The organism is Roseobacter fucihabitans (genome assembly GCF_014337925.2).
GTDB classification, from domain to species: domain Bacteria; phylum Pseudomonadota; class Alphaproteobacteria; order Rhodobacterales; family Rhodobacteraceae; genus Roseobacter; species Roseobacter fucihabitans.
In genome coordinates, this window is the sequence record NZ_CP143423.1 from 4,331,252 (window position 1) to 4,388,073 (window position 56,822).

The window sequence follows — 56,822 nt, forward strand, 5'->3', positions numbered from 1 at the left end:
GCTGGCGCTGGATGCGGCGGGTCGGTTGTATGTCTCCTTCGAGCACGCCCAACGCATCCTGCGCTATGATACTCTGGACAGCCGGGCGTCCTGGCCATCCTATGCACCGGCATGGCGGGCGCTGCGCGCAAACGGGGGGCTGGAGATGGTCGCCGTGTCGCCCGCGGGTGCATTGTTCACCATACCAGAAGGCGTGTCGCGGGGTGCCTATGAGGCACTGGTCTATCGCCGGATGCCGGGGAAGGACTGGGAGCAGCCTTTTACCCTCCCGCTCACGGAAGAGTTTTCGGTTGTCGGGGGGGATTTTGCGCAGGACGGGCGTCTTTACATTCTGGAGCGGAAATTCACCCCTTACGGCTTTCAAAATCAGATCCGGCGTATGAATGTGACACCAACGGGTGTTGCGGACATCGAGATCATCCTGCAAACCCCGGTCAGGCGTCACGGTAACCTCGAAGGGCTGGCGGCTTGGACCGATACCTCTGGTGCCACCCGCCTGACCATGGTCAGCGACAATAATTATCTGACCTTCATCGATACGCAAATCACCGAATATAGCTTTACGGATTGACTTGCACCGGCGCAAAAATGCGCCTAGGAACCGCGCGTCTGGCGTCGTCAGACCAAGTGCCGCACCCTTGTCAAAACGGAAAATCAAATGAACCGCACCCACCTTCCCGGCATCCTTGCCATGGCCGCCATCGTCGTGGCCTCCAATATTCTCGTGCAATTCCTCTTTGGCCAATGGCTGACCTGGGGGGCTTTCACCTATCCGCTCGCCTTTCTGGTCACGGATATCATGAACCGGGTTTATGGCGCGCAGGCTGCGCGGCGCGTGGTTCTGGTCGGATTTAGTGTCGGGCTGATATGCTCGCTGATCGGCACACAGATCGTGGGTGAGTTCGGACCTCTGGTTACGCTGCGCATCGCCCTGGGATCGGGCATCGCGTTCCTGAGCGCACAATTGTTGGACGTTGCCGTGTTTTCCGCTTTGAGGAACGGAAGCTGGTGGCGCGCGCCGCTGGCATCAACCTTGCTCGGCAGCACGTTGGATACGGCATTTTTCTTTACCATCGCCTTTTCGGCCAACCTGGTATTCCTGGAACCGGGCAATGACGTCAGCTGGGCCGCTGAGGTTTTGCCCATACTCGGTTTCGGCCCTGCCGCGCCGCTTTGGGTTTCCTTGGCAATCGCGGATTGGTCGGTAAAATTGGGGTTGGCTTTGCTCGCTCTCATTCCGTTCCGGTTGATTACTGCGCGGCTCAACCCCGCGCATTAACCGGCTGAAATCCTGGATTTTGGGGAAGGCTGAGTGATCAAGGTTTTTTCCGGTAACGTTGTGATGAAAAAACACTTGGTTATTTCCAAAACCTGTGCGAAGATTTCTCATCATTAACAGATAGGTAAAGGAGGTGATCCAGTGTCAAGAAAGGTATTGGAGCGAGGTGTCGGAACAGCTTTGGAGGTCGCCTGCTGAGGCAGCCCTTGACGGGCAGACCACTTGAGTGGACGTCGGTCTAACCGGCCCCCTCCTTAAACCATTCGATTGGGCCGCGCATCACTGTGCGGCCCTTTTTCAGTTTTAGGCTTGATCTGAAATCTGGATTGGAATCCAAACCCTGAGCGGGTTTCATCCGGTTGCACGGGCTGTCACAACCGAAGTGATGCGGGTAAGCGGCAAGCAGGGAGTTGATTTTAAAAGTGCTGAAAATCGATCATAAAACCGCCATCCAGGATTGGGAATTGAGCGAGAATTTTATACGCTCTTCCGGCCCTGGCGGCCAAAATGTGAATAAGGTGTCATCCGCCGTCGAACTTCGGTTTGAAGCCGCCAGATCGCCCTCTTTGAGCGAGGTCGTAAAGGTCCGCTTGAAGCGATTGGCTGGGCGACGCTGGACGACCGAAGGCGCATTGGTCATTCAGTGCGATGAAACCCGTAGCCAGGCCCGGAATCGCGATATTGCACGCGATCGGCTCGCCGAGTTGATCCAGAAAGCGCTTGTTGCACCGAAACGGAGGATTGCGACGAAACCTACATTTGGGTCAAAAAAGCGACGCTTGAAAGCAAAGAAGACGCGTGGCGACGTGAAAGCCCTGCGTGGTCGTGTAGATCCGGACGACTAATGGTGGCCCAAGGCCCACCTTACGGCGAAATCCGCAGATGTCTGGAGGGTAGCACCTCTTCAAACTGAAATCGGTTCAGAAAATTCTGCTCAACGCTTCGAAACTGATCCGCCCGGTTGCGCACTTCCGCAGATCCGCAGATCCGATGTTCGATTTGACCAGAGGTACTGTCCAGGTGCCGTTGATCACATGGGCCTGCGCATTTGGATCTCTTGAAGCCTCCTCAACGTCCGCCTGATTTTCACACGGTCCAAGCTGAAAACGTGCCTGCGCTCAGGCGTGTTTCAGATCAAATTTCGCTCACTCTGGTGCGCGCCACCCTCAACTAGGACTCTTTTGAAAAACGGTGGTTTATCTGACAAAAGGAATCGAAATGGGAGCTACTTACGCTCAACTTAGCATCACAGAACGGCGCAAAACTGAACGCTGGAGACACGCAAGGGTCCCTGTTAATGAGATGGCGCGTGTGTTGAAGCGCTATCGCGCGACGATCTATCATGACATTAAACGCAACGGATACACCAATGAAAGCATGCCCGAATATGCAGGTTACGACGGAGATGCAGCGCATCAGATGATGGCACGTCGCCATGCGCGGGAACGCAAGCTGATTAAATGCCGCGAACTGTGCAAAGACGTTATCGGTGGCTGAAGAACGGTTGGACACCTGAACGCTTGGTTCACGACGGCGCGACGTTGCGCGCCTGTCAGGAGGCGATTTACCGGTACATCCATTCCAAAAAATGGTATGGCGCATAAACTCTGACGGTATCAGCCGCTGCACCGAAAGAACCGCACACCGCGCCATACTCACAAACGTTATAAGCACAAATTTATTAATAATACCAGCATCTTGCTTACCCTCCTTTTCGGAATATTGTTGCGCAACACCCTGTCGGAAAGTAGATGGTATCGCCCATCGCCGCCAGTTCGACCACTGGGAAGGCGATTTAATGCTGTTCGAACAGCGGCTTGGCCAGACGAATGTCACTTAGCTGGTAGACGCTTCACCGTGATCCTGAAAAACCCCAATAGGTTCGGTTCAACCCGCGCGGTAACGCGTTATGCGTAAATCTGACATTCCTATGTCGGGATAATCAACAATTCATCTGCGACCGCACAGAGGGCCTAATGCTCGGGCTCATGCCGCACCATCAACCACGTCAGCCAATCGATCCCGAAGCACGCCGTCTTGTAACTCGCTTTCGCAGACCCGAGGGAGACGTCGGACGGGCCCCGCAGCAGGACACCGACGGTCTTGGCCCCGGTCGAAGGCCTGTTACCGATTGTAATGACCGCTCTGGTGCCAACGCCATGCATCCGTGATCATATCCTTCAGGGTCGAACGTTCAGGCCGCCAGCCCAGATCCGTTTCGGCCCGCGTTGATCCGGATACCAATTTGGTGCAATCACCGGGGCGGCGGGGGCCTTCCGCGAAGGGGACTTTGCGGTTGGTCACTTCCCGGGAATGGTCCATGACTTCGCGCACCGAAAATCCCGACCCTGTGCCGAGGTTAAACACCTGACTTGCCTTGCCCGCCAGCAACCATTTCAGACCAAGCACATGGGCATCCACCAGATCACAAACGTGCACATAGTCCCGAATACAAGTGCCGTCGGGCGTTGGATAGTCGGTGCCATGGATCGTCAGAGCATCGCGCTTGCCGTCTATTGCATCCAACAGCACGGGGATGAGATGTGTTTCCGGCCGGTGGAATTCGCCGACCTCCCCTTCGGGATCCGCGCCGGCCACGTTGAAATAACGGAAAATGACATGCCGCAACCCGTGCGCCGGCTCAAAATCCTTCAGAATATCCTCAATCGCGCGTTTGGACGCACCATAAGCATTGATCGGATATTGCGCGCTGTTTTCATCGAGGACGACGTTGTCCTGGTCACCATAAGTGGCGCAAGTAGAGGAAAAAACGAAATTCAGACATTGCGCCGCGACGGCCGCCTCAATCAGCGTCAGGGAACCGGACACGTTATTGCGCCAGTAGCTGCCGGGATCCTGCATGCTCTCGCCGACCTGGCTGAGTGCTGCGAAATGCATGACCGCCACAGGTCGATATTGCGCAAATACCGCGTCCAGACGCGCCCGATCCAGCAAGTCACCCTGCTCGAGAGGACCGAATTTCACCGCATCCTGCCAACCCGTGATCAGATTATCAAAAGTAACCGGTGTAAAACCGGCAGCTCTAAGCGCCTTACAGGCATGCGATCCGATATACCCGGCACCGCCTGTGACCAATACATTATTCACCGACATTCCTATTGATCTTTACTCAGCCGCTTTGCCCATGTTGACCGTCTCGTTCAGATAGTCCCACAGGTCATCATGCAATTCTTTACGTTGAAGGCCAAATGCCACGGTCGCCTGCAAGAAGCCCGATTTGGACCCGCAATCAAACCGCTGCCCCCTGAACCGGTAGCCGTAAACATCCTTGTTCTTGTTGATTTCGGTTGCGATGGCATCCGTCAACTGGATCTCACCGCCCGCACCGGATTTCATTTTATTCAGATTGGTCAATACCCCAGGCGACAAAATGTAGCGCCCGATTACAGCCAGGTTTGAAGGGGCCTCTTCAGCTTTGGGCTTTTCGACCGGAACTTCCATGGCCGCTACCATGTTTCCGCCGGTCTCCGCATAGGCTTCAACCATCTGTTGCAGACAGGGTTTTTCCGCGGAAATCACATCGTCCGGCAAGATAACAGCAAAGGGTTCATCCGCAATCAGACGGCGCGCGCACCACACCGCATGACCAAGACCCAAGGCTCTGTGCTGGCGCATATAGGCGATCGCACCACTCTCCATATTAGTGCTCTTAAGAATCTCCAGAAGTTCAGTTTTTCCCTTTTCTTCAAGAGTTTGCTCAAGTTGGGGTGCATGATCGAAATAATCTTCCAAGGCACCCTTGCCACGGGACGTAACAAAAATGAATTCCTTGATGCCTGCCGCGCGCGCCTCGTCAATCGCATATTGAATCAAAGGGCGATCCACCAACGTCATGATTTCCTTTGGCACCGATTTCGTAGCCGGAAGAAATCTTGTGCCCATGCCCGCAACCGGGAAGATGGCTTTCGTCACTTTACGTTTCATCAATAATCCTCGACCTCAAAGTTCTTCGTTGCCACGTTCGTGGTATATTCAATTAATGCGTCAAAAACACGACTAACCGGTCAATTAAATGAAATTCGCGCATCAATCCATCGAATTGCCTAACTATGGCGGTCTACCGCCGAAAACTCCCGCATTGCGTGAACATCTTTCGAATTATATCAGGGAATACGCCAATTCCGTTAATTGTTTCTAAGCGCAATGGCATCCCGAGCCCCCGCTTTGGCTCAATCCAGCCCCATATCCAGCATCATTTTTTCGATTTTGGGAACGTCTTCGGGGTTATTCAATTCCCAGAACTGCCGCCCCTTGGAGGCAACTTCCACACATAGGACCGAACGGCCGTTTTCCATGAACCGCAACTGCTCAAGCCCTTCGAGCTTTTCAAGCGGCCCAACAGGCCAGGATGGATAGGCCGCCAGCGCCTCGGGACGGTATGCATAGACACCCACATGGTGAAACACAGGTGTACCCTCCTGTGCACCGTAGGGCTGCGAGGTAAAGGGAATGACCTCTTTCGAGAAATACATCGCCTGTCGGTTTTGCGCAAAAACAGCCGTCGTTCCGCCCACACGTCCCGCTTTGCGATCGTTCAGCAAACCATTGAGCGTCATCCCGTCACAGCGCAAAACCGGCGTGGCAATTTCCGCGCCCGGTGCGTCGTTCAGCCCCGATACGAGATCTTCTATGAACCAATGGGGCGTCAAAGGCGCATCGCCTTGCAGATTCACGATGACATCATAACCGCCGCCCAATACTTCATGCGCCTGGGCACATCGCTCGGTGCCATTGGTGCAATCGGGTGAGGTCATGACAACCTCCGCACCAAAAGCCTCCGACGCTGTTTGAATGCGCGTATCATCGGTCGCAATGACCACGCGGTCCACGCCCTTGACCGCCTGCGCCGCCTGCCAGCTGCGTTCGATCAGGCTGCGTGATTGGCCCGATGCTCCGCGCAATTCGGCCAGCGGTTTTCCGGGATACCGGCTGGACGCAAAACGCGCGGGAATGATGATCAGGACCGACATCAAGCTTTTTTCAATACAACAGAAGGCGCGTAGGCGATGAAGAAGGGATTCTCATACCCTTCCTTGCCATATAAGAGCGGCGCGTGATCATCAAAACGCACAACCGCACCACCTGCCCCGGCAAGAACGGCATGACCCGCAGCCGTGTCCCATTCCATCGTACGCCCCACACGCGGGTAAATATCCGCCTCCCCCGTCGCCACCAGACAGAACTTGAGCGAGGAGCCTGCGCTCTTCATGTCCTTGACGGCGTATTTGGCGATGTAATCATCGGTGGCCTGATCCCGGTGTGATTTCGAGGCAACGATCATCAAGGCGGCATTATCTGCGTCTGAGACAGAAATCGGCGTGACCGGGCCGGTTTGATCGATGGCTAAATCGCCAGTTTCCTCAACCGATTGACCGGAAGCGTCGGTGTAAAACATCCGCCCCTTGGCGGGCGCATAGACGACACCACGGGTCGGCACCCCACCCTCAACCAATGCGATGTTCACCGTGAAATCGCCACGCCGGTGGATGAATTCCTTGGTGCCATCCAGTGGGTCGACGATCAAAAACGTATCGCCCTGCGTGCTATGGGTTGCGGATTGCTCTTCGGTCACGAGCATGATCTCCGGGAAGGCCGCGCGCAGCCCGGCAGAAATCAACGCATCCGCTGCCTCATCCGCTGCCGTCACCGGGCTTTCGTCCGACTTGAGCTTGACGTCGAAGTCATCGGCCTCATAAATCTCCATGATGCACGCACCGGCTTCCAGTGACAGCCCGCGCATGACATCGACCAATTTCGTATAATCAACCATAAGTTTCCCGATTCCACCGTCATTTCTCTGCAAATCCGCGCCCCTTATGCGCCCGCCCTAACGGAACGGCAAGATTTCCGTGCAAGAGTATTGGCGATCCAAGAGGCGGCACCGATATTTGGCGCCGTGGATCAGATTGACACCACACGCATGGTCAGATTGATCCGCCCGCCCTTGGCCAGAAGCGAGCTTGAACCGAATCGAATCCGATCCACGCCGTGATAGGCCAGTCTTGCCGCGCCCCCCATCACAACCACATCGCCCGAATTCAGCCAGATCGACTGCGTCGCGTCGCCCCGCGCGCGACCGCCCATCCGAAACAGCCCGTCATCCCCCAGCGACACCGAGACGACGGGCCACTCGAAACTGGCTTCATCTTTGTCGCGGTGCAAACCCATGCGCGCCCCTTCGCCATAGTAGTTGATCAAACAACACTCCGGGGTCTGCGCCAAACTCGTCACGTCACGCCATATATCCAGCACGGATTGTGGCATTTCCGGCCAAGGCGATCCAAGGGGATGGGTCGGCGAATATCGGTAGCCCTCGTGATCCGTAACCCACCCATAGGGCCCCGCCGCCGTCATCTTGACCGACATCGGTTTTCCGCCCGGCGTCACGGGCGCAGTAAACGGCGCGATCCGCACGACATCGCGCAGGTCATTCAGAAGATCATTTTGAGCCTCGGTTGAGAGATAGGCCTTATGAATTTCAAACCCTGACACCTTCAAAACGCTCATGGCAGCCTCGCGAAACTCGAATTACGCCCAAATTGCCACAAGAATCCCTATCGAAGACGTTTCAAAAGGTTGCAGCGCAGGCGGCCTCTCCTTATATACGCTGCGAACCGCTTGAAGCGACCTGCTTCATGTGAATTGAGATCGGGGCAGCGGCGCCATAACGGGCCATATGCTCCGTGTCATCGCCTTGAATAAATGAGGGATCTAAAAATGGCCAAAGTCATAGGTATCGACCTGGGAACCACCAACAGCTGCATTTCCATTATGGACGGCAGCCAACCGCGTGTAATTGAAAACTCCGAAGGGGCACGGACGACACCGTCCATCGTCGCCTTTACGGATGACGAGCGCCTCGTGGGTCAGCCCGCGAAACGGCAAGCCGTCACCAACCCTGAAAACACTGTTTTTGGTGTGAAACGTTTGATCGGGCGTCGTTTTGACGATGCGGATCTGGCCAAGGACAAGAAAAACATGCCGTTCAACGTCATTGATGGCGGCAACGGCGATGCCTGGGTCGAAGCCAAGGGTGAGAAATACTCCCCGTCGCAGATTTCCGCGTTCATCCTCGGCAAGATGAAAGAAACAGCTGAGAGCTATCTCGGCGAGGACGTCACGCAAGCAGTTATCACCGTGCCTGCGTATTTCAACGACGCCCAACGTCAGGCCACCAAAGACGCCGGTAAAATCGCCGGTCTCGAAGTGTTGCGGATCATCAACGAGCCAACTGCTGCGGCGCTGGCCTATGGTCTGGACAAAGAGCAAACCCAGACCATCGCGGTGTATGACCTTGGTGGCGGTACATTTGACGTAACGATTCTGGAAATCGACGATGGTCTTTTTGAGGTGAAATCCACCAATGGGGATACCTTTCTCGGTGGTGAAGACTTCGACATGCGCATCGTGAATTACCTCGCGGATGCGTTCAAAAAAGAACATTCGGTTGATCTGACGCAGGATAAAATGGCGTTGCAGCGGTTGAAGGAAGCCGCCGAAAAAGCCAAAATCGAGCTGTCCAGCTCCAGCCAGACTGAGATCAACCAGCCGTTCATTTCCATGGGCGCAAACGGCCAGCCGCTGCACATGGTCATGAAGCTGACCCGCTCCAAGCTGGAAAGTCTCGTGGGCGATCTGATCAAGGCGTCGATGAAGCCCTGCGCAGCGGCATTGAAAGACGCGAAACTGTCGCCCTCGGATATCGACGAGGTCGTTCTGGTCGGTGGTATGACACGCATGCCAAAAGTCGTCGAAGAAGTGACCAAGTTCTTTGGTAAGGAACCCCATAAAGGCGTGAACCCAGACGAGGTTGTCGCCATGGGTGCCGCCATTCAGGCCGGTGTTCTGCAAGGCGACGTCAAGGATGTTGTGCTGCTTGATGTGACCCCGCTGTCCTTGGGTATTGAAACGCTCGGCGGCGTGTTCACACGTTTGATCGACCGCAACACAACGATCCCGACCAAGAAGTCGCAAATCTTCTCGACCGCCGAAGACAACCAGAACGCCGTGACGATCCGTGTTTTCCAGGGCGAGCGTGAAATGGCGTCGGATAATAAAATCCTCGGTGCGTTCAATCTGGAAAGCATCCCGCCTGCACCACGCGGTATGCCACAGATCGAAGTGACTTTTGACATTGACGCCAACGGGATTGTTTCCGTGGGCGCGATGGATAAAGGCACCATGAAGGAACAGAAGATCACGATCCAGGCGTCGGGCGGTCTGTCTGATGACGACATCGAAAAAATGGTCAAGGATGCCGAAGAGAACGCGGAATCGGATAAAGAGCGCCGCGAGTTGATCGAAGCGAAAAACCAGGCGGAAAGCCTCATCCATTCGACAGAGAAATCTGTCGAGGAGCATTCCGACAAGGTTGATCCAACCACGGTTGAGGCCATTGAACTGGCCATTGCTGCGCTGAAGGACGAGCTGGAAACTGAAAATGCCGATAAGATCAAATCTGGCATCCAGAACGTCACCGAAGCGGCGATGAAGCTGGGCGAGGCGATCTATAAGGCGTCCCAGGACGAGGGTGACGATGCGCCTCATGCAGCTGACGAGCCGCGCGATGGGGATGATGACATTGTGGATGCCGAGTTCGAAGATCTCGACGATGATAACAAGCGCGCGTAAATTGCGTTTAACCCGGAACCACTGCATTGGCCGACCTTCGGGTCGGCCTCTCACGTTCCAACGAGGGGATATTTCGAATGGCGAAACGTGATTATTATGACGTGCTCGGCATTGCCAAAGGTGCAAGCGCAGAGGAAATCAAAAAAGGCTATCGCACGAAGGCCAAAGAACTTCATCCAGACCGAAATGCGGATAATCCCAAGGCCGAAGCACAGTTCAAAGAGGCCAATGAGGCTTACGAAGTCCTGAAAGACGCGGATAAGAAGGCCGCTTATGATCGATATGGCCACGCCGCCTTTGAGGGCGGAATGGGCGGCGGTGGCGGGCGACCCGGTGGCGGATTTAGCGGCGGCGGGCAAGGTGATTTCGGTTCGGCGTTTTCCGATGTTTTTGACGATCTTTTCGGCGATTTCATGGGTGGCCAGCAGCGCGGCGGCGGCGGACGACGCGCCGCACGTGGGTCTGACCTGCGCTACAATCTGCGCATCACGCTAGAGGAAGCTTTTTCCGGCCTGCAAAAGACGATCAACGTGCCGGCTTCGGTGAGCTGTGACGCCTGCAAAGGATCTGGCGCAGAAGGCGGCGCGGAGCCAACCTCCTGCCCGACATGCTCAGGCATGGGTAAGGTACGAGCACAACAGGGTTTTTTCACGGTTGAACGCACCTGCCCGACATGTTCGGGTCTCGGTCAGATCATCAAGAATCCCTGCAAATCTTGTCAGGGTGCTGGCCGTCTCGAAAAAGACCGCTCACTCAACGTCAACATTCCCCCCGGTGTCGAAACGGGTACGCGCATCCGGCTGTCGGGCGAGGGTGAAGCGGGTATGCGAGGCGGGCCGTCAGGCGATCTCTATATCTTCTTGGATGTGGCGGAACATGAGTTGTTTCAGCGCGAAGGGAGCAGCCTTTTTTGTCGCGTTCCCGTCTCCATGGCGAAGGCCGCGTTGGGCGGCTCAATAGAAGTTCCGACAATTGATGGTGGCAGAGGTCGGGTGCAAATCCCTTCTGGCAGCCAGTCCGGTCGACAAATGCGTCTGCGCAGCAAGGGGATGCCAGCGCTGCGCGGGGCCGGGTTCGGCGATATGTTCATAGAACTGGCCGTTGAAACGCCGGTGAATTTGACGGCGCGGCAGAAAGAACTGCTCGCCGAATTCGAGGACCTGTCGGAAAATAACAATCCCGAGACATCCAGCTTCTTTTCCAACGTAAAAAGCTTTTGGGATTCGATGAAAGGCTGATATGAGTTCGCTTTTCATCGCCGGGAACTGAAACGCCGACCCATATGGTCGGCGTTCGGTGTTGCAGGAGCGGTTTAAGCGCGAAGGCTGCTCGGCACCCCGCTGGGGGATTCAGTGACTTTCATTGACAAGCCAACCCGACCGCTTAGCGTACCCAAACCTCGACGCGGCGGTTGACCTGACGTCCCCAGGCGCTTGCGTCACACGCCATTGGCAGAGCTTCTCCAAAGGCGTCGGCCTCAAGGCGCAGTTGATCAAAATCGGCCGTTTCAGCAGCATCCATGACCGCTTGCCTTACCGCATTGGCCCGCTTCAACGCGATGTCCTTGTTAACCTGCGCGGATCCTTCGCCGTCGCTGAAACCTGCGAATAATATCTCGCGTGCACCATATCGCCCCTGCTCCAGGGCGCGGGCTAATTGCTGAACATTGGAGCGCGATTGCGCGTCCAGCCGGATCGATCCCGACTCAAAGCGGAATGATGTGGTCAAGCGTTTCATAGGTGCCAGCGTCTCGATCATCCTTTGCAGTTGAACAAGACTGACCTCCGGACCCGCCGCCCTGATTGCGTTCACCAGTCGATTGCCCTGCTCATCCACTGGAATTTCTTCCGGGGCCTGATCCACGAAACCCGCGCGTCTTATGACAAATTGCGCTGTCGGACCGCGCATGAAGGCCAAAAACTCTCGGACAATTTTAGAGAGCCGACGCGCAGGCAGGTAGAGAAACATTGGCGCGGAAAGAGGGTAATCCTCTGTTTTGATTGACCGCCGTGTCGCGCGTAAGGCGCGCCCGCACGACCCGGCCAAGGTCAAAGCTTCTGCATTTCCCACTTCCGCAAAGCTCGCGACACCCAGCGCAAACGGATCGGCAGCCACAGCTCTTGAAAGCTCGGCACCGCGGGTATGACGCGTGATGTTGGGTGACATCTGCAAACCCGCCGGGATGATAATTTTATCCTCCACCGCCTGTCCAAGTCCTGTGTTCGGCATTGGAGCATGCAAAACAATCGGCGCATCAGGTCCGCCGAGTTCGGACCAATTGGTAATGCGCCCGGCATACACCCGCGCCAGAAACGCTGGCGAAATTTCACGCACCGGGTTATTGGCGGCAACGATCGGCACAATGGCATCGAGTGCCAGCACGAGACTGCGGTGATCGCCGGTCATATCGCCCAGCCCGGCTTCCTGAGCGCGGCGTTGCTCCTGGGGTCGAATTTCACGCAAGGCCATGACAATATCGGCCTCATTGGCCAGAAGATCGGCAAACCCCTCATTTGTATTTGTAACCCGGAAGTAAAACACTGCAACGCGTTTCTGGGTACCCTCATCGGTTAATGTATAGTGAAAATGTGTCTTATCCTCTACGTCACGCGTGGCGGAATAATCATTGCGCAGGGCAAAACCCTCGATCAGCGCGGGCAGCAAAACCGCACCCATGGTGGCAGATCCCGAGATGCTCAACTCTGCGACATAATCTTCTAGGTTCGGGCAACCGGGCCCATCGCAGAGCACGCCCGAACCGTCCACGGTCAATTCACCGTAAATCGTTTCCATGCGATAGAATTCACCGTCGAAACCGAGCAGTGTGCCGGACAGTTCAACCTTGCCATCTCGAGAACTCAGCGTCACATCCTGAGCCCACCCCACCTGCACCACAAGACACAAAACGAGCGCCGCCCAAGAGCCTTTGATCATTTCGGTTGCCCCGCCACAGTGTGCATCGGTACGACTCTCGGGTTTCAAGGCGGATAATTCAACACCTCAAAATCGACCAAACCACAGGCGCGGGGTTCCTGAGTCAAAGATATCACGCATAACATCGGCTTCTTGGGCCTCTATCGGACAAAAATATCCGCTAAATCAGGCGCCCATGGCAATGTTTGAACTTCTTGCCTGAGCCGCAGGGGCATTCTTCGTTCCTGCCCGGATTGCCCCATGTCGATGGGTCGTCCTCAACGAAACCCGCGATCGCATCGCCGCTGGCAGGGGTCACTGCATCGGACGCAACAACGGGCGAAACTTGCTGCGCAGCGGCCTGTTGTGCGCGCAGTTGTTGCAGCATTTCTTGTTGCTCTTGTTCCGTCAAAGGTCTGATCTGGGAGAGTTTTTGCGTCACATCTTCGCGCAAACTGTCGAGCATGCTTTCGAACAGCTGGAAGGATTCGTTCTTGTATTCATTGAGCGGGTCGCGTTGCGCATAGCCTCGGAAACCGACAACGGACCGCAAATGCTCAAGCGTCAAAAGATGCTCGCGCCATTTGGTATCAATCGCCTGTAACAGCAGTTGCTTTTCGATATTGCGCATGTTTTCGGAGCCAAATTGCGCAGCTTTTTCCGTCATATAGGTGTCCGTGGCCGCAATCAGGCGTTCACGGATGGCATCGTCATCCACACCTTCTTCTTCGACCCAATCAGCAACCGGCAGATCAACGCCCAATTGTTCCTTGGCAGCCTGATAGAGACCCTCGCCGTCCCATTGATCCGCATAGGTATTGGGTGGCAAATATTGGTCAATCACATCATCAATAACCTGGTGCCGCATGTCTTTGGTGATCTCGGAGAGGTCAGCCGCCTCCATGATGTCGCGGCGCTGCGTGAAGATCACCTTGCGCTGTTCATTCATCACATCATCGAATTTCAACAATTGCTTGCGAATGTCAAAGTTGCGCCCTTCGACCTTGGCCTGCGCGCGTTCCAGCGACTTATTCACCCAAGGGTGGACAATGGATTCGCCTTCTTTCAAACCCAGGGTTGTCAGGACTTTTTCAAGACGCTCGGAGCCGAAAATACGCATCAGATCATCTTCAAGACTCAGATAGAAAGACGAACGCCCCGGATCGCCCTGGCGACCCGAGCGACCGCGCAGCTGGTTGTCGATCCGCCGACTTTCGTGGCGCTCAGAGGCCAGGACATAAAGCCCGCCCGCCTCGATGACCTTTTGTTTCTCGCTGGCGTGTTGCGCCTCGATCTGCCTGCGCAGGGCTTCGGGATCGGCGTCGGGGTCGGCTGCAATCGCGTCCATCACCTGCATATCGACGTTGCCGCCCAATTGAATATCGGTGCCGCGCCCCGCCATGTTGGTCGCAATTGTGACCGCACCGAATTTACCGGCATCCGCGACGATTTGCGCTTCCTGCTCGTGCTGGCGCGCATTCAAAACGTTGTGCTTGATCCCGGCGTCGGTGAGCAATTGGCTCAGCGCCTCGGATTTTTCAATCGACGTAGTCCCGACCAGAGCAGGCTGACCCTTGGCGTGGCTTTCCTTGATCTGCTCCAGCATCGCCTCATATTTCTCGCGCACCGTGCGGTAGACCTGATCGTCGTCATCCACCCGCGCGATGGGTTTATTGGTGGGCACTTCGAGCACACCAAGCCCATAGATTTCCTGAAACTCCTCAGCCTCGGTCAGCGCCGTCCCGGTCATCCCGGCCAGCTTGTCATAAAGACGGAAATAGTTCTGGAAGGTCACCGAAGCCAGCGTCACGTTTTCCGGCTTGATCCCAACGTTTTCCTTGGCCTCGATTGCCTGATGCAGCCCGTCGGACAGGCGCCGCCCCGCCATCATCCGACCGGTGAATTCGTCGATCAGGACAACCTCACCGTCGCGCACGATGTAATCCTTGTCGCGCTGAAACAGCTTATGCGCGCGCAGGCCCTGGTTGACGTGATGCACAATTGTGGTGCTCTCGGGATCATAAAGGGTCTGGCCCTCTTCGAGTAGCCCGCGCCCGTGCAGGATTTCCTCAAGAAACTCATTGCCCTCGTCACTGAAGGTGACGTTACGGGTTTTTTCGTCCAATTCGAAATGATCATCCTTGAGCTCGGGGATGACGACATCGATGACCTTATACATCTCGGAACGGTCCTGTGACGGGCCGGAAATGATCAGGGGCGTGCGCGCCTCGTCGATCAGAATCGAATCGACCTCATCCACAATCGCATAATTGTGGTTCTTTTGAAAAATCTGGCTGAGCTCGGATTTCATGTTGTCGCGCAGGTAATCAAACCCAAGCTCATTGTTCGTGGCATAGGTTATGTCGCTGGCGTAGGCGTCGCGCTTGGCCTCCTCGGTCATCTCACCATGTGCAACGCCCGTGCTCAGACCCAGAGCGGCGAAGACCTGCCCCATCCAGGCCGAGTCGCGCTTTGCGAGGTATTCGTTCACGGTGACGATATGCACACCCTTGCCGGTGAGCGCATTCAAATAGGCGGCAAAAGTTGCCGTCAGGGTTTTCCCCTCACCGGTCTTCTGCTCGGCGATATTACCCTCATGCAGGAAAACGGCACCGATCAGCTGCGTATCAAAGGCCCGCAGACCCAGGGCGCGCCGTGCCGCTTCACGACAATTTGCAAAGGCTTCGGGCAGCAAATCATCCAGACTCTCGCCGTCCAGCGCCCGTTTGCGGAATTCCTCGGTTTTTTCCAAAAGTCCGGCATCTGACAACTTTTCAAACTCCGGCTCCAGCGCGTTGATCTTGGCGATCAGCGGGCGGGTCGCTTTGACTTTGCGGTCATTGGGCGTTCCAAAGACCTTTTTTGCGAGTGTTCCGATGCCCAGCATGCGTTCTCCAGCCGAAGTTTTAGTGAATGGTGCCGATATGCTTGCTCGTGCCCGCAACAGCCCATAAATAGAAAGGGAACGCAGCACTCTCGCGGCGCCCATAGGGCGATGTAAGGGTCACGCCAAACCGTGTCAATGTCACGCACCATCGTGGCCCATCCATAGGACCCATTCATGCACAAACATCTCAATATTCTGGCGAGCGCGGCGCTTGCCCTGACCATTGGCACCCCGACCTGGGCTCAGGACCAGACCGAGGCAGAACCCCTCACCGCTGATACCGTGGTTGCCATCGTAAATGATGTGGAAATCACGCTCGGACATATGATCGCTGCGCGCGCATCGCTGCCCGAACAGTATCAGCAACTGGAGGATAACGTTCTTTATGACGGTATTCTGCAGCAGCTGGTGCAGCAAAGTGCCCTGGCACAAACCTATAAGGATGAATTGCCAAAGCGCGTCACGAAATCGCTGGAAAACGAGATGCGTTCCTTGACCGCCGCGGAGGTCGTGGAAAATCTCCTGGCGGATACGGTGACCGAGGAGGCGCTGCAAGGCCTTTATGATCGCCAATATGGCGACATCGATCCCGAAGAAGAGTTTAACGCCTCCCACATTCTTGTCGAAACCGAAGAGGAAGCCATCGCGATCAAGGAAGACATCGCCAATGGCGCGAGTTTCGCCGCCACAGCACGCGAAAAATCGACAGGTCCCTCCGGACCCAATGGTGGCGAATTGGGCTGGTTTGGTGCCGGCATGATGGTCCCAAGTTTTGAAGCCGCAGCAATCGCATTGGCCGTCGGAGAGGTGTCGGACCCGGTTCAAACCCAGTTTGGATGGCACGTGATTATGTTGAATGACATACGCAAGGCAAATATCCCCACATTTGAAGACGTACGAAATGATCTGGTCCAGGAAATACGCCAGAGCGTAGCGCAACAAACGATTGAGGATGTAACCAATGCAGCCAACGTCCAGGCACCGACCGGATTGGAAATCGATCCCGCCGTTCTGAAACAGATCGACTTGTTGGATTAATCGAAATGGCCACGATTACCGCTGTATCACCCTTGGCGCCTGCGTCTTTTCCGGATCTGCCGATCATTGACGGTGTACGGTTTGCGACCGTCGCCGCAGGGGTGAAATATCAGGGCCGCACCGATGTGATGTTAGCGCAATTGGTTCCCGGTACGGCCATTGCGGGCGTGTTCACCAAATCATCGACGCGCTCGGCTTCGGTTCTGGATTGTCAGGCAAAGCTGGGTGGTAACAGTGATGACGGTGCCGCCATTCTGGTGAATTCGGGCAATTCTAACGCCTTTACCGGGCGCGGTGGTGTCGCAGCGGTTGAGACCATCACGCAGGCGGCGGCAACGGCCTGTGCCGTCCCACAGAAGCGTGTTTTCACATCCTCCACCGGCGTTATCGGCGAGCCGCTGCCGTTTGAGCGGATCACCTCACATCTGGACGCATTGGCGGGTTCGCTGGATGAAAAGGCAATCGAATCAGCCGCGCGCGCGATCATGACGACGGACACCTTCCCCAAGGGGGCCTGTACGACCGTAACCCTGCGGGGCGGCACCATCAATATTGCCGGGATTGCCAAAGGGTCCGGGATGATTGCCCCTGATATGGCAACGATGTTGGTCTATATCTTTACCGATGCCAAAATTTCCCAATCCGAGCTTCAGGGTTTGGTGAGCCAGCACAACGCAAAAACGTTTAATTGCATCACGGTGGATAGCGACACTTCGACATCCGACACGGTTCTGGTCGCCGCAACGGGTGAATCGGGCGTGGATGTAAACGGGCAGAGCGCATTTTCTCAAGCACTTTATGGTGTGATGTTGGATCTGGCGCATCAGGTCGTCCGGGACGGAGAAGGCGCGCGGAAATTCGTGGAAATTGCGGTCACCGGTGCGTTGGATGACGCAGAAGCCAGGGTGCACGCCTTGTCGATCGCAAATTCGCCCTTGGTGAAAACCGCCATCGCTGGCGAGGATGCCAATTGGGGGCGTGTGGTCATGGCGGTCGGAAAATCGGGCGCGACGGCGGATCGTGATCTTTTGTCGATCCGGTTCGGGGACGTGGTGGTGGCCGAAAACGGGTGGGTCAGCCCGGGGTATGACGAGTCCAAGGCGGCCGCCCATATGAAGGGGGACACGCTTGTGATTGGCGTTGATATCGGACTTGGTCAGGGGCGCGCAACGGTCTGGACCTGCGATCTGACGCATGGGTACATCGACATTAACGCCGATTACAGATCCTGATTGTGGTGAAGGTCGTCTTAGTTTCAGCCGTCGCCCTGATTGACGTGGATGGTCGCGTGCTGCTGGCGCAGCGGCCCAAAGGCAAATCCATGGCCGGGCTTTGGGAATTTCCGGGGGGTAAGGTCGAACCCGGCGAAACACCCGAACTCGCGTTGATTCGTGAATTGGAAGAAGAACTTGGGATCAACACATGGGAATCCTGCTTGGCACCGCTGACATTTGCGAGCCACAGCTATGATGATTTTCATCTGTTGATGCCGCTGTTTGCCTGTCGCAAGTGGTCGGGAACACCCACCTCTCGCGAAAACCAGGCCTTGAAATGGGTAAGACCGCACGCCCTGAAAGATTTTCCGATGCCTGCTGCGGACCTGCCGCTCATCCCTATTTTGCGAGATTGGCTCTAGGTTTTTGACCTCACGCGAAAGTGCTTGCGGTTTTTCGCCTATTAAGTGTATTTTGAATGAAAGTGTATGTAATGTAACTGAGTTTGAGTACAGTTTTTATGTCAAAATCCTGGGGAGGACGTGACATGATGAGGACGATTACTCTTGGCAGCACAATTTCGGTACAAGGCACATACGTACGTGCGCTTCCGGATGGGCGCATTGTTGTCAAAGTCGACGATACCAGTTTTGCAGGCGCACCGGTCACCAAAGCCGCCTGAAGAAACTGGAAACGCCAGAGGGATGAAATTTCCTTGACGAAAGTACAGTGGTTTTTTTGTTTGTGGTTCATGAATAAAGCAAATGAAAAGTCACTTACTTTTATCTGGGCGATCTCTTAGCGCGTGCGCCTAGTTGGCGTGCCTGCGCTATATATTTTGGCCAAGCATTGCATAGGGTTGCTTCCCAGCCCCGACTGGATGACCATACCGGATTTGCGGTTTTTGAAGGTGTCGGCGTTACTCTTCGACAGAAACCGTATTGCGGATCATACCTACACCGCTGCATTTGTGATCCGATGCGATTTATTCATTTCCGTACGCGCGTCGAAGCCTTTTGGGCAAAACTCAACACAGCCAGCTTCCATTTGAAACGCAAGGCCACAGCAGATATTGAACGGCCATCGCCCAAGAATTCAAATGGCGGCGACGTTTCTTCGCAGTGGTTTACTGCCGAATCGTACTTAGGCGATCACGTTTCGCAGATGGCACGAGATATATAGAAAAATGCGATTTACCATTCAATCGAAAATTAAATCGAAGGGATTTTGCGCTCCCCTGAAAATAGAGACGGCCATTCGGGCCGCCTCAATCTTTGAATTTCCTGCTGTTTGATCAGCTGAGCGTACGCGTGATTTCTTCGCGCTCAAAAATCTCGATCACATCATCCGCACGGACGTCATCGTAATTCTCAAATGCCATGCCACACTCTTGACCCGACTGCACTTCGGCCACTTCGTCCTTGAAGCGTTTCAATGTTTTCAGCGTCCCCTCATGGATAACCACATTGTCGCGCAACAAACGCACACCGGCAGAACGACGCGCCACACCTTCGGTCACGAGACAACCGGCTACTTTGCCAACGCCGGTCACTTTGAAGACCTCTTTGATCGTCGCATATCCGATAAAGTTCTCACGGATTTCCGCGCTCAGCAGCCCAGAAGCCGCCGCTTTCACATCATCCACAAGATCATAGATCACCGAATAATAGCGGATCTCGACACCTTTCTGGTTGGCTGTGTTACGCGCCGAGGTGTTCGCCCGGACGTTGAAGCCCATGATCGGCGCGCCGGAGGCTTCGGCAAGACCGACATCCGTTTCCGTGATCGCACCAACACCGGAATGCAGCACGCGTACGCGGACCTCGTCGTTACCGATTTTTTCCATCGCCTGAACGATTGCTTCGGCGGAACCCTGCACATCGGCCTTGACCAAAATGGGCAATTCGCTGACGTTTTCATCGGCCTTGGCATTTGCCATCAGCTGTTCAAGGGTCGTCGCCGCACCCGCTGCCGCACGTTTGTCCTTGGCGGCATTGGCCCGATAAGACGCGATCTCGCGCGCCTGCGCTTCGGTCGATGTGACGTTCAGAACATCACCCGCTTCGGGCGTGCCATTCAGGCCAAGCACTTCAACGGGAACCGATGGACCGGCTTCCTTGACGCGCTCACCCTGGTCGTTAATCAGCGCACGGACCTTACCGTATTGCTCACCCACAACAAAGATATCGCCCTGGCGCAAAGTCCCGTTCTGGATCAGAACGGTCGCAACGGGGCCGCGACCCACATCAAGCTGCGCCTCGATCACAGCACCCTGAGCGGCACGGTTCGGATTGGCCTTGAGCTCCAGAATCTCAGCTTGCAAGGCAATCGCCTCAAGCAGTTGATCCAGCCCCTGACCGGTAATTGCTGAGACTTCAACATCCTGAACTTCACCGGACATTTCCTCAACGATTACCTCATGTTGAAGCAGATCGGTCCGCACCTTGGTTGGGTTCGCCGCCGGACGGTCAATCTTGTTGATCGCCACAATCATCGGCACTTTGGCCGCTTTGGCGTGATTAATCGCCTCAACGGTCTGTGGCATCACGGCATCATCCGCCGCCACAACCAACACGACGATATCCGTCACATGGGCCCCGCGCGAGCGCATCGATGTAAAGGCCGCGTGACCGGGCGTATCGAGAAAGCTCAGCACTTGTCCATTATCGGTCGTGACCTGATAGGCCCCGATATGCTGCGTGATCCCACCAGCTTCGCCTGCAACGACCTTCGCCTTGCGGATCGCATCCAGAAGCGATGTTTTACCATGGTCGACGTGGCCCATGATCGTGACAACGGGTGGCCGCGATTGCAGGTCCTTTTCGTCGTCCTCGACCTCATTGATCACATCTTCGACATCCGCATCAGAAACGCGCACCACTTTGTGACCGAATTCCTCGATGATCAGCTCCGCGGTATCCGCGTCGATTGTTTCGTTCTGGGTGACCATCATGCCGTTGTTCATGAGGGCTTTGACCACTTCACCAACGCGTTCCGCCATGCGATTTGCCAATTCGGATACGACAATCGCCTCGGGCAATTGTACATCGCGCACGACCTTTTCGCGCTCGACCGTACCACCCATCGCCTTGAGACGCGCACGTTCCTGCTTGCGCTTCATCTGCGCCATGGAGCGCTGACGTCCGCCTTCGCGGCCCGAAAGCGCCTGGTTGAGGGTCAGCTTACCGGAACGGCGATTATCATCACCCGCCTTGGCGTTGCGCTTGTTGTTGTCGCGCTCGCGATCTTGCTGTTTGCGCGGGGCGCTGTCAGGTGCTGCCTTGGCACTGACGGCGCGCTGGACGACGGGCTCTTCAACAGGTGCCGCGGCAGCCTTGGCGGCGGCTTCGGCCTCTTCCTTGCGGCGAGCGTCTTCGTCGGCTTTCGCCTTGAGGCTTTCCTCACGCTCACGCTCTTCGCGCTCTTTTTCTTCAATCCCAGCGGGCCGTTTCTTCGGGTCACCAAGTGACGCCGGGTTAATCGTGCCTGACTTGGGCACACCCGCCTTTGGCACCACAACGCGCTTGCGTTTGGTCTCCACCACGACGTTTTTTGTCCGCCCGTGGCTAAAGCTTTGCTTTACGTTGCCCGGACGCGCGCCACCGCCACGCAGACCCAATGTTTTTTTGCCGTCAGTATCGCTCATGAAGCTCGTCTATCCTTTCGAGTGGCCGTTGCCACCCTCGTTTTCGCGCACGCCTTTTAGCCGATGGGCTTCCTCTACAACACGTTGAGTGAGTCCACCAGAGGCGAGCGCCCCATGTATCACAGTTTGGCGGCCAAATGCCAAACCCAATTCATCTGCGGTCAGACAACCGATGTACGATCCATAGTGCGGCGTACTCAGTTTCGATTTTCCGCGCCCTGATCCATCCACTGCCTGGATCAGAACTTCAGCTTCTTCCATTTGAAGCCAGCTTTTAACCTTTTCGTAACCCGCAACGGCCTTGCCGGCCTTGCGCTGCAAGGAAATCAGTTCAACAACGCGTCGGACGAGCAATCGTTCGACCTCAGCGACCAGATCATCCGCGACCGTCACCGCTTGTTTTGCGCCGCGCGAGAAAAGGTCCTTTTTAACCGCCTTTTCCAATGCGGTCCGGTCCGCCGCGACATAAATCCCACGGCCCGGCAATTTTCCCAGAATATCCGGGAATATCTGCCCCTCTGGCCCAGCCACAAAGCGGATCAAACCAAATTTTGGCTGCACCTCGCCTGTGGCAATGCACTTGCGTTCGGGACCGTCGATCCGGTCGTTTGGAGCGCCACCGCGACCCATCAGGAGACCCCGAGGTCTGAGATCAGACCTCGGCTTCCTCCGTCTCAGTGCCGTCGGCATCTTCTTCAGCGTCAGCTTCCAGTTCTGCCGGATCCACCCAGCCCAGCATGACCCGAGCCGTCATGATCATATTCTGCGCTTCTTCCAAAGACAAATCGAAAGGCTCCAGAACACCATCGTCTTTCGTGCGTTCACCGTCCGTGGTTGTCCAACCCCCGGCCAATTCCCAATCCGCGCAGGTCGCGAAATCTTCGAGCGTTTTCACATCATCCTTGGCCAAGGCTTCAATCATTTGGGGCGTCAGGCCTTCAAATTCAACCAGGCTGTCTTCGACGCCCAGCGCACGCGCACTTTCAAGCGCCGCTTTGTTTTGCGCCTCCAGAACATCACGCGCACGAGCCTGAAGTTCCGCTGCGGTATCGGAATCGACACCATCAATCACCAACAGCTCGTCCAGCTCGACGTATGCGACCTCTTCGAGGTTGGTGAAGCCTTCGGAGACCAGCAGCTGCGCAAAAAATTCATCAAGATCGAGGTTATCCATGAACAGTTTGGTGCGCAGTTCGAATTCCGCCTGACGGCGCGCGCTTTCCTGCTCTTCGGTCATGATGTCGATATCAAGACCGGTCAATTGCGAGGCCAGACGCACGTTTTGACCCCGACGCCCAATCGCAAGGCTCAATTGCTCTTCTGGAACAACAACTTCGATCTTCCCGGCTTCCTCATCCAAAACAACCTTGGACACTTCGGCGGGTTGTAGCGCGTTCACAAGAAAGGTCGGCTGATCTTCGTTCCATGGAATAATATCGATCTTTTCGCCCTGCAATTCGTTCACCACAGCTTGCACGCGCGAGCCGCGCATACCAACGCAAGCCCCAACCGGATCAATCGAATTGTCATATGAAATCACCGCGATCTTGGCGCGCGAACCGGGATCACGGGCAACCGCCTTGATCTCGATGATGCCATCATAAATCTCGGGCACTTCCATCTTGAACAGTTCCGCCATGAATTCCGGCGCGGTACGGGACAGGAAAATCTGCGGGCCACGCTGCTCGCGACGCACGTCCTTGATGTAAACGCGGATGCGGTCGTTCGGACGATATGATTCGCGGCCGATCTTTTCGTTGCGGCGCAGAATCGCCTCACCGGCACCCACATCGACGATGACATTGCCATACTCTTCACGTTTGACCAGACCATTGATGATCGTGCCGGCGCGGTCTTTGAACTCTTCGAACTGGCGATCGCGTTCAGCTTCGCGCACCTTCTGGAGGATCACCTGCTTGGCGGATTGCGCAGCGATTCGACCCATCTCAACGGGCGGAACTTCTTCGATCAGCTGCTGACCGACCTCTGGATCAGCCATGTATTGCTTGGCTTGCTCGACGGTGAATTCGGCCTGATAATTCTCCAGCTCTTCATCCTCGACCACCGTGCGCACGCGGGTGAATGTCGCGCGGCCCGTCTTGCGGTCAATCGCCACGCGAATGTCCATTTCCGCGCCGTAACGCGACTTGGCGGCACGGGCGAGCGATTCTTCCATCGCCTCGATCACCAACACCGGGTCGATCATCTTTTCACGCGCCACAGCCTCGGCGGTTTGCAACAGCTCAAGCTGGTTTGCGGATGTAATGGCCATTTATCGGTCTCCCTCAGCAGACGTTTCCGTCTCTATCTCATCGAACTTTGTTTCATCAATCGCGCCAGATTCTTTACGCTGACGCAGCATTTCCTTGATCAGATCGTCGGTCAGAACCAATTTGGCATCCGACAACCAATCGAATTTTAACCCGATCGTACCCTCGTCCAGGTTGATCAGAACCTCATCATCCTCGACCCCGGCCAATTCGCCCTTGAAACGCCGACGCCCGTCGATCAAATCCGCCGTTTCGATCTTGGCCTCATAGCCCTCGAACATCTCGAAGTCTTTCAGCCGCGTCAGCGGTCGGTCGATCCCAGGACTGGACACTTCCAGCGTATATTCATCCAGGATCGGATCTTCGACGTCCAGAACGGCGCTCACCGCCTGGCTGATCTGCGCACAATCATCGACCTCGATGCCACCGTCCGGCTTATCCGCCATGATCTGCAAGATCGTCGTCTTGGCCGACATCAAACGCACACGCACCAGTTCAAACCCCAAATCCTCGATCACCGGGGTGATGATCTCGGCCATGCGGCGATCAATGGCGGCTTTTGCAATCAGGTCGTTGTTCATGTTGCTTTCAGGCATAAAAAAACGGGCGCGCGGCCCGTAACAAGTTTCGGTGGTGCGTTTGGTTTGGACCCGAACGCGCCGCTATTGGAATGGATATACGCATGGGACGCGGAGTCTGCAACCCCTGTTTGTGTCAGGCGATCCACCAGCGCTGTGCCGCGCGCAAATTATCCATCGGCCAACGCGTTCCGATGCTCTGGGGCAGGCCCACTTCCTTGCGCACCGCGCAGGTCATGAAGTTCTCCTCCGGTAACAGCGTGATTTCGCTCAACACACCCAATTCGGCGGAATGGGTCAAATCAACCGCATCGACAAAATGATCGCGCAGCGCCTCGGCACGCACCGCATCGGCGGGCAGCGACACCAGCTCCACCCGGTCGAACCACCCAGCCTTTGCGTCCTTGTAGTGATCGTCCACCCGCGCGCCGATGAATTGCCGGCCAGGCTGAAAACGATGTGTCCGGTAAAGGCCGGTGCCGATGCCCTGCGTCATCGCGGCGTCAATATGCCCGGCGGGGTAAATCACCATCTGCGGACCGCTGAGGCGATAGGGGAAATCCGCATCCGGGATCGACAGTGTGATCCGGATTTTATGGCTGCTGAGGGTTTCAATCTCCTGGACATCCGACAAGGCCCCGGATGCGTGTATGTCAAACGAGGCCAGAACATCATTTGAATCGAGGGGTTTGCCGTTGTGAAACACCGCGTCCTGCCGCAGATCAAACACCCAGACCCGTGCATCCGTACTGCCGTACCAAGCAAGCGCCAGCTCTCCGCGCAGCGTACCGTCCGAGGCGATTTCAGTCAGCGTTTCAAAGACCGCACCGATCATCGCAACCTGCATGAACAGGCCCTGTGGCGCGCGCGCGTCAAAACCATCCGCCCGTGTGGCACCCGATAGAGCCATGCGAAACTGCCCGCCGCGCACAGGGGACGTCCCCGCCGAAAGCCCGGTCGCCGCAAGCAGTGCCGCCGCTGCACCCGAAGCAAAAAGCGCCCGCCTGTCGATATTGGGACGGCGCACGCTCATCGCCCGCCGATCCGATCCATGGTGCGCACAAGCTCTGCGCTGATCCCCGGTTCGGACAGCGCATGACCGGCGTTGCGCACCATTTTAAGCTCGCAATTATCCCAGGCACTGGCCAAGGAAAAAGCGCTGTCGGGCGGGCAAATCATGTCATACCGCCCCTGCACGATGACGCCTGGAATATGCGCAATCCGGCCCACATGTGCCAGAATTTGACCGTCAAAATCCAGAAAACCCGCGTTTGAAAAATAGTGATTCTCCAGCCGGGCAAAAGCGCGGGCATATTCCCCCGGACTATCGCCCGTTGAGCCGGACGAATGAATTGACGCCAGCGCGTTTTCCCATGCGGACCATGCTTTTGCGAACCGTGTTTCGAGGGGAAGGTCGCCGGAAAACAGACGTCGGCGATAGGCCTCGATCATATTCCCACGTTCATCCTCGGGGATCAGCGCGGTAAACCGCTCCCAGACCTCGGGCCAGAATTTGCCCGCGCCACCCCCATAGAACCAATCAAGTTCCGCCTGCGTCATCAAGAAAACACCGCGCAACACGATATGGCGCACGTGGTCGGGATGGGATTCCGCATAGATCAGCGCCAGTGTCGCGCCCCAGCTGCCGCCAAAAACGATCCACTGATCAATATCCAGGGTGGTACGAATCATCTCGATATCCGCCACCAGATGCCATGTGGTGTTGTGCGTCACGCTGGCGTGCGGTCGCGAGCGGCCACAGCCGCGTTGATCAAACAGGATGACCCGGTAGATTTCAGGATCGAAATAGCGTCGCATCGTCGGGCTGCACCCGCCGCCCGGACCGCCATGCAGCACCACAACCGGAATCCCATTGGGGTTGCCACATTGCTCAACATAGATCTTGTGACCCTGACCCACATCAAGCATCCGCTGATCGAAAGGATCGATCGGCGGGTACAGATATTGCACTGCGCGCTTTTGGTCCGAGAATTTGTCCATTACTGGCCTATATAATACGAAAACATAGTTGATCACATGGAGAAGAGAATGCAAGCGCCTCAAACCACGGTTGACCCTTCGGAAATCGCTAAATTTGAGGCGATGGCCGCAGAATGGTGGGATGAAAACGGCAAATTCAAACCGTTGCACATGCTGAACCCCTGCCGGTTGGATTACATCACGACGCAAATTGCAGGTGAATTTGACCGCGACCTCAAAGCGCCCGAGCCTTTCAAGGGGCTGCGTATTCTCGACATCGGCTGTGGCGGCGGTCTTTTGGCCGAACCCATGGCGCGTCTGGGTGCGGATGTGGTGGGTGCGGATGCCGCCGAACGCAACATCCCCGTGGCACAAATCCACGCTGAACAATCAGGTCTGAAAATCGATTATCGTCACACCACCGCCGAGGATATGGCCGCAAAAGGCGAGCAATTTGACGTGGTCCTGAACATGGAAGTGGTGGAGCATGTCGCCTCCCCCATCGATTATCTGATCGCCTGTCGCCAATTGCTGAAACCCGGTGGCTTGCACATTTGCTCGACCCTGAACCGCAATCCAAAATCCTATATGATGGCGATCATCGGGGCGGAACATGTCATGCGGTGGCTGCCAAAGGGGACGCATGAATGGTCGAAATTCATAACGCCGGATGAATTGTTCGACCTGCTGCGCGAAGCCGGGCTGGATCCGGTGGATCGCAAGGGGTTCGTATTTAATCCGATAAAATGGGACTGGCGTCTGTCGGATCGCGATCTGAGCGTGAATTACGTTACCGCAAGCCTGAAACCCGCCTAGAGCTTTTCGCCCAGCCGCACCCGCAGTTCACGCAGGATGGGGAGGGCTTCGCGCACCTTCTCATCGCCGAGCTTTTCGACGACCTGATTGATCACCGGCGTAATCGATCCCACCGCCTGATCGCGCGCTTGTCGCCCTGCGGGGGAAATCGCGACCATCTTGCGCCGCGCGTCATCCCAATCGGGGCGCACATGCACATAGCCCGCCCATTCCAGCTTGCTCAGCGTGTTGGACATGGCACCGCGCGTGACGTGAAAGGTTTCGGCCAATTGCGCGGGTGTACGCTCGACCATGTTGCGCGCGAGATGGTTCAACACCGAAAAATGCGAAATCTCCATGCCCTTGGGCAACACGCTACTCAACCGCGCCCGGACCATCTGATCAGCAGCGAGCACTTCACTGAAAAGCGCGATTGCCAAGGCATTTCTGTCTTCGTTCATCAGGGTCCATCAAAAGATCGGGCATTCTCAAGGCTGGGAACACGGCCCCGCGCCTTGGTTACTTCTCCCATATCAAGGTCTGTCATGTAAACGCCCGGTGCGGTTCCGCCATCCAATTGCACCTCACCCCAGGGGCTTACGACCAACGAATGACCATAAGTGTGACGCGTCTTGTGTTTTGTACTCTGATGCTCGCCGGTTTGCGCGGGCGCAATGACGAAACATCCCGTTTCTATCGCCCGTGCGCGCAAAAGCGTATGCCAATGCGCCGCCCCCGTAACCGGCGAAAACGCCGCCGGGACGGTCAAAATCTCCGCGCCCGCACCCGCCAATGCCGCATGCAACTTTGGAAACCGGACATCATAACAAACCGTCATCCCCACTGCGCCAAAAGCAGTCTGCGCCAAAACCGCCCGGCTTCCGGGTCGATACCCTTCGGATTCGCGCCAGGTCTCTTCCGGGGTAACATCGACATCGAACATATGTATTTTATCATACCACGCCGCGATCGCGCCTTCTGGCGTGATCATGAACGACCGGTTTGCGAATCGTCCATCTCTATCTCTGGTCTTCAGAGCCAGAGATCCGATGAGCAACCAGACCCCCAGTGTTTTTGCCTCATCGCGCAGCGCCGCAAGCGTGGCATCTTCCTGCTGGTGGGACAGCACCTCGTTTTGATGCGCGCGGCTGGTGGACAGGCAATTCGTCACTTCCGGCGTCAAGACGAACGCGGCACCCTGCGCGGCGGCATCGCGCAGATAGCCCAGCGTCACCGCCAGATTGGCAACCGGGTCATCCGTAACATTCAGCTGCAAAAGCGCCGTTTTCATTAGGCGGCCAAAAGGCTATCGAGCTTCCCGGCGCGCTCCAATGCATAGAGCTCGTCACAACCGCCGACATGGGTCGCGCCAACAAAAATCTGCGGCACGGTGCGCCCGCCATTCGCGCGTTCGATCATTTCCGCCTTGCGGTCCGGGTTTCTGAGGACGTCAACTTCCGTAAACGCGACGCCTTTTTCCTTGAGCAGGCGTTTGGCGGCATGGCAGAAGCCACAGAGGGGGGATGTATAGATTTCAATACTTTGCATGACTTCCATTCCTTTGGGCGCAGGGCGCTGCACCGGAACTTAGGCGTCCTTGACCGCGCGCGCTAGGGTCAGGACGTACACCGGACCCGATCCCGCAGCAATACAGGCATCCGTCGAAGCCGCCAGCGTCGCACCGGAGGTCAACACATCATCAATGATCAGAACCGGACGGGCGACCAAACGGTGGCGACGGCGGGGGTGGACGGAAATCGCACCCTTGACGGAAGAGAACCGCACTTCCTTATTCATGTTCTCCATGGGTTGAGTACGCTTTTTGCGCAACAAAAGATCGGGGCACACAGGCAAACCTGTTTGTTTTGCAAGGGCTTGCGCCAGCAGGGCCGATTGATTGTACCGACGCTTGACCATGCGTGTCCAATGCAGCGGCACGGGCGCGATGATCATGTTGTCCTTGGGAATATCGGCCATCGCCTGCGCCATCCATTTGGCGGCGGGCGTCGCAATTTCCTGCCGGTCACCGTGTTTGAAGGCGAGCACCAAACGCCGCCCGTTGCCCTTATAGAGCAGCGCAGATCGCCCGCTCACCCAAGGCCGTGGCGTCTTCATGCAGGTATCACATTTAAGTGTTTCGCCGGTATCCTGACCCGGGAGCGGTGCGCTGCAACTATCGCAGATCGCCCCGCCAATGAATTGCGTGTCACGCCAGCAGGTTCCGCAGAGACCAAAATCGCTCTCCACCTTGTCCCCGCACCCCAGACAGCGCGGTGGATAAATGAGCGAAACCGCCGTTTGAAAACTCAGCTCCAACGCCCTATCCTTCTCTTCATGACTGAACCCAATACCCTGACCGATTTGAACGCACTCGCCCTGCACCGTGCGCGCGCCACGGAACTGTTTCTTCAGGAGGCCGCGGCAGACGAGGTGCAAGATCGCTTATTGTTGGTTAACAGGGCCTTTACGAAACCGGCCATCGTGACACCTTTTGCAAATATCTGGGCGACGCGGATGCCGGACGCGACACTTTGTCCCGATCACGACCGGCTCGCCCTCCTGCCCGGCGCGCATGATCTGGTCCTCCACACGATGGGCCTGCATTGGGCAAACGATCCTGTCGGGCAATTGATCCAATGTCGACGCGCATTGGTGGCTGATGGGTTATTGATGGTGGTCGCTCTGGGCGGTCAAACGCTGTCCGAGCTGCGCAACTGTCTGGCACAGGCGGAAGTCGCCGTCACGGGCGGGCTCTCTCCGCGCATCGCACCGATGGGAGAGATTCGCGATCTGGGGGGTCTTTTGCAACGCGCGGGTCTTGCGTTGCCGGTTGCGGATAGTTTCTTACTAGACGTGCAATACCGCGATTTATGGCATCTGATGCGGGACCTGCGTGCCATGGGAGAGAGCAATGCGCTGGCTGCGCGACATCGCAAATTCACACCGCGGCGCGTTTTCGAAACCGCCAGCCAGCTTTACACTGATCACTATGCGCTGGCTGCGGGGGGCATTAAGGCGACCTTTGAAATGGTTGTTTTGACCGGCTGGGCACCGGATGAAAGCCAACAAAAGCCTCTCCGGCCGGGATCCGCCAAACAACGTTTATCCGACGCTCTGGCCGTCCCCGAAACGCCGTTGCGTGATTGACGCCCGCCAAAAACCGTCTATCTGAGGAACAACGCCGGTTTTGAAGGATTTTAACATGCTCGACAGCAGCGCATCTGTGCCCGTGACCGTACGCCCAGCGCATGCCAAAGACGATCACCCTGAGATCGCGTCGCCGAAAATCGGCATCTTGCTGGCCAACCTGGGCACGCCGGACAACTATGATTATTGGTCTATGCGGCGCTATCTTAATGAATTCCTGTCTGACCGGCGCGTGATCGATTACAGCCCGTGGATATGGCAACCTCTTTTGCAACTGATCATCCTGAGCAAACGTCCGTTTTCCAGCGGCGCCGCCTATAAATCCATCTGGAACGAGGCGGAGGGCGAAAGCCCCCTCATGACGATCACCAAGGCACAAACCGCCGCGATCAAAGCTGAGATGCACAAGCGTCACGGCGATGACATCATGGTCGATTTCTGCATGCGCTATGGCAACCCGTCCACCCGTTCAAAAGTGGCCGAAATGACCGCCGCGGGATGTCGTAAGATATTGTTTTTTCCGCTTTATCCGCATTACGCCGGGGCCACGTCCGCCACCGCAAACGACGAATTTTTTCGGTCATTGATCTATGAAAAATGGCAACCGGTCACACGGACCGTCGAGCCCTATTACGGGCGCGCGGATTACATTGAGGCGCTCGCGCAATCCATTGAGCGCGCCTATGCCCGCGCGGAAAAGAAACCCGATATCCTGGTCTGTTCCTATCACGGCGTTCCCATTCGGTATCTGATGGAGGGCGACCCCTATCATTGCCAGTGTCAGAAAACGACGCGGTTGCTGAAAGAGCGTTTGGGATGGGATGACACTGAAATTTGCACGACATTCCAGTCCAAATTCGGACCGGAAGAGTGGTTACAGCCCTATACCGTCGAAGAGGTTGCGCGGCTGGCAGAAGCGGGCAAGAAAAACATCGCGGTCTGCGCACCGGCGTTTTCTGCTGACTGCATCGAGACGCTGGAAGAGATCAACGAAGAAATCAAAGAGAGCTTCGAAGAGGCCGGTGGCGAAGATTTCACCTATATTGCCTGCCTCAATGACGATGCAGCACATATCGATGCTCTCTCGAACATCATTGATGACAATCTAATGGGGTGGATCAATCAACCCGAACCGCGCAGTTAAATACAACGGGCGGACTTAACGTAAAAAGGCGGCGCACTGCGCCGCCTTTTTGATTTTTCCCTTACTAAGCGAACTTAGGAAAGTGCTGCGGCAGCAATAACCAGCAGAAGGATCGGCAACAGAACGCCTGTTGAAGAACCAGATGCTTCTTCAACAATCACTGGTGCTTCAACAACTGGCTCCGCAAGTGACCCTGCGTATGCTGTCGATGCTGCGGCTGTCAGTGCAGCTGCGAGAACTAGTTTTTTCATATCATAACCTCCAGAAACGGCGTGGCCCGCAAAGCGGTCCCACGCACTCAAGACTTACCTCGTGACGCTTTGTAAATCATCATACCTCCATCATTGCAAACTGGATTCGAATTCGAAATCCCAGATGGGGGCCAATGTCGTCAAATAAGCAACACTTGTGTACCAACCTTGGACAAGGCGAAGAGCTCCTGAATATGTTCATTATATAGGCCAATACACCCGTTGGAGGATTGCCGACCGATCTTGCGCGTATCATGGGTCCCGTGGATCCGGTAATAGGTCCAGCTGAGGTAGAGCGCATGCGTGCCAAGCGGGTTATCCGGGCCGGGGCCGATAAAGGGCGGCCATTCCGGGTTGCGCTTGAGCATTGACGGTGTCGGCCGCCAGCTGGGCCCTTCGACCTTCTGCGTCACGCGGGTCCGGCCGCGGCGGGTCAACTCTTCGGTCAGGGGCACGCTGGAGGGGTACAATTTATAGAAACCCTCGTCCTCCGCCCAATAATGCAAAGCACGGCTATCAATATCGACCAAAATCGCACCGTTTTTCAGATCAGAGAAGTAGGGACGCCAATCCAGGCTTCGGAAGCTTGAAATATTGCGCGGCACAACCTCGTTCAGGTCGCGCTCGCCCTGGGTGGTTGTGGCGGAATTCACCGAAGATGTATTCTGCGCAATCGCAGGCGTGGCAAGCATCGCAGCACTACCAGCCAAAAAGGACCGGCGGCTCGGAAATTCGAAAGGTTTGTTAGACATCGGATGCCTCCTTAAACACGAAAAATTCAGAATTTGACGCAGATTATTGCGCGAAAGCCGCAGTCGCAAATCAAACCCTTGTCATCTGCGCTTCTGTCGCGGATGTGCGTTTGAATTACAACGTATTGCAATATAAGCGTCAAAGGAACGTTTAGGGAGTGAAGATTATGCGTCTGTTTTCGATTCTTCTCGCGGTGGGGCTGGTGTTGTCGGCCTGCGCGCCGTCTTCCGGGTTCAATGATAGTTCCAAGATTTACCGAATCGGTCGCAATGACACTGGCAAAATACAGTTCAGAATGCTGGATGCCGTGAACGCCCTGCGCGGTGCGGCCGGGCAGGCATCCCTTGAGCTGGATCCGAAATTGAATGCGGCGGCGGCGACCCATTCGCGCGATATGTCGGTTCAGAACAGACCCTGGCATTTTGGATCAGACGGCTCGTCCCCGATCGATCGCATTCAGCGCGTTGGCTACAACGGACGTCTTGTTGGCGAAAATATCTCCGAAACCTTCGAATCAGAGCTCGAAACGCTGGGCGCATGGATGGAAAAACCCGATACCCGGCGGGTCATTCTGTCACCTGATGCACGGCAAATGGGGTTTTCGTGGTTTCAGGAATCAAACGGCAAAATCTGGTGGACGCTCGTGACCGGCAGCCCCGGATTCAGCACAGGACCGGTTTAGGCATTCAACGCGATCAGCGTATCATCTTGAACCATCGCATAGATTTCTTCCATCTCCTCGTTTGCGACGGCAATGCAGCCCCAGGTCCAGTCCTTTGAATCGCGCCTGAATGGGTTCTTTTGACCGTGGATGAAAATATCACCGCCTGCGGATTTCCCCATCGCCTTGGCAAGCGCGACATCATTCACGTTCGGATATGAAATCCCCAGTGACAGGTGGAAATTGGAATTCGGGTTGCGGCGGTCGATCCGGTAAACCCCTTCGGGCGTGCGGCCATCGCCTTCGAACTGCTTGTGCCCAACCGGCGCAAAACCCAGGTTGATGTCATAACTCTTCAACACGGAGGCGTGATGCAAAAGATGCATCCTGCGCGCACCCTTGTTCACCACGACATATGTCACCTCTGGTCCGTCATAGCGGCGGAATTTTGAACTACCCGCACATCCGCTCAACGCAACGGCTGCTGCGGTCGATAAAATCAAATCTCTGCGACGCATTTTATGCTGTCCTGTATGTCTTTTCGACGTTCTGCTCTTTTTTCACGGTTAACATGTATGAATGGTTAATCAAGTTCACAAATCTGTCAGCGATCTGATTTTCGCTCCATTTGTTTCTCTATGGCAATCAGCCGCGTCAGGACTTCGTCGCGGTAGGCATCCGTCACCGCACCGGCCTCTTCCTGATGCGCGTCCTGCATGGAATTCACGATCAGGCCCACCAATAAGTTCACCACGGCAAAAGTAGTGATCATGATAAACGGTACGAAAAACGCCCAGGCATAGGGGTAGATTTCCATCACCGGACGCACGATTCCCATCGACCAGCTCTCAAGCGTCATGATCTGAAACAGCGTATACCCGCTGAGCGGCAAGGATCCGAACCACTCGGGGAAACTCGCCGCAAAGAGCTTGGTCGCAATCACCGCGCCGATATAGAAAATGATCGCCATCAACACGAATACACTGGCCATACCGGGCAGAGCGGTCACGAAACCTTCGACGACACGGCGCAACTGTGGCGCAACCGATATAACCCGAAGCACCCGCAAAATACGCAAAGCCCGCAACACGGACATGGTTTGCGAACCCGGTACCAGCGCCACAACCACAATCGCCAGATCAAACAGGTTCCATCCACTTTTGAAGAACCGCCCGCCCCGCGCGAAAATTTTCAACAGGATTTCAGCAATAAAAAACCCAAGGCAGGCGATATCCAACGCTATGATCAAATCCCCCGCGCGGGCCATCAATTCAGGCGAGGTTTCCATGCCCAGAATGATCGCATTGAAGATGATGACCGCCATCACAAGGTTCGTCACCCAGGTCTGATCCAGCCAGGCATCCAATTGTTCGCGCAGTGTCATGTCGATCTCCTTGGTTCGTCGCGCATATGGGCAGCCGTGAAGCTGGCGACAAGTTCCACATGGGTGGACCAGCGGAATTGATCCACAACTTGTATCCAATCAATGGTAAAGCCCGCGTTTACCAGGGTTTGGGCGTCCCGCGCGAAACTCACCGGATTACAGGAGACATAGGCGATGCGGGCCACGCGGGTCTTGGCAATCTCGCCCACCTGCGCCTCAGCCCCCGCACGCGGTGGATCCAGCACGATGGCACCCGCCTTGGCCATTTCATCGGGTAATAGCGGGCGGCGAAAAAGGTCGCGCGTTTCGCAGGTTACGGCTTTCAAGCCTTGCGCCTTGCGCCAGCCCTGATCCAGCGCATCGGTCATATCGCGGATGCCCTCAACGGCATGTACCTCTGCGTGCCGGGCAAGCGGCAGCGAAAAGGTGCCGCATCCGGCAAAAAGGTCGATGACCTGGCGCGCACCCTTGGTGATTTCCAAAACGGCATCGCGCAATGCAGTCTCACCATGCGCCGTGGCCTGCAAAAATGCGCCCGGTGGCGACGCGACCGAAATGCCATCAAAACTGTGAACGGGCGGGGCGCGCATGGCGATGATTTCGCCGTCCCAAGACAACCGCACAAGGCCCAGCTGATCACAGGCCAAGGCCAAATGTTGCCGCAACGGGCCGTCCAGTGGTTTGCCATGGCTCACCGCCACATCGAGCCCCGAAACGGTGGTCGTCACCATCACCGACAGCGCCGTTTTGCGACTGGCCCCGATCACGGCGAGCGCCTCTGCCACCGGCACACCGGTCAGCACGGCCGGGTCCAGCAATTTACAGTCCGGAATCGCGATGATGCTCTCCGAGGCGCGCCCATGAAAGCCAACCATCGCGCCCTTTTTCGTGCGGCGCGCGGCGAAACCTGCGCGTCTGCGCGATTGCGCGGGAGAGGTTACGATCCGCCGAAAACCGGCCTCCAGCCCATGCGCGTGCAAGGCGGTGCGCACCACATCAACCTTCCAATCGGCCACGAATGCATCATCCGCATGTTGCATCTGGCACCCACCGCAGGATTTGAAATGCCGACAGGGTGCGGCCACGCGACGCTCCGAGGGGCGCAGGATTTTGGCATCCCGCATCACCGTGCCCTCAATGGTGCCTTCGACAATTTCACCGGGCAAAGTCAGCGGCACATAGACGGGCCCGTCGGCGACCCCATCCCCCTGCATCCCGAGGCGTTTGATTGTAATCTCTGTCATGACGCCGGACTTACGGCAGGAAGCGGCGACACAACAGCCCCTATTCCGCGGCCTGCGTCCGAATAAACCCGCCCGACTGGCGCTCCCAATATTGTGCATAGCGTCCGTTTTGGGCCAGCAGCGCGTCGTGACTGCCGTTTTCTACGATCTGACCGTCATCCATAACGATAATACGGTCCATTTCGGTTAATGTGGACAGACGGTGCGCAATGGCCAGAACCGTTTTGCCCTCCATGACCCGCTCAAGCGCGGCCTGAATGGAGGCCTCCACTTCACTGTCGAGCGCGCTTGTAGCCTCGTCCAGCACAAGGATCGGTGCATCCTTCAGAATGGCGCGGGCCAGCGCAATTCGCTGACGTTGCCCGCCCGACAATTTCACGCCGCGCTCGCCCAGATGCGCAGCGTAGCCGGTGCGCCCCTTATGATCGACCAGATCAAGGATGAAATCATGCGCTTCGGCCTTTTTGGCGGCAGCGATCACCTCCTCCGGGGTGGCGTCCGGCCGACCATACATGATGTTATCATGCGCGGATCGGTTGAACATCGCGGTTTCCTGCGTAACCATGCCGATGTTGCGCCGCAGGCTCTCCTGCGTGACACCTGTGATGTCCTGCCCGTCGATCTCGATTCTGCCCTGTTCCGCATTATAGAGCCGCAAGAGCAGCGCGACGAGCGTCGATTTCCCAACACCGGACGCGCCGACAATCCCAAGCTTTTCCCCCGCGTGGATCGTCAGGTCTATGCCCTGAACGCCACCCTTGTCGCGCCCATAGGCAAAGCCAAGATCGCGCAGCACGATTTCACCGTCCGGCACATTTAGATCGCGCGCGTCCAGGTCATCATCCACGCGATTGCGCGGTGTCAGCGTGCGGATACCGTCCTCAATCTCGCCGATGTTGGAATAAATCGCCATCAGGGTGAAACTGACCCAGCCGGTCATCTGCGCGATACGGATCGCCACCGCGCCCGCCGCGACGATGTCGCCCTGAGACGCCTGCCCGGCCTGCCAAAGCATGATCGTCCCGCCCAGCAACAGGACCGGCAACACGCCCGCAATCGCCATCAGCGCAAAGCGAAACCCCGCCGCCAGATAACCGAATTCCAAGGCGCGGGCGCGGAACGTCTGCATCGCGCCGAGCGCTGCGCGGTCCTCATGGTCCGCATGGGCAAACAGCTTGACCGTCTTGATGTTGGTGATTGTATCGACCACCTGTCCCGACACCATGGCGCGCGCGCCCGCACGCCCCGCGGCCAATTTGCGGATACGGGGCAGGAACCAATTAATCATTGCGAAATAGGCCATAAGCCAGACCGCAAATCCAAGCGCCACCCGCCAGTCGATTGCAAAGAGCAACAGGATCGAACCTGCGAGCGAGGCCAGCGCAAAAGCCACAACGTTGATCGCCTCGGACACAACATCCGTGACGGCGCGCGCGGCCTGCATCTGTTTTTGGGCAATGCGCCCGGCGAAATCATCGTCGAAAAACCCGACCGTCTGGCCCAGGGTCCAGCGGTGCAGGCGCGAGAGCACCAACGGGTTCACATTGGGCTGCACGATGATCGCATTGGCCGAGGCCGACAGACCGAACAGCAAAGGCCGCGCGATCAGGAAAAACGCGACGGCCCCCACCAGCACGGCGATATTTTCGCCTGCGAAAAACGCCTCTGGTCCGGCGCGGGCGGTGGCATCAATGACCATGCCAAGGATCAGCGCCGTGCCCGCCTCCATCGCGCCCGCCGCCGCCGAGAAAAACGCGGCCAACCACAAGGCAGGCCAGGACCCCGACAGACACCAGCGCATGAACGCGCCCAACGTTTCCGGTGGCGGACCTTCGGCAGATCGAAAAGCGTCGATCCAGTCAGATATTTTCACGATGCCTCCTCGATGGTCAGAAATCCGCCGGATTGGCGGGCCCAGAAATCTGCATATAGCCCGCCCTGCGCCAAAAGCGCGTCATGGCTGCCATCCTCGACGATGCCGCCCTGATCGAGCACGAGAATACGGTCCATCTTGGCGATGGTGGACAGGCGATGCGCGATGGCGATCACGGTTTTGCCCTCCATCATGCCGTAAAGCGTATCCTGTATCGCAGCCTCGACTTCACTGTCGAGCGCACTGGTGGCCTCATCCAGCAACAATATCGGTGCGTCCTTGAGGATCACCCGCGCCAGGCTGACCCGCTGGCGTTGCCCGCCGGAGAGTTTCACGCCGCGCTCGCCAACCTGTGCGGCGTAACCGCGACGGCCCTCGGGATCCTCCAGATCGAGGATGAACTCATGCGCCTGGGCCTGTTTCGCCGCCGCGATGACCTCGGCCTCGCTGGCGTCATTGCGACCATAGAGGATGTTGTCGCGCACTGATCTGTGGAGCAGCGAGCTGTCCTGCTGCACCATACCGATAGACATCCGCAAGCTGTCTTGGCGGACCTTGGTGATATCCTGCCCGTCGATCAGAATCTGCCCGCCTTCCGGGTCATAAAACCGCAAGAGCAGTTTCACGAGCGTCGATTTACCCGCCCCAGAGCGCCCGATCAAACCGATTTTCTCGCCCCGCCGGATGGTCAGATCAATCCGGTCCAGACCGCCCGCCGCACGCCCGTAGTGGTGCGACAATTGTTTGATTTCTATTGTTCCGTCCGTGAGCTGAAGCGGTTTCGCTTCCGGGGAATCCGTCAGCGTGATGGGCTGTGCGATGGTTTCCATGCCCTCAGCCACAACACCCAATTCGCGGAAAAACGTGGTCAGCGCCCACATGATCCAGCCGGTCATGGCATTAAGCCGCAGGCTGAGCGCGGTTGCCGCCGCCACGACGCCAACACTTGCCGACCCCTGCGACCACAGAAGGATCGCCCAGCCAACAACGCCGATGATCAACAACCCATTAAGCGCCACGAGCGTCACATCCATCACCGTAAAAATGCGCATTTCCTTCTGGAAGGTGACGCGCGTTTCCTCGATCGCTTCCTTGGCGTAATCAAGCTCCTGTTCGTGATGCGCGAACATCTTGACGGAATGAATGTTGGTATAGGCATCCACGACCCGGCCCGTGACAAGCGAGCGCGCATTGGAAGCGGCCTGCGAGGCGGGACCGACACGCTTGATCGTCCAGCGCAGCAGGATCATGTAAAGCCCGAACCAGCCCAGCAAAGGGAGCAGCAAGCGCGGATCAGAGGTCGATAGCAAAATCGCGGCCCCGATCAGATAGGCCAGCGAAAAGGAGATCGCATCAAAGGCCTGAAACACCACCTCGCCCGCGGCGGGAGGCGTTTGCATGATGCGGTTGGCGACGCGTCCGGCGAAATCGTTTTCGAACCAACCCACGGATTGGCGCAACACCTGGCGATGCGCGCGCCAGCGGATCAGCGTCCCGAAATTCGGCAGGATGGTGTTGTTGAGCAACGCGACATCCAACGCCTGCAACAACGGCCGAATGAGCAGGATAAACAGCGCGGCAATCGCCAGTTCCGTTCCGTAAGTGTCCCAGAACGTTACGGGATCGCCCTCCAACAGGTCCACGACCCGGCCCATGTAATAGATTAGTCCGACCTCAATCGCAGCCACAATGATGGACATCAAACCGGCCCAGAAGAAGACCTTTTTGAAGGGTTGCGAGTATTCCCAAAGGAACGGCCACAGTTTTTGGGGCGGGTGATCCGTGTCGGCGTAAGGTGTATAGGGATCAACAAGTCGTTCGAAAAAACGGAACATAGCGGGAGGCCTTACGATAGGATGTACGAAATGGTCAGGCGCTGCGATGCCGCGCCTTTCAGGGCTGGATTATGACAGCTTCAGCTGAACCAGATCCCGCGATACATTTCGTATTCCTCCGTGTTTGTCTGACGCTTGTACAAAACAGATGCCGCTTTGTCGACCGTTTCATTCGCCTGCAAGCAGTTGCTCACGGGTGAGCCGGAAATCCGACGCGATCCAAAGGCGCTCCAAAGCCGCCAGACGCGCGCCCAGCGCCTTGCCGCTCAACCCAGGCATCAGATCCTTCGCCGCAATCGGAAATCGCGCTTTTGACGCCGCTTTCAGGGGCAAAAGCGCGGCAGGTTCCAAAGGCTGGTTTGCCAAACCCGCGCGCAGCACAAGCGCACCACTTGCGAGCTCGAAACCGTGACGATAGGCGATTTCAGCGATGGGCATCATATCGCTTATTGAATTGCGTAACCGGTCCAGAAATTGCGCGTCCTTACGGCTCAATCGCAATCGGCTGCTGGCATCCCCGCCCAAAGCCGCCAGACGCAAGCGCCAATTTCCATGCAACCCCAAGGCCTGCTCCAAATGGACGACGGGGCCGAGCATCGTGATATCGCTGCCCGGTAAAACCCGTTGTAATGCACCGCTCTGCTGCATGCCAGCAACGGCCTGTGTCGGATCGTGGGCGGCGAGTAATTTACATATCTCGGACCCAATACGCTCCGCCGACAGGCTCTCCAGCCCCTCGGCATTCTGCGCGATTGCATCCATCGCATCGGGGCAAAACCCCTGCTCCGGGTCCGCGTACCATGCGTGAAACCGGAAATAGCGCAGAATACGCAGGTAATCCTCCCGGATACGGGCTCCGGCATCTTCGATGAACCTGATGCGGCGGGCCAGACAGTCCCTGAGCCCGCTCCCCAGCGGATCGATGATCTGCCCATCAGCTGTTGCATAAAGCGCATTCAGCGTGAAATCGCGTCGCTCAGCGTCTGACTTCATGTCACCACAAAACGCAACCTCGGCACGGCGCCCATCGGTTTTCACGTCCTTGCGAAAGGTGGTGATTTCAAACCCCGTGCCTTCGGCAACAACCGTGACCGTCCCGTGATCAATTCCGGTCGGCACCACTTTGAAGCCTTGCGCCTCTGCCAGCCTTGTGACCTGTTGCGGCGTGGCGTCACTCGCCATGTCGATATCCGAACCGCCCAATCCCAGGACGGCGTCACGCACACACCCCCCCACGAAATAGATATTTGCGCCCTCCACCGCGATGGCGTGACACACCGATTGCACAACCGGGTCCTTCAGCCACGCCGTTTGCGGCGGGATCATTTCGATATCTGATCTGTCCATGCGCGCAACATACGCGCAGTTGCCCCCCAGATGTAATAGGGCCCATAGGGCACCGCATAATAGGACCGTTTGGCCCCGCGCCAACGACGCGATTCAATCACGTATCTCTCCGCATCCAGCACATGCGCCAAGGGGACAGAAAACACCTCATCCACCTCGTCTTTTTCCGGCGTAATCGTGAAATCACGGGTGATAACGCCAATCACGGGCGTGACAATGAAACCGGTGACGGTTTCATGCGCGGGCAATGTGCCAAGCACGTCGACGTTTTCGGGCGGCAGGCCGATCTCCTCATGCGCCTCGCGCAGCGCGGCGGCAATCACATCGGCGTCGGCCTCATCCTGCTTGCCACCCGGAAAAGCGATCTGTCCGGGATGGTGTTTCAAGGCAGAGGAACGTTTCGTCAGCAACAGGTGCAACCCGTCTGCGCGCTGCACAACCGGTGCCAGAACACCTGCGGGACGCAATTTACGCCCCGCAGGCAAAACCGTTTCCGGGTTCAGATCGAAATCGGATGACGGACGCCCCGGACGTGCAAGCGCCGCCCGAAGCGCGTCCAGTTCAAGCGTCATCGCCATCCTGCTCGGCCTCAAACCCAACCGATGCGGGATCAAGGTCGTAATGTGCGCCGCAGAACTGGCAATCCGCCGTCACCCGGCCCGCATCCGTGGTCATCGTCTCAATGTCACGCGCCGAATAGATCGACAGGCTTTGCCGCACGCGATCCTCTGAACAGGTGCAGCCGAACTGCACGGCCTGCGCGTCATAGACCCTTGGCTGTTCCTCATGGAACAGGCGCAACAACAGATCGTTGGGACCGAGGCTCGGACCGATGAGCTCGAGATCATCAACCGTATCAAGCAGGATATTCGCCCGGTTCCAGTTTTCGGCCTCATCTTCGGGCAACAAATCGGACGGCGACAGCGTCTCGCCGGTCCCCACCCCCTGCGCCACAAAGGGCGATGCCTTGGGCATATGTTGCAGCATCACACCCCCGGCGCGCCAATGTTCGGCCACACCCGGTTCCGTCGATTTTCCCAAACTCAGCGAAAACCGTGTTGGCAATTGTTCGGACTGCGCAAAATAGGTCTGCGCACAGTTGGCGAGAGAGCCGCCCTCCAGCGGGGTAATTCCCTGATAGGGGGTCATGCCTTCGCCCTGATCGATCATGATCGCAAAGTAGCCCTCGCCAACCTGATCAAAGGGCGCGGCATCCGTGAGACGGTCCGTATCATAGCTGGCATAAGCGCGGATCCGGGCCGGATCGCCTTCCTTCTCGGGACCGTAATAATCCGTGGCTATCATCCGCACAGCCCCTTTGGACTGGACCTGCAATTGCAGCTTCCAGCGCAGCTTGATCGTCTGACCGATCAGCGCCGTCAACACCGCCATTTCGGCAACCAAGGCTTCGACCTGCGCCGGGTAGTCATGTTGTTTCAGAATTCCGTTCAACGCCCCGTCCAGCCGCGCAATGCGCCCACGGATATCGCTGGCATCGAGTTGAAATGGCAGGACCGTATCGTCCCACGCGATCTGGTGTCCGAGTGTCATTGGGGTTTCCTTATCGCCAAGGGGTTGGCATACCGGCCCCATATAAACGTCCTGTGGGCGATGAAAAGAGGGCGAGCCACAATGATCATGCGCGTCGGACATGCACCGCTTGCAAACCAGCGTTACCGCCGGCGCCCCGGTGCTTATGCGATATTGCCGGTGCGAGGTGGTATTTTACTGACTGCGCAAATCGCAGAGGTCGTCGACATACAGCTGCCAGGCGGCGGCATTGATCCCGGTGAAAGCGCCATTCAAGCGCTGCATCGCGAAGTTCTGGAAGAAACCGGATGGCGCATTTCCAAACCCCTTAGGTTGGGGGCTTTCCGAAGGTTCGTTTTCATGCCGGAATATGATCTTTGGGCTGAAAAAATATGCCATGTTTTTGTCGCGCGGCCCGTTTATCAGGTAGGTCCGCCAATGGAACCGGATCATGAAACACTGGTCGTCCCGATTGATGAAGCCCTTGAGCTTTTGGGCAATGACGGCGACCGCATGTTCGTCAAACGCTATTTCTTCTGAGCGGGCCGTGAATGACCCTGACCGGAAAATTCAAACATCAGCCCGGACACATCATCAGGAAATTCTTCTAACCCGGAGATTTCGGTCAGCGATTGCATGAGTGAATCGAAAAGGCCTGGACCTGTGGCCGCATGCAACTTAGCCAAGACTGTTTCAAGACCCTCTTCGCCCAGGAACTCGCCGCCTTCCAGGGGACATTCGGTCACGCCATCGGACAAGATCACCAACCTGTCCCCAGGATAAAGCTGCAATTCGAACTGCGAAAAACCAACGCCAGAAATCAAACCGACCGGAAAGCCGCCAGTCCCCTCCTGCTCTATTTTTCCGCACTTTCGCTGGATTACCGGATGCGGGTGACCGGCCTGCCCCACCAGCATCTTGCCCGTGATCAAATCAATATCCGCCAGCATCAGTGTAAAATAATGTTCCGTCTCCATTTCATCCAGAACCATCTCATTCAGTGTCGCAATAGCCTCTCCGGGAGGGCGCGAGCGGAACGTACCATCGGTGAGCTTTTCGAGCGCCACGTTCTGATCAAGCGCCGTTGCTGACAAATACCCGGCCAAGCGTGCCGTCATGAGTGCCGAGCTGATCCCATGGCCGGACACATCAATAGCAAATAAACCCAAATGCCCTTCGCCAGCTGGATAAAAACCAACCAGATCACCGCCAACGTGGCCGCTGGAGCGCAACAGCAACGATAAATCGCCCGACGGGAAGGACCTGAAACGCTCAGGAACCAATGATTGTTGTAGTTTTTTAGCTTCGAGCAGATCGCCATCCAGCGAGTCATATAGCCTCTGCAGCTCGTCAAGCGTTTCCGTTATCACTTTGTTTTTAATGGTTAATTCTCGTTGCATTTCGAGGATTCGTTCACCCGCGGTGATCCGGGCGCGTAGCTCATTGCCATCCACCGGTTTGGTCAGGAAATCATCCGCTCCTGCGTCCAGACCCTCAGCCACCTCATTCTTCTCGCTTTTCGATGTCAGCAAGATGAAATAGCTATAGGCCTCACCAGACAATTCGCGGAAAGCCTTGCAAAAATCGATGCCGGACATGCCGGGCATCATCCAATCGCTCAACACCACCTCAGGGGAATGTGTACGACAAATCTCCATTGCCATCTCGCCGGAGTCGGCCTCCATCACCTCAAAGCCCCAACGCTTGAGGGAGCTGGACAGAATTTTGCGCTGCAACCGGCTGTCATCCACGACCAATACAAGCATTGGCGTATCCGAGTGCCCGGAAGCGACCGTTCGAAAAGGGATAGTTTGACTATGCGCCACTAAAAACTCTGCTCAGACTTATCAGGTTTTGTAGGCCACGAATTCTTAAGGTCGTGTGAAGCTGGCTGTGATGTTCCTGATTTTCCGGAATGAAACCATTTTTTAGGATGTTTTGAGCATGGTTTCGAGTCAGGCATAGGAGTAGCGCATGATAAATTGGGAAAGGGTTGCCACTCTGCGAGAGGAGGTTGGCGCAGAAGACTTCGATGAGATCCTCGCCTTGTTTTTGGAGGAGGTCGACAGCGCAATTTCTGAATTGTCCGAAGCGGAAAATCAAACCGGCCTTGAAGAGAAGCTCCATTTCCTCAAAGGCAGCGCGCTTAGCCTCGGTTTTGATCATTTTTCGGCGCTTTGTCAAAATGGCGAAACCGCCATCTCTCAGGATGCAGGTGCCACCATTGATCTGGATGAAATAAGGGTATCCTATGCAGAATCGCGCAGGGTTTTTGTCAAGGAGGTTGCAATGAAATTAGCGGGTTAAAGGAGTCGATAAAGATGCGCGGCTTGATCAACGCCCAATTTCGCCAGTGAGGTCGCTCTGAGCCGCTTCATACCAACAATCCATTTGTCATGATCCTGAGCCCGCAGTCGCACGAAACCACCAACTTCCGGATGCGGCAGTATCAAAAAACGCCGTTCTTCTACGCCCGCGATGATCAAACGCGCAACCTCTTGCGCGCTTAACAGTCCTGACCCGCTCTGCACATCGCTGTCCTGCAAACCAATAAGCGGCGTGGCCACATACTGCGGACAGACCACCGCGACATCGATCCCCGCGTCGCCATGGGTGATCGCCAGCGATTCCGCGAAACTCACCGCGGCTTGTTTCGTCGCGGAATAGGCGGCGTTTTGAATTTGATTGAGCAGACCGGCGGCAGACGCGACATTAATGAACTGCCCCGCACCACGTGCCAACATATCCGGCAAAAGAGCGCGCGCGGCATAGACATGGGACATCACATGTACATTCCAGTTCTGCATCCAAACGGTATCAGGCGCGGAGGCAGCATGGCCCGGTTGCGTATCAAAAAGCCCAGCGTTGGATACAAAACAATCTATCGGCCCCGCAGCGTCCGACGCATAACGCACCAGTTTGCGAATCTCCTCTTCCTGGGCCACATCACAAACAAACCCCGCACATCCGAGACGCTCTGAGACCGCCTGAACCGCCACCGCGTCCCGGTCCGCAATAACGACATGCGCGCCGATTTCCATCAATTGCGACGCAAGACCAGCGCCAATGCCGCTCGCCCCTCCCGTTATGACCACGGTTTTGTCAGCAAACTGCATGGGGGATCCTCAAATGACGAACTGAGCAAGTGTCTCGTTGTTTGTAATATCGGTATAGGTGAAACCGGCACCGTCCAATTCCCCGAGAAACCGCGCGAAATTTTCGGGTCGCGTCGTTTCGATGCCGATCAGCACGGAGCCAAAGTTGCGGGCCGATTTCTTGAGGTATTCAAACCGGGCGATGTCATCTTCGGGGCCCAATATATTCAAAAACTCTTTCAACGCGCCGGGACGTTGCGGCATGCGCAGGATAAAGTATTTTTTGACCCCCGAATATCGCTGCGCGCGCTCCTTGACCTCGGGCAGGCGTTCAAAATCGAAGTTCCCACCCGAAGCGACGCAGACGATCGTCTTGCCGCGGATATAATCGGCGATATCGGACAGCGCCTCAATCGCCAGCGCGCCCGCCGGTTCCAGAACGATGCCCTCCACGTTCAACATCTCCACAATGGTCGTGCAAATGCGGTCCTCAGAGAGGTGGATCACGTCCCCCGAATTGATGGTTTTCAACCGATCAAAAGTGCGCGCGCCGAGCTTCGCCACTGCGGCACCATCCACAAAACTATTGATAGGGGACACATCAATCGGCCCGCCTTCCTTCAGCGCAAACCCGAGGCTCTGCGCACCCGTCGGCTCAACGAAGGTATAGGCGCATTGCTCTGCGAAATAACTGCGCACCCCCGCCGATAACCCGCCCCCACCGACCGGCAAAATGATCCGATCCGGCACGCGACCCAATTGCGACTCGATTTCTACCGCGACGGAAGCCTGCCCTTCGATCACGTCTTCATCATCAAAAGGCGATAGAAAATGCGCACCAGCCTCGGTACAAAAACTCTGGGCCGTCGTGAGGGTTTTATCGAAATAGTCTCCAACAAGGCGGATTTCGACCTGATCCCCACCGAACATGCGTGTTTTCTGGATCTTCTGCTGCGGCGTTGTGACTGGCATGAAAATGACGCCCCGTGCGCCGAAATGGCGGCACATAAAGGCAACCCCCTGCGCATGATTGCCCGCACTGGCGCATACAAACAGCGATTGCGCGGGGATCACTTTGCGCATTGCGTTGAAGGCACCGCGCAATTTATAGGACCGCACGGGGCTCAGATCTTCGCGTTTGAGCCAGATATCCGCATCAAACCGCTCCGACAAATGATCGTTGCGCAACAAGGGCGTGGCAGCAAAAACGGCGCGCATTTCCTGTTCCGCTGCACGGGCGGCCAGTACGAAATCACTCGAGGCCATATGCGCCCTCCTTTTGATCCATCGGTCTTTGATCTCTAGGGGCGCATCCCGCTCCGGTCAACGCGGTTCAACCTTGCTGCGCGCGCCAAAACCCGTTATCGGCAGGCACAAATCTGACTGAGGAACACGTTAATGTCTGCGCCCAAAAAAGTTGTGCTCGCCTACTCCGGCGGTCTGGATACGTCGATCATCCTGAAATGGTTGCAAACCGAATATGGCTGTGAGGTCGTGACCTTTACCGCCGATCTGGGTCAAGGCGAAGAGCTTGAGCCCGCGCGCAAAAAAGCCGAACTGATGGGTGCTTCGCAGATTTATATCGAAGATGTGCGCGAGGAATTCGTGCGCGATTTCGTCTTCCCGATGTTCCGTGCTAATGCAGTCTATGAGGGTCTTTATCTGCTGGGAACGTCCATCGCACGCCCGCTGATTTCCAAACGTCTGGTGGAGATTGCCGAGGAAACCGGTGCGGATGCCATCGCCCATGGCGCCACCGGCAAGGGCAATGATCAGGTCCGCTTTGAATTGGCAGCCTATGCCTTGAACCCGGATATCAAGGTGATCGCGCCCTGGCGGGAATGGGATTTGTCGAGCCGCACAAAGCTGTTGGATTTCGCCGAGAAAAACCAGATTCCGATCGCCAAGGACAAGCGCGGCGAAGCTCCGTTCAGCGTGGATGCCAATCTGTTGCATACCTCCTCGGAAGGCAAGGTTCTCGAAGACCCCGCCGTGGACGCGCCGGAATACGTGTATCAGCGCACGGTCAGCCCCGAAGAGGCCCCCGATACGCCCGAATACGTCGAAGTCGGTTTCGAAAAAGGCGACGCCGTGAGCATCAATGGCGAGACCATGTCCCCCGCCACGATCCTGACGAAACTGAACGAATTGGGCGGCAAGCACGGCTGCGGGCGGCTTGATCTGGTCGAGGGGCGATTTGTCGGCATGAAATCGCGTGGCATCTATGAAACACCTGGCGGGACGCTGCTCCTCGAAGCGCACCGCGCCATTGAATCGATCACGCTGGACCGGGGGGCGATGCACCTCAAGGACGAGCTGATGCCGCGCTACGCCGAACTGATCTACAACGGTTTCTGGTTCAGCCCGGAACGCACGATGTTGCAGGCTGCGATTGATGCGAGCCAAACCCATGTCACCGGGACCGTGCGCTTGAAGCTTTACAAAGGGCATGTGCGCACCGTGGGTCGGTGGTCAAATCACAGCCTTTATTCCGAAGCGCATGTGACATTTGAGGATGACGCCGGGGCCTATGATCAAAAAGACGCGGCGGGGTTCATCCAGTTGAACGCTCTGCGTCTGAAATTGCTCGCGGCACGGGATCGTCGCCTGAAATAGACCCGATTACCGCAGCGCGCGGGCCTTCATGGTCTCGTAATAGGGCAATGCCTGCGCCAGAACCTCCGCGGCTGGTCCGTTGAGATTTGGCAACGGCCCTTCGGCCCCGGCAAACCCGGTGCTTTTGTGAACGGCATTATACCAATGCGCGCCCCAAACGCCGTCTTCATCGCGCGGACCGGCAGACCATTCCAGCATCCCCGGATCAAAAGGCAGATCAATCGCCCTGCATAACCGACGCAGCGCCCTTTCGGGGTGCGCGCGAATATCGGTGCTGTCCACCACCACGCCGCCCAGGCTCTCGAACAGCGCCGATTGTTGCGCATATCCGATATCTTCCAGCGTCGGCATGACATGTTTAGCCGTATAGCTCGCGATCACCCGCGCCGGGTGACGCAGCAGGTGAATGTTCACACAATCCCGCGCCCAATCGAGCGGAAACCCCTCGAGCATGTGATGCGGCATATGTTTCATATAGAGGTGCGGTGCACCGTCACAGGACGCACAAAGTGACGCCGCCTTTTTAGGGTCGTTCAGATGGTGCGCCAATATCTCCGCCCGCATCGGATGATCCGCGCCCGACCGCGCCAGATAGGCCGCGTAAAACGGCTCATCCATGACCGCAAAGTCGGCGCGCGCGCCAAAGCTATACATCATCGCGGTAGATAAATTGCGGGGTCCCGACCACATTGCAATGCGCATCAGGAGCCCATTCCAGCCGCTTGGTTTGTTTCAATGCGCATGGCGTGCCGTCCTTGATGTTTCAAAACACGCTAAAAACCTGCACCGGGAATGCCAAGACATAAACTGTGTTCACCTGCCCGTGAGGTCGCAGGCTCGTGAGTTGCGCCGCCACGCGTCCCGCTTCATTCTGAAAGCAAAGGAGTCTTGCCATGATGAAACGTGACACAGTGAAGTCCATTGTCCTTGCGGGAATGATCGCCCTTGGATTTGTGGTGCAAACTCACAAATCTCATGCCGCAGATCTGGAGACCCTGACGGTTGCGGGGGGCTGTTTCTGGTGTGTGGAATCCGACTTCGAGAGGGTCAAGGGGGTCAAGGAAGCAGTGTCCGGATTTGCCGGGGGGGCTGTTCCAAACCCGACCTACAAGCAGGTCACGGGCGGGGGCACCGGTCATTATGAGGCGGTTCAGATCACTTATGATGCAAGCGTCGTCGATCGGCGGACGCTTTTGGATATGTTCCTGCGCTCCGTCGATCCGACCGATGCGGGTGGGCAGTTCTGTGACCGCGGTGACAGTTATCGTACCGCGATCTTTGTCGGCTCTGCGGCAGACGAAAAAACCGCCAAAGCCGCCATTACCAAAGCCCAGAACGATTTGGGTCAAACAATTGTAACCCCGATTCTACGCGCCTCTGAGTTTTACCCCGCGGACGCCTATCATCAGGATTATTACAAAAGTTCGAAAGTAATTATCACAAGGTTTGGCCCAAAGCGCAAAGCCAACGCCTATAAGGCCTACCGCGCGGCATGCGGACGCGACGCGCGCGTTCGCGAGCTTTGGGGAAATGCAGCGCCCTTCGCGGGCAGCTAGTATTTAGCCAACCTTGCACGCCGCCAGAACAGCCATGTTAAGGATGTCATTGGCGGTTGAACCGGTGGAGCAAATCTGGATCGACCCCTCAACACCCGCGAGGATCGGCCCAATGACTGTCGCACCCGCCATCTCCTGCATCAGCTTCACCGATATGCTGGCAGAATGGCGGGCAGGCACCACCAGGATGTTCGCAGGCCCGGTCAGACGCGAAAAAGGATAACTTTCCTGCACCTTCGTGTTCAACGCCACGTCCACCGTCATCTCCCCTTCATATTCGAAACTGACGCCGCGCCGGTCGAGCACATCCGCCGCCTTTGCCATCTTGTCCGCACGTTCGGAAACCGGATAGCCAAAGGTCGAGAAACTGACAAAAGCCACACGCGGCTCCAGCCCCATGTTCTGGGAAACCGTCGCCGCACGTTCTGCGATATTGGCGAGATCCTCCTCATCGGGCCATTCGTTGACGATTGTATCGGCGATGAAAACGATCCGCCCTTTGTGCAAAAGCGCCGTGATCCCCGCCACGCCGTGTTCCTTATCCGCGTTATAAACGTGGTTGATCCGATCCAGAATATGCGCCGATTTACGCGTCGCACCCGTCACCAACCCATCGCCATGCCCATGCGCCAACATCAATGCGGAAAACACATGGCGGTCCCTGGCCGCCAGACGATGGATATCCTGCGCATCAAATCCACGCCGGTAAAGCCGTTCATAAAGGAACTGCTTATACGTCTCTAAATGGGTTGTTTTAGCCGCATTCACGATCTCGATCTCGCGGTCCGCACCCTCCAGCCCCGCCGTTTTGAGCTTTGCTTTCACGTCCTCCGCTCGACCCACAACCAGCGCTTTTCCAAGCCCGGCACGCTGATACATTACCGCGGCACGTAGCACGCGCGGATCATCGCCTTCGGCGAAAATCATCCGGGCCTGATTGGCCCGCGCCCGCGCATTAATACCACGCAAAACGCTGGCCGTCGGGTCCATCCGTGATTTCAGGGACAGCTCGTAAGCCTCCATGTCGATGATAGGACGCCGCGCCGCGCCCGTATCCATCCCGGCCTTTGCAACAGCAGGCGGCACCCGGTGGATCAGCCGCGGATCAAACGGCGTGGGAATGATATAATCACGCCCGAACGTGAGGTTTTTACCATAGGCCAACGCGACCTCATCCGGCACATCTTCACGCGCCAGATTGGCCAGAGCATGGGCACAGGCGATTTTCATCTCATCATTGATCGCGCGGGCGTTGATGTCGAGCGCCCCCCGGAACAGATAGGGAAACCCAAGCACGTTATTGACCTGATTGGGATAATCGCTGCGCCCGGTGGCGACAATCGCATCGGGGCGAACCTCATGCGCCTCTTCGGGCGTGATCTCGGGATCCGGGTTTGCCATGGCGAAAATGACCGGGTTATCGCCCATACTCGTGACCATATCCTGCGTCACGGCCCCTTTGACCGACACGCCCAAAAACACATCGGCACCCTTCATTGCGTCCTCGAGCGTGCGCAGTTCCGTCGCCACGGCATGCGCCGATTTCCATTGGTTCATACCCTCAGCACGACCCTGATAAATCACGCCTTTTGTATCACACATGATACAATTCTGATGGCGCGCGCCCATCGCCTTGAGCAGTTCAAGACAAGCGATCCCCGCAGCCCCCGCGCCGTTCAGCACGATGCGCACATCCTCGATCTTCTTGTCGGAAATTTTGAGCGCGTTCAAAAGACCGGCGGCGCAAATCACGGCCGTCCCGTGCTGATCATCGTGAAAGACCGGGATGTCCATCTCTTCCTTGAGACGCTGTTCGATGATGAAACACTCCGGCGCCTTGATATCCTCAAGGTTGATCCCACCAAAGGTCGGCCCCATCAGCTTCACCGCGTTTATGAAGGCATCGGTGTCCTCAGTGTCGAGTTCGATATCGATGCTGTTCACATCGGCAAAGCGTTTGAACAGAACCGCCTTACCCTCCATCACCGGCTTGGAGGCCAGCGCGCCGAGATTGCCAAGGCCCAGCACCGCCGTTCCATTTGAAATCACCGCAACCAGATTGCCCTTGTTGGTGTAATCATAAGCCGTTTCCGGGTTCGCCGCGATCGCCTCGCAGGGCACGGCGACGCCGGGGGAATAGGCAAGGCTCAAATCGCGCTGCGTAGTCATCGGTACGGTCGCGGTAATCTCAAACTTTCCGGGCGTTGGTTCGAGGTGGAAGGCCAGCGCCTCTTCGGGGGTCACGCGGGTTTTGGACATGGGAAGGCGGCCTTTGCTAATGTTCTGAACCCCGATATCTAGCCCAGCAGGCAACCATCCTCAAGCAGACAGCATTTGTGGCTTTTACCTCGTCGCGCGCGTTTGTAAGGTCATGCGAAACCGCCGGGGGGCATCGCATGACCGTTACGCCGATGATGGCGCAATATCTCGAATTGAAGGCCGATTATGCGGATGCTTTGCTGTTCTACCGCATGGGAGATTTTTATGAGATGTTCTTTGAGGATGCCGTTGCAGCCGCCGAGGCGCTCGACATTGCCCTGACTAAACGTGGCAAGCATGATGGCGCCGACATACCGATGTGCGGTGTTCCGGTGCATGCCGCCGAGGGGTATTTGCTGACGCTGATCCGCAAGGGGTTTCGCGTTGCGGTTTGTGAACAGATGGAAAGCCCGGCAGAGGCAAAAAAACGGGGCTCGAAATCGGTCGTGAACCGCGATGTCGTGCGGTTGGTGACGCCGGGGACGCTGACCGAAGAAGCGCTGCTGGAGGCGCGGCGGCACAATTATCTAGCCGCATTCGCTCAGGTTAGAGACACATATGCGCTCGCCTGGGTCGATATATCCACCGGTGCGTTTCATGTAATGCCTCTGACGCGGGTGCGCTTGGGTGCGGAGCTGGCGCGTCTGGCACCCTCTGAGCTGATCGTGAGCGAGACCCAAGAAGCGGAGTTGCGCGACACCGTTGAGGAGTTTGGTATTGCCTTGACCGGCCTGGCGCGATCCGCCTTTGACAGCACGGGGAGTGAAAAACGCCTTTGTGATCTGTTTGAGGTTGAAACGCTGGACTCCTTCGGGGCGTTTGACCGTGCGGAAATTGCCGCCATGGGCGCGGTGTTACAATATCTTGAAATCACGCAGAAAGGTAAATTGCCGCTCCTGCGTGCACCCCAGAGAGAAGCCGAAACCCGCACGGTTCAGATCGACGCAGCCACAAGACGCAACCTTGAATTGACGCAGGCCTTGTCCGGTGGACGGGCCGGGTCGTTATTATCGGTGATCGACAAAACCGTCACAGCCGGGGGCGCGCGTCTTCTGGAACGGCGTCTGTCCAGCCCGTCTCGCATACTCAGCGTCTTGCGCAAGCGGCTGGATGCCGTCGCCTGGGCTAATGATAATGCAGCACAGCGTCATAAAATACGCGACCAACTGCGCAAAGTTCCCGATCTTGATCGCGCGCTCTCGCGTCTGTCTTTGGATCGGGGCGGGCCCCGCGATTTAGCCGCGATCAGAAACGGATTGGCGCAGGCGGAATTGCTGCGCGATGATCTAAGCGAGCCCGCTGTCCCGGACCTCCTGGTGAATGTCATCCACGCCTTGCGCGGTCATTCCGAATTGATCGACCATCTGGAAACGGCGCTGATCGCCGAGCCTCCTCTTTTGGTACGCGATGGCGGCTTCATCGCGCCGGGTGTTGACGATGACCTAGACGAGGCGCGAAAGCTGCGCGACGAAGGTCGCGGTGTTATTGCGAAGATGCAGGCTGAATTCGTCTCTAATACGGGCATTTCGTCTCTGAAGATCAAGCACAATAACGTTTTGGGGTATTTCATCGAAACGCCCAGCACCCATGCGGAAAAAATGTTGTCTGCGCCCTTGTCAGAGACGTTTATTCACCGCCAGACGACGGCCAATCAGGTGCGCTTTACCACGGTCGAACTCTCCGAAATGGAGACCAGGATTCTCAACGCGGGCGGGCGGGCGTTGGAGATCGAAAAGCGGTTGTTTGAAACTCTGCGCAACCACGCTCTCAAACACGCCGCCGATATCGCACAGGCGGCTGGTGGTTTATCAGAACTCGATTTGACGGCAGCCCTTGCCGAGCTCGCAACGACGGAAAACTGGAGCGCGCCAAAAATCGACGATTCCCGCGCTTTTGCCATTGAAGGCGGCAGGCATCCGGTTGTCGAAAATGCGCTGCAACGCAGCTCGGGCGATCCCTTTATTGCCAATGATTGTGATCTGAGTGCCGAGGCAGGGGCTGCGAATATCTGGCTGCTCACCGGTCCGAACATGGCGGGTAAATCGACGTTTCTGAGGCAAAATGCGATCATCGCCCTGCTCGCGCAGATGGGCAGTTTTGTACCCGCAAACTCCGCCCATATCGGCCTGATCAGCCAGCTGTTCAGCCGGGTCGGGGCGTCGGATGATCTCGCGCGGGGTCGTTCGACTTTTATGGTCGAAATGGTCGAAACCGCCGCGATCCTTAACCAAGCGGATGACCGCGCCCTCGTTATTTTGGATGAAATCGGGCGGGGTACGGCGACCTATGACGGGCTGTCGATTGCCTGGGCAACGCTGGAACACCTGCATGACGTCAATCGCAGTCGCGCGCTTTTTGCCACGCATTATCACGAGATGACAGCGCTGGCCGGGAAGCTGCCAGGTGTCGACAATGCGACGGTCACCGTGAAGGAGTGGGAAGGCGAAGTGATCTTCCTGCATGAGGTGAAGCGCGGCGCGGCGGACCGCTCTTATGGGGTACAGGTGGCTCAATTGGCAGGGCTGCCCGCGGCGGTGATTGCCCGCGCGCGTGTCGTGTTGGAAGCCCTTGAGAAAGGCGAACGTGAAGGCGGCGCCACGCAGAAAACACTGATCGACGATTTACCGCTGTTTTCGGCCAGACCGACACCGCAAGCCGCGCCTGCGAAATCGTCGTTGCTTGAAGAGCGGCTATCGGCAATCCACCCGGACGAGCTTACGCCGAAGCAGGCGCTGGAGATGCTCTATGCGCTTAAAGAGGCGGCTAAGAACTGATCGTACCTTAACTTTTAGGCATCGAGGACACGCCGACCTGCGCAGGGCGCAGCAAGCGGTCATGCAGCATGAAACCTTCGGCTGCGACCTGAATGATGTCACCTGCCTTCGTACCAGGCACGGGAGCTTCGAACATCGCCTGATGGTGTTGCGGATCAAAACGATCCCCAACATGGGGCGCAATCACCTCAATACCGTGCTTTTTGAACACGCTCAGAAGCTCGCGCATGGTCAGCTCAATGCCCTCAATCAAGGCGGAATTCGACCCCTTTTGCTCTTCGGTGATGGTCTCCAGCGCGCGTTTCATATTGTCATAGACCGGCAACATGTCGCGCGATAGTTTGGAACCACCGTAATTTTCCGCTTCACGACGGTCGCGATCCGAACGCTTGCGCGCGTTTTCCGCATCCGCCAAAGCCCGCATGAAACGGTCCCGCAATTCATCGCGTTCCGCGCGGACCTGCTCTAACTCCATTTCTTCATCGTCAATCTCTGCCATTTCCTCTGCATAGGCTTCCGCCTCTGCGTCCTCAATGTCGTCCAGAAACTCGTTATTCTTGGGTTCGGCCATTTTTCACCTCTAGCTCCGGTCTGAGATCAGCTTTCCAACCAGCTGCGCCGTGTAATTCACAATCGGCACAATGCGTCCATAATTCAGTCTCGTGGGACCAATGACCCCAACGGCACCAATGATCTTACGATCAGCGTTCATATATGGGGAAACCACCAGAGAGGAACCCGAAAGTGAAAAAAGTTTGTTCTCAGAACCAATAAAAATGCGCACACCTTCGCCACCCTCGGTCAATTCGAGGAATTCGGCGATGTCACGTTTGCGTTCGAGGTCATCAAACAGGCGTCGGATGCGCTCCAAATCCTCGGATTCGCCGTCCTCGGTCAACAGATTCGACCGCCCCCGCACGATCAGCCGCTCGATCTGATCCCCCTCACCTTCCCAAACGGCCAGACCGCTTTGGACCAGCGCCTGAGCGAGCGAATCGATTTCCTGGCGGCGACTGGTGATTTGCGTCTGGATGCTGGTCTGCAATTCGCTCAGGGTCTTGCCCTCGATCAGCGCATTGAGGAAATTCGCCGCCTCCCGCATGGAGCTTGGCGTCTGTCCGGGAGGCGGCGTGAACAGGCGATTTTCGACGTGACCATCGGCAAACACCAACACCACCAAGGCGCGCTCCGGGGATAGCGACACGAATTCGATATGTTTGATCGGCGCCTCACGCTTGGGCGTCAACACCAGCGACGCACCATGGGTCACCCCCGATAACGCCGACCCAACACGGTCCAAAAGGCCGCTTACATCCTGCTCGTTTGATCCAAAGGTCGCGTCGATCTTTTCACGGTCGGTCTCGTCGGGATTGCCGATCTCCAGCAACCCATCGACGAACATGCGCAACCCTTGTTGCGTCGGGATTCGCCCCGCGCTGACGTGGGGGCTGTCCAGCAGCCCGAGGTATTCAAGGTCCTGCATCACGTTACGGATGGTGGCAGCACTGACCTTTTCGCTGAAATCACGCGTTAGGGTGCGCGAACCCACCGGCATGCCATCGGCCAAATACCCCTCGACCACACGGCGAAACACTTCGCGTGAGCGGTCATTCATTTCACCCAGGATATTTGGCACGTCATTCATGGGGGCATCCTACCTGATGACGCATAAAAGCATAAGGGGGGCAGATTTCAATCGGGGTTGCATATCATCACATGGGAAAGGTATCGGAGAGTATATAGAAAAGGATATAATATGCGCCCTTCAAATCGTGCTCTGGATGAAATGCGAACTGTTTCGATTGAAACAGATTTCACGAAACATGCCGAAGGGTGCGCCCTGATCAAGATGGGAGATACGCATGTGCTCTGCACCGCCACCATCGAGGACCGGGTGCCGCCCTTTATCAAAGGGTCCGGTTTGGGGTGGGTTACGGCGGAATACGGGATGCTCCCCCGTGCCACGAACACGCGGATGCGGCGCGAGGCGGCGTCGGGCAAGCAAGGTGGGCGGACGGTTGAAATCCAACGGCTGATCGGGCGCTCCCTGCGCGCCGGCGTGGATCGCGTGGCCCTTGGGGAACGTCAGATTACCGTGGAT

54 protein-coding genes and 1 pseudogene (2 of these 55 running past the window's edge) are annotated in these 56,822 nt (G+C 56.7%); 20 read left to right on the top strand and 35 right to left on the bottom strand.

Annotated features, from left to right (window positions below; translation table 11 throughout):
* The 3 genes from ROLI_RS21170 to arfB all read left to right on the top strand — a co-directional run.
* A protein-coding gene (locus ROLI_RS21170) for an esterase-like activity of phytase family protein (protein WP_187428420.1) crosses the window boundary here: on the top strand, positions 1–571 show its 3' portion. Its footprint begins 341 nt before the window's first position; only the last 571 of its 912 coding nucleotides appear in the window; the start codon falls outside the window, past its left edge; its stop codon occupies positions 569–571.
* An 87-nt stretch (positions 572–658) separates the two neighbouring features.
* Positions 659–1,279 (top strand): queuosine precursor transporter, encoded by a 621-nt coding sequence (locus tag ROLI_RS21175; RefSeq protein WP_187428421.1) that lies wholly within the window; start codon positions 659–661, stop codon positions 1,277–1,279.
* Between the two features lie 410 nt (positions 1,280–1,689).
* Positions 1,690–2,124 carry an alternative ribosome rescue aminoacyl-tRNA hydrolase ArfB gene (arfB, locus tag ROLI_RS21180; RefSeq protein ID WP_222869360.1) on the top strand — a complete coding sequence of 145 codons (435 nt, stop codon included), beginning with the start codon at positions 1,690–1,692 and terminating at the stop codon, positions 2,122–2,124.
* 75 nt (positions 2,125–2,199) lie between these two features.
* Here arfB and ROLI_RS23900 read toward each other — a convergent pair.
* Positions 2,200–2,376: pseudogene (locus ROLI_RS23900) on the bottom strand (hypothetical protein); the annotation flags it as partial.
* Positions 2,377–2,497: 121 nt separating this feature from the next.
* Between ROLI_RS23900 and ROLI_RS21185 the strand changes: the two are divergent.
* Positions 2,498–2,776, top strand: a complete 279-nt coding sequence (locus ROLI_RS21185) for a helix-turn-helix domain-containing protein (protein ID WP_187428422.1) — start codon at positions 2,498–2,500, stop codon at positions 2,774–2,776.
* 627 nt (positions 2,777–3,403) lie between these two features.
* Here the strand turns inward: ROLI_RS21185 and galE are convergent.
* The 5 genes from galE to ROLI_RS21210 all read right to left on the bottom strand — a co-directional run bounded on the left by galE (position 3,404) and on the right by ROLI_RS21210 (position 7,807).
* Positions 3,404–4,387: a UDP-glucose 4-epimerase GalE gene (gene galE / locus ROLI_RS21190; protein ID WP_187428423.1), complete on the bottom strand. Its 984-nt coding sequence runs from the start codon at positions 4,385–4,387 to the stop codon at positions 3,404–3,406.
* An 18-nt stretch (positions 4,388–4,405) separates the two neighbouring features.
* On the bottom strand, positions 4,406–5,224 hold the full coding sequence (locus ROLI_RS21195) for a UTP--glucose-1-phosphate uridylyltransferase (RefSeq protein ID WP_187428424.1): 819 nt from the start codon (positions 5,222–5,224) through the stop codon (positions 4,406–4,408).
* Positions 5,225–5,469: 245 nt separating this feature from the next.
* On the bottom strand, positions 5,470–6,270 hold the full coding sequence (locus ROLI_RS21200; RefSeq protein ID WP_187428425.1) for a 3-deoxy-manno-octulosonate cytidylyltransferase: 801 nt from the start codon (positions 6,268–6,270) through the stop codon (positions 5,470–5,472).
* On the bottom strand, positions 6,270–7,070 hold the full coding sequence (gene cysQ, locus ROLI_RS21205; RefSeq protein WP_187428426.1) for a 3'(2'),5'-bisphosphate nucleotidase CysQ: 801 nt from the start codon (positions 7,068–7,070) through the stop codon (positions 6,270–6,272). The genes ROLI_RS21200 and cysQ overlap by 1 nt, the downstream gene beginning before the upstream one ends.
* Before the next feature lie 131 nt (positions 7,071–7,201).
* The gene (locus tag ROLI_RS21210; RefSeq protein WP_187428427.1) at positions 7,202–7,807 is read right to left on the bottom strand and encodes an alpha-ketoglutarate-dependent dioxygenase AlkB; all 606 of its coding nucleotides are present in this window, start codon (positions 7,805–7,807) and stop codon (positions 7,202–7,204) included.
* 210 nt (positions 7,808–8,017) lie between these two features.
* On the opposite strand from ROLI_RS21210, the gene dnaK reads away from it, so the two are divergent.
* A complete protein-coding gene (gene dnaK, locus ROLI_RS21215; RefSeq protein WP_187428428.1) occupies positions 8,018–9,931 on the top strand; it encodes a molecular chaperone DnaK in 1,914 nt (637 codons plus the stop codon).
* Between the two features lie 77 nt (positions 9,932–10,008).
* Entirely contained in the window at positions 10,009–11,169 is a 1,161-nt protein-coding gene (gene dnaJ / locus ROLI_RS21220; RefSeq protein ID WP_187428429.1) for a molecular chaperone DnaJ, read from the top strand.
* A 145-nt stretch (positions 11,170–11,314) separates the two neighbouring features.
* Here the strand turns inward: dnaJ and ROLI_RS21225 are convergent, their stop codons facing one another.
* The gene (locus tag ROLI_RS21225; protein ID WP_187428430.1) at positions 11,315–12,865 is read right to left on the bottom strand and encodes a substrate-binding domain-containing protein; all 1,551 of its coding nucleotides are present in this window, start codon (positions 12,863–12,865) and stop codon (positions 11,315–11,317) included.
* 160 nt (positions 12,866–13,025) lie between these two features.
* Positions 13,026–15,731 carry a preprotein translocase subunit SecA gene (gene secA / locus ROLI_RS21230; protein WP_187428431.1) on the bottom strand — a complete coding sequence of 902 codons (2,706 nt, stop codon included), beginning with the start codon at positions 15,729–15,731 and terminating at the stop codon, positions 13,026–13,028.
* 174 nt (positions 15,732–15,905) lie between these two features.
* Between secA and ROLI_RS21235 the strand changes: the two genes are divergently transcribed.
* The 4 genes from ROLI_RS21235 (at position 15,906) to ROLI_RS21250 (ending at position 18,665) form a co-directional block, all read left to right on the top strand.
* Positions 15,906–16,769 (top strand): peptidylprolyl isomerase, encoded by an 864-nt coding sequence (locus ROLI_RS21235; RefSeq protein ID WP_187428432.1) that lies wholly within the window; start codon positions 15,906–15,908, stop codon positions 16,767–16,769.
* Between the two features lie 5 nt (positions 16,770–16,774).
* Positions 16,775–18,001, top strand: a complete 1,227-nt coding sequence (gene argJ, locus ROLI_RS21240) for a bifunctional glutamate N-acetyltransferase/amino-acid acetyltransferase ArgJ (protein WP_187428433.1) — start codon at positions 16,775–16,777, stop codon at positions 17,999–18,001.
* Positions 18,002–18,006: 5 nt separating this feature from the next.
* Positions 18,007–18,405, top strand: coding sequence for a (deoxy)nucleoside triphosphate pyrophosphohydrolase (locus ROLI_RS21245; protein WP_187428434.1), 399 nt, complete (start codon positions 18,007–18,009; stop codon positions 18,403–18,405).
* A 128-nt stretch (positions 18,406–18,533) separates the two neighbouring features.
* The gene (locus ROLI_RS21250; protein WP_338469274.1) at positions 18,534–18,665 is read left to right on the top strand and encodes a hypothetical protein; all 132 of its coding nucleotides are present in this window, start codon (positions 18,534–18,536) and stop codon (positions 18,663–18,665) included.
* Positions 18,666–19,277: 612 nt separating this feature from the next.
* Here the strand turns inward: ROLI_RS21250 and infB are convergent.
* The 6 genes from infB to pip form a co-directional block, all read right to left on the bottom strand.
* Positions 19,278–21,629 (bottom strand): translation initiation factor IF-2, encoded by a 2,352-nt coding sequence (gene infB, locus ROLI_RS21255; protein ID WP_187428435.1) that lies wholly within the window; start codon positions 21,627–21,629, stop codon positions 19,278–19,280.
* 9 nt (positions 21,630–21,638) lie between these two features.
* Positions 21,639–22,259, bottom strand: a complete 621-nt coding sequence (locus tag ROLI_RS21260) for an RNA-binding protein (protein ID WP_187428436.1) — start codon at positions 22,257–22,259, stop codon at positions 21,639–21,641.
* A gap of 22 nt (positions 22,260–22,281) precedes the next feature.
* Entirely contained in the window at positions 22,282–23,901 is a 1,620-nt protein-coding gene (gene nusA / locus ROLI_RS21265) for a transcription termination factor NusA (RefSeq protein WP_187428437.1), read from the bottom strand.
* The gene (gene rimP, locus ROLI_RS21270; RefSeq protein ID WP_187428438.1) at positions 23,902–24,480 is read right to left on the bottom strand and encodes a ribosome maturation factor RimP; all 579 of its coding nucleotides are present in this window, start codon (positions 24,478–24,480) and stop codon (positions 23,902–23,904) included. It abuts the gene before it with no gap.
* A 133-nt stretch (positions 24,481–24,613) separates the two neighbouring features.
* Complete coding sequence (locus ROLI_RS21275; RefSeq protein ID WP_187428439.1) at positions 24,614–25,510, bottom strand: ABC transporter substrate-binding protein; 897 nt, start codon at positions 25,508–25,510, stop codon at positions 24,614–24,616.
* Entirely contained in the window at positions 25,507–26,478 is a 972-nt protein-coding gene (gene pip, locus ROLI_RS21280) for a prolyl aminopeptidase (RefSeq protein WP_187428440.1), read from the bottom strand. Before pip ends, ROLI_RS21275 begins: the two co-directional genes overlap by 4 nt.
* 48 nt (positions 26,479–26,526) lie before the next feature.
* Here pip and ubiG point away from each other — a divergent pair, with 48 nt between their 5' ends.
* Positions 26,527–27,273, top strand: a complete 747-nt coding sequence (gene ubiG / locus ROLI_RS21285) for a bifunctional 2-polyprenyl-6-hydroxyphenol methylase/3-demethylubiquinol 3-O-methyltransferase UbiG (RefSeq protein WP_187428441.1) — start codon at positions 26,527–26,529, stop codon at positions 27,271–27,273.
* Here the strand turns inward: ubiG and ROLI_RS21290 are convergent.
* Genes ROLI_RS21290 through ROLI_RS21305 form a run of 4 tightly spaced genes read right to left on the bottom strand, consistent with a single transcriptional unit; the run spans position 27,270 to position 29,562 of the window.
* Complete coding sequence (locus tag ROLI_RS21290) at positions 27,270–27,713, bottom strand: MarR family winged helix-turn-helix transcriptional regulator (protein WP_187428442.1); 444 nt, start codon at positions 27,711–27,713, stop codon at positions 27,270–27,272. The genes ubiG and ROLI_RS21290 overlap by 4 nt on opposite strands.
* Positions 27,713–28,543: a carbon-nitrogen hydrolase family protein gene (locus ROLI_RS21295; RefSeq protein WP_187428443.1), complete on the bottom strand. Its 831-nt coding sequence runs from the start codon at positions 28,541–28,543 to the stop codon at positions 27,713–27,715. Before ROLI_RS21295 ends, ROLI_RS21290 begins: the two co-directional genes overlap by 1 nt.
* Positions 28,543–28,800: a glutaredoxin 3 gene (gene grxC, locus ROLI_RS21300; RefSeq protein ID WP_187428444.1), complete on the bottom strand. Its 258-nt coding sequence runs from the start codon at positions 28,798–28,800 to the stop codon at positions 28,543–28,545. Before grxC ends, ROLI_RS21295 begins: the two co-directional genes overlap by 1 nt.
* Before the next feature lie 39 nt (positions 28,801–28,839).
* A complete protein-coding gene (locus tag ROLI_RS21305) occupies positions 28,840–29,562 on the bottom strand; it encodes a ComF family protein (protein WP_187428550.1) in 723 nt (240 codons plus the stop codon).
* Between the two features lie 24 nt (positions 29,563–29,586).
* On the opposite strand from ROLI_RS21305, the gene ROLI_RS21310 reads away from it, so the two are divergent.
* Positions 29,587–30,399 (top strand): SAM-dependent methyltransferase, encoded by an 813-nt coding sequence (locus ROLI_RS21310; protein ID WP_187428445.1) that lies wholly within the window; start codon positions 29,587–29,589, stop codon positions 30,397–30,399.
* Positions 30,400–30,454: 55 nt separating this feature from the next.
* Positions 30,455–31,543, top strand: coding sequence for a ferrochelatase (gene hemH / locus ROLI_RS21315; RefSeq protein WP_187428446.1), 1,089 nt, complete (start codon positions 30,455–30,457; stop codon positions 31,541–31,543).
* 74 nt (positions 31,544–31,617) lie between these two features.
* Here the strand turns inward: hemH and ROLI_RS21320 are convergent, their stop codons facing one another.
* Positions 31,618–31,794 (bottom strand): hypothetical protein, encoded by a 177-nt coding sequence (locus tag ROLI_RS21320; protein WP_187428447.1) that lies wholly within the window; start codon positions 31,792–31,794, stop codon positions 31,618–31,620.
* 140 nt (positions 31,795–31,934) lie between these two features.
* Complete coding sequence (locus ROLI_RS21325) at positions 31,935–32,546, bottom strand: L,D-transpeptidase (RefSeq protein WP_187428448.1); 612 nt, start codon at positions 32,544–32,546, stop codon at positions 31,935–31,937.
* Positions 32,547–32,710: 164 nt separating this feature from the next.
* On the opposite strand from ROLI_RS21325, the gene ROLI_RS21330 reads away from it, so the two are divergent.
* On the top strand, positions 32,711–33,229 hold the full coding sequence (locus ROLI_RS21330; RefSeq protein WP_187428551.1) for a CAP domain-containing protein: 519 nt from the start codon (positions 32,711–32,713) through the stop codon (positions 33,227–33,229).
* Here the strand turns inward: ROLI_RS21330 and ROLI_RS21335 are convergent.
* From ROLI_RS21335 to ROLI_RS21370, 8 genes are all read right to left on the bottom strand, one after another.
* On the bottom strand, positions 33,226–33,726 hold the full coding sequence (locus ROLI_RS21335) for a murein L,D-transpeptidase family protein (protein WP_187428449.1): 501 nt from the start codon (positions 33,724–33,726) through the stop codon (positions 33,226–33,228). The two genes, ROLI_RS21330 and ROLI_RS21335, sit on opposite strands and share 4 nt — an antisense overlap.
* Positions 33,727–33,812: 86 nt before the next feature.
* Positions 33,813–34,592 (bottom strand): ion transporter, encoded by a 780-nt coding sequence (locus ROLI_RS21340; RefSeq protein ID WP_187428450.1) that lies wholly within the window; start codon positions 34,590–34,592, stop codon positions 33,813–33,815.
* A complete protein-coding gene (locus ROLI_RS21345) occupies positions 34,589–35,836 on the bottom strand; it encodes a class I SAM-dependent RNA methyltransferase (RefSeq protein ID WP_187428451.1) in 1,248 nt (415 codons plus the stop codon). The genes ROLI_RS21340 and ROLI_RS21345 overlap by 4 nt, the downstream gene beginning before the upstream one ends.
* A gap of 40 nt (positions 35,837–35,876) precedes the next feature.
* Positions 35,877–37,709 carry an ABC transporter ATP-binding protein gene (locus ROLI_RS21350; RefSeq protein WP_187428452.1) on the bottom strand — a complete coding sequence of 611 codons (1,833 nt, stop codon included), beginning with the start codon at positions 37,707–37,709 and terminating at the stop codon, positions 35,877–35,879.
* Positions 37,706–39,544, bottom strand: a complete 1,839-nt coding sequence (locus ROLI_RS21355; protein ID WP_187428453.1) for an ABC transporter ATP-binding protein — start codon at positions 39,542–39,544, stop codon at positions 37,706–37,708. The genes ROLI_RS21350 and ROLI_RS21355 overlap by 4 nt, the downstream gene beginning before the upstream one ends.
* 168 nt (positions 39,545–39,712) lie before the next feature.
* Entirely contained in the window at positions 39,713–40,891 is a 1,179-nt protein-coding gene (locus ROLI_RS21360; protein WP_187428454.1) for a CCA tRNA nucleotidyltransferase, read from the bottom strand.
* Positions 40,867–41,463: a CoA pyrophosphatase gene (locus ROLI_RS21365; protein ID WP_187428552.1), complete on the bottom strand. Its 597-nt coding sequence runs from the start codon at positions 41,461–41,463 to the stop codon at positions 40,867–40,869. The genes ROLI_RS21360 and ROLI_RS21365 overlap by 25 nt, the downstream gene beginning before the upstream one ends.
* Positions 41,453–42,442 (bottom strand): Hsp33 family molecular chaperone HslO, encoded by a 990-nt coding sequence (locus tag ROLI_RS21370; RefSeq protein WP_187428455.1) that lies wholly within the window; start codon positions 42,440–42,442, stop codon positions 41,453–41,455. The genes ROLI_RS21365 and ROLI_RS21370 overlap by 11 nt, the downstream gene beginning before the upstream one ends.
* An 81-nt stretch (positions 42,443–42,523) precedes the next feature.
* On the opposite strand from ROLI_RS21370, the gene ROLI_RS21375 reads away from it, so the two are divergent.
* On the top strand, positions 42,524–42,961 hold the full coding sequence (locus tag ROLI_RS21375) for an NUDIX domain-containing protein (RefSeq protein WP_187428456.1): 438 nt from the start codon (positions 42,524–42,526) through the stop codon (positions 42,959–42,961).
* Here ROLI_RS21375 and ROLI_RS21380 read toward each other — a convergent pair.
* Positions 42,949–44,187 carry a PP2C family protein-serine/threonine phosphatase gene (locus ROLI_RS21380; protein ID WP_187428553.1) on the bottom strand — a complete coding sequence of 413 codons (1,239 nt, stop codon included), beginning with the start codon at positions 44,185–44,187 and terminating at the stop codon, positions 42,949–42,951. The two genes, ROLI_RS21375 and ROLI_RS21380, sit on opposite strands and share 13 nt — an antisense overlap.
* A gap of 208 nt (positions 44,188–44,395) precedes the next feature.
* Here ROLI_RS21380 and ROLI_RS21385 point away from each other — a divergent pair, with 208 nt between their 5' ends.
* A complete protein-coding gene (locus ROLI_RS21385; RefSeq protein ID WP_187428457.1) occupies positions 44,396–44,728 on the top strand; it encodes an Hpt domain-containing protein in 333 nt (110 codons plus the stop codon).
* On the opposite strand, the gene ROLI_RS21390 is transcribed toward ROLI_RS21385, so the two are convergent.
* Complete coding sequence (locus tag ROLI_RS21390; RefSeq protein ID WP_187428458.1) at positions 44,725–45,537, bottom strand: SDR family oxidoreductase; 813 nt, start codon at positions 45,535–45,537, stop codon at positions 44,725–44,727. The genes ROLI_RS21385 and ROLI_RS21390 overlap by 4 nt on opposite strands.
* Before the next feature lie 9 nt (positions 45,538–45,546).
* The gene (gene ilvA / locus ROLI_RS21395; protein ID WP_187428459.1) at positions 45,547–46,782 is read right to left on the bottom strand and encodes a threonine ammonia-lyase IlvA; all 1,236 of its coding nucleotides are present in this window, start codon (positions 46,780–46,782) and stop codon (positions 45,547–45,549) included.
* A 132-nt stretch (positions 46,783–46,914) separates the two neighbouring features.
* Here ilvA and ROLI_RS21400 point away from each other — a divergent pair, with 132 nt between their 5' ends.
* Positions 46,915–48,132 carry an argininosuccinate synthase gene (locus ROLI_RS21400; RefSeq protein WP_187428460.1) on the top strand — a complete coding sequence of 406 codons (1,218 nt, stop codon included), beginning with the start codon at positions 46,915–46,917 and terminating at the stop codon, positions 48,130–48,132.
* Positions 48,133–48,138: 6 nt separating this feature from the next.
* On the opposite strand, the gene ROLI_RS21405 is transcribed toward ROLI_RS21400, so the two are convergent.
* Positions 48,139–48,834: an HAD family hydrolase gene (locus ROLI_RS21405; protein ID WP_187428461.1), complete on the bottom strand. Its 696-nt coding sequence runs from the start codon at positions 48,832–48,834 to the stop codon at positions 48,139–48,141.
* A 191-nt stretch (positions 48,835–49,025) separates the two neighbouring features.
* On the opposite strand from ROLI_RS21405, the gene msrA reads away from it, so the two are divergent.
* Positions 49,026–49,688: a peptide-methionine (S)-S-oxide reductase MsrA gene (msrA, locus tag ROLI_RS21410; RefSeq protein ID WP_187428462.1), complete on the top strand. Its 663-nt coding sequence runs from the start codon at positions 49,026–49,028 to the stop codon at positions 49,686–49,688.
* Positions 49,689–49,691: 3 nt separating this feature from the next.
* Here the strand turns inward: msrA and ROLI_RS21415 are convergent, their stop codons facing one another.
* Entirely contained in the window at positions 49,692–51,947 is a 2,256-nt protein-coding gene (locus ROLI_RS21415) for an NADP-dependent malic enzyme (protein ID WP_187428463.1), read from the bottom strand.
* A 137-nt stretch (positions 51,948–52,084) separates the two neighbouring features.
* Between ROLI_RS21415 and mutS the strand changes: the two genes are divergently transcribed.
* A complete protein-coding gene (gene mutS, locus ROLI_RS21420; protein ID WP_187428464.1) occupies positions 52,085–54,721 on the top strand; it encodes a DNA mismatch repair protein MutS in 2,637 nt (878 codons plus the stop codon).
* A gap of 7 nt (positions 54,722–54,728) precedes the next feature.
* Here the strand turns inward: mutS and ROLI_RS21425 are convergent, their stop codons facing one another.
* Positions 54,729–55,292 (bottom strand): nucleotide exchange factor GrpE, encoded by a 564-nt coding sequence (locus ROLI_RS21425; RefSeq protein WP_187428465.1) that lies wholly within the window; start codon positions 55,290–55,292, stop codon positions 54,729–54,731.
* A 9-nt stretch (positions 55,293–55,301) separates the two neighbouring features.
* A complete protein-coding gene (hrcA, locus tag ROLI_RS21430; RefSeq protein WP_187428466.1) occupies positions 55,302–56,366 on the bottom strand; it encodes a heat-inducible transcriptional repressor HrcA in 1,065 nt (354 codons plus the stop codon).
* A 111-nt stretch (positions 56,367–56,477) separates the two neighbouring features.
* Here hrcA and rph point away from each other — a divergent pair, with 111 nt between their 5' ends.
* A protein-coding gene (gene rph, locus ROLI_RS21435) for a ribonuclease PH (protein ID WP_187428467.1) crosses the window boundary here: on the top strand, positions 56,478–56,822 show its 5' portion. Its footprint extends 369 nt past the window's final position; 345 of the gene's 714 nt are visible here — the first part of the coding sequence; it begins with the start codon at positions 56,478–56,480; its stop codon lies off the right edge, out of view.

What these genes read in the sequence shown, in the direction of transcription:
- ROLI_RS21175 (WP_187428421.1), top strand. Translation starts at nt 659, where the DNA reads ATGAACCGCACCCACCTTCCCGGCATCCTTGCCATGGCCGCCATCGTC.
- ROLI_RS21185 (WP_187428422.1), top strand. Translation starts at nt 2,498, where the DNA reads ATGGGAGCTACTTACGCTCAACTTAGCATCACAGAACGGCGCAAAACT.
- ROLI_RS21195 (WP_187428424.1), bottom strand. Translation starts at nt 5,224, where the DNA reads ATGAAACGTAAAGTGACGAAAGCCATCTTCCCGGTTGCGGGCATGGGC.
- ROLI_RS21200 (WP_187428425.1), bottom strand. Translation starts at nt 6,270, where the DNA reads ATGTCGGTCCTGATCATCATTCCCGCGCGTTTTGCGTCCAGCCGGTAT.
- cysQ (WP_187428426.1), bottom strand. Translation starts at nt 7,070, where the DNA reads ATGGTTGATTATACGAAATTGGTCGATGTCATGCGCGGGCTGTCACTG.
- ROLI_RS21210 (WP_187428427.1), bottom strand. Translation starts at nt 7,807, where the DNA reads ATGAGCGTTTTGAAGGTGTCAGGGTTTGAAATTCATAAGGCCTATCTC.
- dnaK (WP_187428428.1), top strand. Translation starts at nt 8,018, where the DNA reads ATGGCCAAAGTCATAGGTATCGACCTGGGAACCACCAACAGCTGCATT.
- dnaJ (WP_187428429.1), top strand. Translation starts at nt 10,009, where the DNA reads ATGGCGAAACGTGATTATTATGACGTGCTCGGCATTGCCAAAGGTGCA.
- ROLI_RS21225 (WP_187428430.1), bottom strand. Translation starts at nt 12,865, where the DNA reads ATGATCAAAGGCTCTTGGGCGGCGCTCGTTTTGTGTCTTGTGGTGCAG.
- secA (WP_187428431.1), bottom strand. Translation starts at nt 15,731, where the DNA reads ATGCTGGGCATCGGAACACTCGCAAAAAAGGTCTTTGGAACGCCCAAT.
- ROLI_RS21235 (WP_187428432.1), top strand. Translation starts at nt 15,906, where the DNA reads ATGCACAAACATCTCAATATTCTGGCGAGCGCGGCGCTTGCCCTGACC.
- argJ (WP_187428433.1), top strand. Translation starts at nt 16,775, where the DNA reads ATGGCCACGATTACCGCTGTATCACCCTTGGCGCCTGCGTCTTTTCCG.
- ROLI_RS21250 (WP_338469274.1), top strand. Translation starts at nt 18,534, where the DNA reads ATGAGGACGATTACTCTTGGCAGCACAATTTCGGTACAAGGCACATAC.
- infB (WP_187428435.1), bottom strand. Translation starts at nt 21,629, where the DNA reads ATGAGCGATACTGACGGCAAAAAAACATTGGGTCTGCGTGGCGGTGGC.
- ROLI_RS21260 (WP_187428436.1), bottom strand. Translation starts at nt 22,259, where the DNA reads ATGGGTCGCGGTGGCGCTCCAAACGACCGGATCGACGGTCCCGAACGC.
- nusA (WP_187428437.1), bottom strand. Translation starts at nt 23,901, where the DNA reads ATGGCCATTACATCCGCAAACCAGCTTGAGCTGTTGCAAACCGCCGAG.
- rimP (WP_187428438.1), bottom strand. Translation starts at nt 24,480, where the DNA reads ATGAACAACGACCTGATTGCAAAAGCCGCCATTGATCGCCGCATGGCC.
- ROLI_RS21275 (WP_187428439.1), bottom strand. Translation starts at nt 25,510, where the DNA reads ATGAGCGTGCGCCGTCCCAATATCGACAGGCGGGCGCTTTTTGCTTCG.
- pip (WP_187428440.1), bottom strand. Translation starts at nt 26,478, where the DNA reads ATGGACAAATTCTCGGACCAAAAGCGCGCAGTGCAATATCTGTACCCG.
- ubiG (WP_187428441.1), top strand. Translation starts at nt 26,527, where the DNA reads ATGCAAGCGCCTCAAACCACGGTTGACCCTTCGGAAATCGCTAAATTT.
- ROLI_RS21290 (WP_187428442.1), bottom strand. Translation starts at nt 27,713, where the DNA reads ATGAACGAAGACAGAAATGCCTTGGCAATCGCGCTTTTCAGTGAAGTG.
- ROLI_RS21295 (WP_187428443.1), bottom strand. Translation starts at nt 28,543, where the DNA reads ATGAAAACGGCGCTTTTGCAGCTGAATGTTACGGATGACCCGGTTGCC.
- grxC (WP_187428444.1), bottom strand. Translation starts at nt 28,800, where the DNA reads ATGCAAAGTATTGAAATCTATACATCCCCCCTCTGTGGCTTCTGCCAT.
- ROLI_RS21310 (WP_187428445.1), top strand. Translation starts at nt 29,587, where the DNA reads ATGACTGAACCCAATACCCTGACCGATTTGAACGCACTCGCCCTGCAC.
- hemH (WP_187428446.1), top strand. Translation starts at nt 30,455, where the DNA reads ATGCTCGACAGCAGCGCATCTGTGCCCGTGACCGTACGCCCAGCGCAT.
- ROLI_RS21320 (WP_187428447.1), bottom strand. Translation starts at nt 31,794, where the DNA reads ATGAAAAAACTAGTTCTCGCAGCTGCACTGACAGCCGCAGCATCGACA.
- ROLI_RS21325 (WP_187428448.1), bottom strand. Translation starts at nt 32,546, where the DNA reads ATGTCTAACAAACCTTTCGAATTTCCGAGCCGCCGGTCCTTTTTGGCT.
- ROLI_RS21335 (WP_187428449.1), bottom strand. Translation starts at nt 33,726, where the DNA reads ATGCGTCGCAGAGATTTGATTTTATCGACCGCAGCAGCCGTTGCGTTG.
- ROLI_RS21340 (WP_187428450.1), bottom strand. Translation starts at nt 34,592, where the DNA reads ATGACACTGCGCGAACAATTGGATGCCTGGCTGGATCAGACCTGGGTG.
- ROLI_RS21345 (WP_187428451.1), bottom strand. Translation starts at nt 35,836, where the DNA reads ATGACAGAGATTACAATCAAACGCCTCGGGATGCAGGGGGATGGGGTC.
- ROLI_RS21355 (WP_187428453.1), bottom strand. Translation starts at nt 39,544, where the DNA reads ATGTTCCGTTTTTTCGAACGACTTGTTGATCCCTATACACCTTACGCC.
- ROLI_RS21360 (WP_187428454.1), bottom strand. Translation starts at nt 40,891, where the DNA reads ATGGACAGATCAGATATCGAAATGATCCCGCCGCAAACGGCGTGGCTG.
- ROLI_RS21365 (WP_187428552.1), bottom strand. Translation starts at nt 41,463, where the DNA reads ATGACGCTTGAACTGGACGCGCTTCGGGCGGCGCTTGCACGTCCGGGG.
- ROLI_RS21370 (WP_187428455.1), bottom strand. Translation starts at nt 42,442, where the DNA reads ATGACACTCGGACACCAGATCGCGTGGGACGATACGGTCCTGCCATTT.
- ROLI_RS21375 (WP_187428456.1), top strand. Translation starts at nt 42,524, where the DNA reads ATGATCATGCGCGTCGGACATGCACCGCTTGCAAACCAGCGTTACCGC.
- ROLI_RS21380 (WP_187428553.1), bottom strand. Translation starts at nt 44,187, where the DNA reads ATGCTTGTATTGGTCGTGGATGACAGCCGGTTGCAGCGCAAAATTCTG.
- ROLI_RS21385 (WP_187428457.1), top strand. Translation starts at nt 44,396, where the DNA reads ATGATAAATTGGGAAAGGGTTGCCACTCTGCGAGAGGAGGTTGGCGCA.
- ROLI_RS21390 (WP_187428458.1), bottom strand. Translation starts at nt 45,537, where the DNA reads ATGCAGTTTGCTGACAAAACCGTGGTCATAACGGGAGGGGCGAGCGGC.
- ilvA (WP_187428459.1), bottom strand. Translation starts at nt 46,782, where the DNA reads ATGGCCTCGAGTGATTTCGTACTGGCCGCCCGTGCAGCGGAACAGGAA.
- ROLI_RS21400 (WP_187428460.1), top strand. Translation starts at nt 46,915, where the DNA reads ATGTCTGCGCCCAAAAAAGTTGTGCTCGCCTACTCCGGCGGTCTGGAT.
- ROLI_RS21405 (WP_187428461.1), bottom strand. Translation starts at nt 48,834, where the DNA reads ATGCGCATTGCAATGTGGTCGGGACCCCGCAATTTATCTACCGCGATG.
- msrA (WP_187428462.1), top strand. Translation starts at nt 49,026, where the DNA reads ATGATGAAACGTGACACAGTGAAGTCCATTGTCCTTGCGGGAATGATC.
- ROLI_RS21415 (WP_187428463.1), bottom strand. Translation starts at nt 51,947, where the DNA reads ATGTCCAAAACCCGCGTGACCCCCGAAGAGGCGCTGGCCTTCCACCTC.
- mutS (WP_187428464.1), top strand. Translation starts at nt 52,085, where the DNA reads ATGACCGTTACGCCGATGATGGCGCAATATCTCGAATTGAAGGCCGAT.
- ROLI_RS21425 (WP_187428465.1), bottom strand. Translation starts at nt 55,292, where the DNA reads ATGGCCGAACCCAAGAATAACGAGTTTCTGGACGACATTGAGGACGCA.
- hrcA (WP_187428466.1), bottom strand. Translation starts at nt 56,366, where the DNA reads ATGAATGACGTGCCAAATATCCTGGGTGAAATGAATGACCGCTCACGC.